The organism is Streptomyces sp. EDA2-14 (assembly GCF_054963755.1).
Window position 1 is genome coordinate 1 of record NZ_JBUEGE010000021.1, and the last position, 55,015, is coordinate 55,015.

The 55,015-nt window shown below is 71.4% G+C and carries 56 protein-coding genes and 2 pseudogenes (1 of these 58 cut by a window edge); 27 read left to right on the plus strand and 31 right to left on the minus strand.

Features of this window, described 5'->3' with window-relative positions:
* Positions 1-135: 135 nt before the first annotated feature.
* Positions 136-891 carry an anti-sigma factor gene (locus ACY34M_RS34480; protein WP_462716632.1) on the minus strand — a complete coding sequence of 252 codons (756 nt, stop codon included), beginning with the start codon at positions 889-891 and terminating at the stop codon, positions 136-138.
* Positions 888-1,472: a sigma-70 family RNA polymerase sigma factor gene (locus ACY34M_RS34485; RefSeq protein WP_462716633.1), complete on the minus strand. Its 585-nt coding sequence runs from the start codon at positions 1,470-1,472 to the stop codon at positions 888-890. The genes ACY34M_RS34480 and ACY34M_RS34485 overlap by 4 nt, the downstream gene beginning before the upstream one ends.
* 151 nt (positions 1,473-1,623) lie before the next feature.
* Between ACY34M_RS34485 and ACY34M_RS34490 the strand changes: the two genes are divergently transcribed.
* On the plus strand, positions 1,624-2,298 hold the full coding sequence (locus ACY34M_RS34490) for an alpha/beta hydrolase (protein WP_462716634.1): 675 nt from the start codon (positions 1,624-1,626) through the stop codon (positions 2,296-2,298).
* Between the two features lie 22 nt (positions 2,299-2,320).
* Here the strand turns inward: ACY34M_RS34490 and ACY34M_RS34495 are convergent, their stop codons facing one another.
* The 9 genes from ACY34M_RS34495 to ACY34M_RS34535 form a co-directional block, all read right to left on the minus strand.
* The gene (locus ACY34M_RS34495; RefSeq protein ID WP_462716635.1) at positions 2,321-3,139 is read right to left on the minus strand and encodes a putative hydro-lyase; all 819 of its coding nucleotides are present in this window, start codon (positions 3,137-3,139) and stop codon (positions 2,321-2,323) included.
* On the minus strand, positions 3,136-4,461 hold the full coding sequence (locus ACY34M_RS34500) for an MFS transporter (RefSeq protein WP_462716636.1): 1,326 nt from the start codon (positions 4,459-4,461) through the stop codon (positions 3,136-3,138). The genes ACY34M_RS34495 and ACY34M_RS34500 overlap by 4 nt, the downstream gene beginning before the upstream one ends.
* A 180-nt stretch (positions 4,462-4,641) precedes the next feature.
* Entirely contained in the window at positions 4,642-5,079 is a 438-nt protein-coding gene (locus ACY34M_RS34505; RefSeq protein ID WP_462716637.1) for a VOC family protein, read from the minus strand.
* A 66-nt stretch (positions 5,080-5,145) separates the two neighbouring features.
* On the minus strand, positions 5,146-6,060 hold the full coding sequence (locus ACY34M_RS34510) for a 5-oxoprolinase subunit C family protein (RefSeq protein WP_462716638.1): 915 nt from the start codon (positions 6,058-6,060) through the stop codon (positions 5,146-5,148).
* Complete coding sequence (locus ACY34M_RS34515) at positions 6,057-6,683, minus strand: 5-oxoprolinase subunit B family protein (protein ID WP_462716639.1); 627 nt, start codon at positions 6,681-6,683, stop codon at positions 6,057-6,059. The genes ACY34M_RS34510 and ACY34M_RS34515 overlap by 4 nt, the downstream gene beginning before the upstream one ends.
* Positions 6,680-7,480 carry a LamB/YcsF family protein gene (locus tag ACY34M_RS34520; protein ID WP_462716640.1) on the minus strand — a complete coding sequence of 267 codons (801 nt, stop codon included), beginning with the start codon at positions 7,478-7,480 and terminating at the stop codon, positions 6,680-6,682. Before ACY34M_RS34520 ends, ACY34M_RS34515 begins: the two co-directional genes overlap by 4 nt.
* Entirely contained in the window at positions 7,477-8,178 is a 702-nt protein-coding gene (locus ACY34M_RS34525) for a GntR family transcriptional regulator (protein WP_462716641.1), read from the minus strand. The genes ACY34M_RS34520 and ACY34M_RS34525 overlap by 4 nt, the downstream gene beginning before the upstream one ends.
* A gap of 111 nt (positions 8,179-8,289) precedes the next feature.
* Positions 8,290-8,589: a hypothetical protein gene (locus ACY34M_RS34530; RefSeq protein WP_462716642.1), complete on the minus strand. Its 300-nt coding sequence runs from the start codon at positions 8,587-8,589 to the stop codon at positions 8,290-8,292.
* A gap of 104 nt (positions 8,590-8,693) precedes the next feature.
* Positions 8,694-9,878 carry an alpha/beta fold hydrolase gene (locus ACY34M_RS34535; RefSeq protein WP_462716643.1) on the minus strand — a complete coding sequence of 395 codons (1,185 nt, stop codon included), beginning with the start codon at positions 9,876-9,878 and terminating at the stop codon, positions 8,694-8,696.
* A gap of 195 nt (positions 9,879-10,073) precedes the next feature.
* On the opposite strand from ACY34M_RS34535, the gene ACY34M_RS34540 reads away from it, so the two are divergent.
* Entirely contained in the window at positions 10,074-10,556 is a 483-nt protein-coding gene (locus tag ACY34M_RS34540; RefSeq protein WP_462716644.1) for an N-acetyltransferase family protein, read from the plus strand.
* A 70-nt stretch (positions 10,557-10,626) separates the two neighbouring features.
* Here the strand turns inward: ACY34M_RS34540 and ACY34M_RS34545 are convergent, their stop codons facing one another.
* From ACY34M_RS34545 to ACY34M_RS34560, 4 genes are all read right to left on the minus strand, one after another.
* Positions 10,627-11,352 carry a dienelactone hydrolase family protein gene (locus tag ACY34M_RS34545; RefSeq protein ID WP_462716645.1) on the minus strand — a complete coding sequence of 242 codons (726 nt, stop codon included), beginning with the start codon at positions 11,350-11,352 and terminating at the stop codon, positions 10,627-10,629.
* A gap of 83 nt (positions 11,353-11,435) precedes the next feature.
* Positions 11,436-11,996 (minus strand): TetR/AcrR family transcriptional regulator, encoded by a 561-nt coding sequence (locus tag ACY34M_RS34550; protein WP_462716646.1) that lies wholly within the window; start codon positions 11,994-11,996, stop codon positions 11,436-11,438.
* Positions 11,997-12,076: 80 nt separating this feature from the next.
* Complete coding sequence (locus ACY34M_RS34555) at positions 12,077-13,453, minus strand: amidase (protein ID WP_462716647.1); 1,377 nt, start codon at positions 13,451-13,453, stop codon at positions 12,077-12,079.
* Positions 13,440-13,649: a hypothetical protein gene (locus ACY34M_RS34560; RefSeq protein WP_462716648.1), complete on the minus strand. Its 210-nt coding sequence runs from the start codon at positions 13,647-13,649 to the stop codon at positions 13,440-13,442. Before ACY34M_RS34560 ends, ACY34M_RS34555 begins: the two co-directional genes overlap by 14 nt.
* 215 nt (positions 13,650-13,864) lie before the next feature.
* On the opposite strand from ACY34M_RS34560, the gene ACY34M_RS34565 reads away from it, so the two are divergent.
* Positions 13,865-14,830, plus strand: coding sequence for an MBL fold metallo-hydrolase (locus tag ACY34M_RS34565; RefSeq protein WP_462716649.1), 966 nt, complete (start codon positions 13,865-13,867; stop codon positions 14,828-14,830).
* A gap of 37 nt (positions 14,831-14,867) precedes the next feature.
* On the opposite strand, the gene ACY34M_RS34570 is transcribed toward ACY34M_RS34565, so the two are convergent.
* Positions 14,868-15,587, minus strand: a complete 720-nt coding sequence (locus ACY34M_RS34570; protein ID WP_462716650.1) for an SDR family oxidoreductase — start codon at positions 15,585-15,587, stop codon at positions 14,868-14,870.
* 16 nt (positions 15,588-15,603) lie between these two features.
* Complete coding sequence (locus ACY34M_RS34575; protein ID WP_462716651.1) at positions 15,604-16,674, minus strand: aldo/keto reductase; 1,071 nt, start codon at positions 16,672-16,674, stop codon at positions 15,604-15,606.
* Between the two features lie 354 nt (positions 16,675-17,028).
* On the opposite strand from ACY34M_RS34575, the gene ACY34M_RS34580 reads away from it, so the two are divergent.
* The gene (locus ACY34M_RS34580; RefSeq protein ID WP_462716652.1) at positions 17,029-17,592 is read left to right on the plus strand and encodes a TetR/AcrR family transcriptional regulator; all 564 of its coding nucleotides are present in this window, start codon (positions 17,029-17,031) and stop codon (positions 17,590-17,592) included.
* Positions 17,593-17,737: 145 nt separating this feature from the next.
* Here ACY34M_RS34580 and ACY34M_RS34585 read toward each other — a convergent pair.
* The 3 genes and pseudogenes from ACY34M_RS34585 to ACY34M_RS34595 all read right to left on the minus strand — a co-directional run.
* Positions 17,738-17,895: pseudogene (locus ACY34M_RS34585) on the minus strand (IS5 family transposase); the annotation flags it as partial.
* Positions 17,896-18,127: 232 nt separating this feature from the next.
* Entirely contained in the window at positions 18,128-18,622 is a 495-nt protein-coding gene (locus tag ACY34M_RS34590) for a DUF3237 domain-containing protein (RefSeq protein WP_462716653.1), read from the minus strand.
* Positions 18,619-19,083, minus strand: coding sequence for an ester cyclase (locus ACY34M_RS34595; RefSeq protein ID WP_462716654.1), 465 nt, complete (start codon positions 19,081-19,083; stop codon positions 18,619-18,621). The genes ACY34M_RS34590 and ACY34M_RS34595 overlap by 4 nt, the downstream gene beginning before the upstream one ends.
* Before the next feature lie 79 nt (positions 19,084-19,162).
* Here ACY34M_RS34595 and ACY34M_RS34600 point away from each other — a divergent pair, with 79 nt between their 5' ends.
* Complete coding sequence (locus ACY34M_RS34600) at positions 19,163-19,789, plus strand: TetR/AcrR family transcriptional regulator (RefSeq protein ID WP_462716655.1); 627 nt, start codon at positions 19,163-19,165, stop codon at positions 19,787-19,789.
* 221 nt (positions 19,790-20,010) lie between these two features.
* On the opposite strand, the pseudogene ACY34M_RS34605 reads toward ACY34M_RS34600, so the two are convergent.
* The 3 genes and pseudogenes from ACY34M_RS34605 to ACY34M_RS34615 form a co-directional block, all read right to left on the minus strand.
* Positions 20,011-20,136 (minus strand): annotated as a pseudogene (locus tag ACY34M_RS34605) (transposase); the annotation flags it as partial.
* Positions 20,137-20,145: 9 nt separating this feature from the next.
* Positions 20,146-20,898: an SDR family NAD(P)-dependent oxidoreductase gene (locus ACY34M_RS34610; RefSeq protein WP_462716656.1), complete on the minus strand. Its 753-nt coding sequence runs from the start codon at positions 20,896-20,898 to the stop codon at positions 20,146-20,148.
* 94 nt (positions 20,899-20,992) lie between these two features.
* Positions 20,993-21,424: an Rrf2 family transcriptional regulator gene (locus ACY34M_RS34615; RefSeq protein ID WP_462716657.1), complete on the minus strand. Its 432-nt coding sequence runs from the start codon at positions 21,422-21,424 to the stop codon at positions 20,993-20,995.
* Positions 21,425-21,692: 268 nt separating this feature from the next.
* Here ACY34M_RS34615 and ACY34M_RS34620 point away from each other — a divergent pair, with 268 nt between their 5' ends.
* Positions 21,693-22,658 (plus strand): DUF4331 family protein, encoded by a 966-nt coding sequence (locus ACY34M_RS34620; protein WP_462716658.1) that lies wholly within the window; start codon positions 21,693-21,695, stop codon positions 22,656-22,658.
* Positions 22,659-22,795: 137 nt separating this feature from the next.
* Here the strand turns inward: ACY34M_RS34620 and ACY34M_RS34625 are convergent, their stop codons facing one another.
* From ACY34M_RS34625 to ACY34M_RS34635, 3 genes are all read right to left on the minus strand, one after another.
* The gene (locus tag ACY34M_RS34625; protein WP_462716659.1) at positions 22,796-24,436 is read right to left on the minus strand and encodes an AMP-binding protein; all 1,641 of its coding nucleotides are present in this window, start codon (positions 24,434-24,436) and stop codon (positions 22,796-22,798) included.
* Between the two features lie 330 nt (positions 24,437-24,766).
* The gene (locus ACY34M_RS34630) at positions 24,767-25,522 is read right to left on the minus strand and encodes an SDR family NAD(P)-dependent oxidoreductase (RefSeq protein ID WP_462716660.1); all 756 of its coding nucleotides are present in this window, start codon (positions 25,520-25,522) and stop codon (positions 24,767-24,769) included.
* Between the two features lie 74 nt (positions 25,523-25,596).
* The gene (locus tag ACY34M_RS34635) at positions 25,597-26,685 is read right to left on the minus strand and encodes an acyl-CoA dehydrogenase family protein (RefSeq protein WP_462716661.1); all 1,089 of its coding nucleotides are present in this window, start codon (positions 26,683-26,685) and stop codon (positions 25,597-25,599) included.
* Positions 26,686-26,771: 86 nt separating this feature from the next.
* Here ACY34M_RS34635 and ACY34M_RS34640 point away from each other — a divergent pair, with 86 nt between their 5' ends.
* From ACY34M_RS34640 to ACY34M_RS34650, 3 genes are all read left to right on the plus strand, one after another.
* Positions 26,772-27,938, plus strand: coding sequence for an acyl-CoA dehydrogenase family protein (locus ACY34M_RS34640; protein WP_462716662.1), 1,167 nt, complete (start codon positions 26,772-26,774; stop codon positions 27,936-27,938).
* Positions 27,939-28,083: 145 nt separating this feature from the next.
* Positions 28,084-29,493: an amidase gene (locus ACY34M_RS34645; RefSeq protein ID WP_462716663.1), complete on the plus strand. Its 1,410-nt coding sequence runs from the start codon at positions 28,084-28,086 to the stop codon at positions 29,491-29,493.
* 83 nt (positions 29,494-29,576) lie between these two features.
* On the plus strand, positions 29,577-31,085 hold the full coding sequence (locus ACY34M_RS34650; protein WP_462716664.1) for an MFS transporter: 1,509 nt from the start codon (positions 29,577-29,579) through the stop codon (positions 31,083-31,085).
* 61 nt (positions 31,086-31,146) lie between these two features.
* Here the strand turns inward: ACY34M_RS34650 and ACY34M_RS34655 are convergent, their stop codons facing one another.
* Genes ACY34M_RS34655 through ACY34M_RS34665 form a run of 3 tightly spaced genes read right to left on the minus strand, consistent with a single transcriptional unit; the run spans position 31,147 to position 33,022 of the window.
* A complete protein-coding gene (locus ACY34M_RS34655; protein ID WP_462716665.1) occupies positions 31,147-31,608 on the minus strand; it encodes a nuclear transport factor 2 family protein in 462 nt (153 codons plus the stop codon).
* Entirely contained in the window at positions 31,605-32,135 is a 531-nt protein-coding gene (locus ACY34M_RS34660) for a nuclear transport factor 2 family protein (protein WP_462716666.1), read from the minus strand. The genes ACY34M_RS34655 and ACY34M_RS34660 overlap by 4 nt, the downstream gene beginning before the upstream one ends.
* A 32-nt stretch (positions 32,136-32,167) precedes the next feature.
* Positions 32,168-33,022, minus strand: a complete 855-nt coding sequence (locus tag ACY34M_RS34665; protein ID WP_462716667.1) for an LLM class F420-dependent oxidoreductase — start codon at positions 33,020-33,022, stop codon at positions 32,168-32,170.
* A 221-nt stretch (positions 33,023-33,243) separates the two neighbouring features.
* Between ACY34M_RS34665 and ACY34M_RS34670 the strand changes: the two genes are divergently transcribed.
* Positions 33,244-34,143: an IclR family transcriptional regulator gene (locus ACY34M_RS34670; RefSeq protein WP_462716668.1), complete on the plus strand. Its 900-nt coding sequence runs from the start codon at positions 33,244-33,246 to the stop codon at positions 34,141-34,143.
* 44 nt (positions 34,144-34,187) lie between these two features.
* Here the strand turns inward: ACY34M_RS34670 and ACY34M_RS34675 are convergent, their stop codons facing one another.
* A complete protein-coding gene (locus ACY34M_RS34675) occupies positions 34,188-34,775 on the minus strand; it encodes a flavin reductase family protein (protein WP_462716669.1) in 588 nt (195 codons plus the stop codon).
* 262 nt (positions 34,776-35,037) lie between these two features.
* On the opposite strand from ACY34M_RS34675, the gene ACY34M_RS34680 reads away from it, so the two are divergent.
* The 14 genes from ACY34M_RS34680 (at position 35,038) to ACY34M_RS34745 (ending at position 50,984) form a co-directional block, all read left to right on the plus strand.
* Complete coding sequence (locus ACY34M_RS34680; protein WP_462716670.1) at positions 35,038-35,904, plus strand: alpha/beta fold hydrolase; 867 nt, start codon at positions 35,038-35,040, stop codon at positions 35,902-35,904.
* Positions 35,901-37,568: an FAD-binding protein gene (locus tag ACY34M_RS34685; RefSeq protein WP_462716671.1), complete on the plus strand. Its 1,668-nt coding sequence runs from the start codon at positions 35,901-35,903 to the stop codon at positions 37,566-37,568. Before ACY34M_RS34680 ends, ACY34M_RS34685 begins: the two co-directional genes overlap by 4 nt.
* 20 nt (positions 37,569-37,588) lie before the next feature.
* Positions 37,589-38,644 carry a 2Fe-2S iron-sulfur cluster-binding protein gene (locus ACY34M_RS34690; RefSeq protein ID WP_462716672.1) on the plus strand — a complete coding sequence of 352 codons (1,056 nt, stop codon included), beginning with the start codon at positions 37,589-37,591 and terminating at the stop codon, positions 38,642-38,644.
* A gap of 10 nt (positions 38,645-38,654) precedes the next feature.
* Positions 38,655-39,563 (plus strand): acetaldehyde dehydrogenase (acetylating), encoded by a 909-nt coding sequence (locus ACY34M_RS34695; RefSeq protein WP_462716673.1) that lies wholly within the window; start codon positions 38,655-38,657, stop codon positions 39,561-39,563.
* Between the two features lie 20 nt (positions 39,564-39,583).
* Positions 39,584-40,648, plus strand: a complete 1,065-nt coding sequence (dmpG, locus tag ACY34M_RS34700; RefSeq protein ID WP_462716674.1) for a 4-hydroxy-2-oxovalerate aldolase — start codon at positions 39,584-39,586, stop codon at positions 40,646-40,648.
* An 8-nt stretch (positions 40,649-40,656) separates the two neighbouring features.
* Entirely contained in the window at positions 40,657-41,841 is a 1,185-nt protein-coding gene (locus tag ACY34M_RS34705) for an acyl-CoA dehydrogenase family protein (protein ID WP_462716675.1), read from the plus strand.
* A 53-nt stretch (positions 41,842-41,894) separates the two neighbouring features.
* Positions 41,895-42,842 (plus strand): VOC family protein, encoded by a 948-nt coding sequence (locus tag ACY34M_RS34710; RefSeq protein WP_462716676.1) that lies wholly within the window; start codon positions 41,895-41,897, stop codon positions 42,840-42,842.
* A complete protein-coding gene (locus ACY34M_RS34715) occupies positions 42,839-44,326 on the plus strand; it encodes an FAD-dependent oxidoreductase (protein WP_462716677.1) in 1,488 nt (495 codons plus the stop codon). The genes ACY34M_RS34710 and ACY34M_RS34715 overlap by 4 nt, the downstream gene beginning before the upstream one ends.
* Before the next feature lie 47 nt (positions 44,327-44,373).
* Entirely contained in the window at positions 44,374-45,135 is a 762-nt protein-coding gene (locus ACY34M_RS34720; RefSeq protein ID WP_462716678.1) for an SDR family NAD(P)-dependent oxidoreductase, read from the plus strand.
* A gap of 18 nt (positions 45,136-45,153) precedes the next feature.
* Positions 45,154-45,945, plus strand: a complete 792-nt coding sequence (locus ACY34M_RS34725; protein ID WP_462716679.1) for an SDR family oxidoreductase — start codon at positions 45,154-45,156, stop codon at positions 45,943-45,945.
* A gap of 118 nt (positions 45,946-46,063) precedes the next feature.
* Positions 46,064-47,224 (plus strand): steroid 3-ketoacyl-CoA thiolase, encoded by a 1,161-nt coding sequence (locus ACY34M_RS34730; protein WP_462716680.1) that lies wholly within the window; start codon positions 46,064-46,066, stop codon positions 47,222-47,224.
* Positions 47,225-47,230: 6 nt separating this feature from the next.
* Entirely contained in the window at positions 47,231-49,459 is a 2,229-nt protein-coding gene (locus ACY34M_RS34735) for an acyl-CoA dehydrogenase (protein WP_462716681.1), read from the plus strand.
* Entirely contained in the window at positions 49,456-50,328 is an 873-nt protein-coding gene (locus ACY34M_RS34740; RefSeq protein ID WP_462716682.1) for a MaoC/PaaZ C-terminal domain-containing protein, read from the plus strand. Before ACY34M_RS34735 ends, ACY34M_RS34740 begins: the two co-directional genes overlap by 4 nt.
* Positions 50,325-50,984 (plus strand): PaaI family thioesterase, encoded by a 660-nt coding sequence (locus tag ACY34M_RS34745; RefSeq protein WP_462716683.1) that lies wholly within the window; start codon positions 50,325-50,327, stop codon positions 50,982-50,984. The genes ACY34M_RS34740 and ACY34M_RS34745 overlap by 4 nt, the downstream gene beginning before the upstream one ends.
* A gap of 70 nt (positions 50,985-51,054) precedes the next feature.
* Here the strand turns inward: ACY34M_RS34745 and casG are convergent, their stop codons facing one another.
* The gene (gene casG, locus ACY34M_RS34750; RefSeq protein WP_462716684.1) at positions 51,055-52,698 is read right to left on the minus strand and encodes a steroid-24-oyl-CoA synthetase; all 1,644 of its coding nucleotides are present in this window, start codon (positions 52,696-52,698) and stop codon (positions 51,055-51,057) included.
* A 188-nt stretch (positions 52,699-52,886) separates the two neighbouring features.
* On the opposite strand from casG, the gene ACY34M_RS34755 reads away from it, so the two are divergent.
* From ACY34M_RS34755 to casI, 3 genes are all read left to right on the plus strand, one after another.
* On the plus strand, positions 52,887-53,648 hold the full coding sequence (locus tag ACY34M_RS34755; RefSeq protein ID WP_462716685.1) for an SDR family NAD(P)-dependent oxidoreductase: 762 nt from the start codon (positions 52,887-52,889) through the stop codon (positions 53,646-53,648).
* A 99-nt stretch (positions 53,649-53,747) separates the two neighbouring features.
* Positions 53,748-54,983, plus strand: coding sequence for an NADH:flavin oxidoreductase (locus ACY34M_RS34760; RefSeq protein ID WP_462716686.1), 1,236 nt, complete (start codon positions 53,748-53,750; stop codon positions 54,981-54,983).
* An 11-nt stretch (positions 54,984-54,994) separates the two neighbouring features.
* Positions 54,995-55,015 carry the start of a steroid-22-oyl-CoA synthetase gene (gene casI, locus ACY34M_RS34765; protein ID WP_462716687.1) on the plus strand. Its footprint extends 1,638 nt past the window's final position, so 21 of the gene's 1,659 nt are visible here — the first part of the coding sequence; the start codon lies at positions 54,995-54,997; the stop codon falls past the right edge of the window.

Here is a 55,015-nt window from a genome sequence, read left to right on the forward strand (position 1 = left end):
GCGTCCTGATGCCCAAGAGCTGAACCGGGCGACCGACACACCATGGTGGCAGCTCGGGGGCTGCCACCATAAGGACGGTTCCGTAAGGACGCTTCCGTAAGGACGCTTCCGTAAGGACGGTTGGAACTCAGTCGGTCACGTCGGGAAGGCCATCAGCGCCACCGGGTCGGAGGTCGGCCGGTCCGAGCCGCCGGCGGGCTCGACGGTGATGCCCATGCCCGACGCCCCGTCGATGCCACCGTGCAGCAGCACCGCCTGGTCGCTGCGGTCGCTGTTCATGAGACCCGCCGACCGCATCGCTCCGCCGTCGTCGAACCAGAGTTGGTAGACCTTGCCGCGCGGCGGATGTGCCATCCCGGAGGCGATGAACACGGCGTGGTTCTGGCTCTTGGAGACGACGACGGTGCCGCTGGCGCCGTCGCCCAGCTGCGCCGAGTCGGTCTTGGCGTCCGGTGCGGCGAGCACCGCGGCGATCCGGTCGTTGCCCGCTTCCGCCTGCCGGGCCTGCTCTTGGGCGTCCCGGGCGCGCTCGTGCTGCCACACGGTGGTGCCCCCGAGGACGGCGGCGGCTGCGAAGCAGGCTGCGAGCGCCCACCGCGACAGCAGACGCCGCCGGGCGGCGGCCGTCCGCCCCGACCGGGACAGGCCCGGCTCGCCCGGCGGGTCCTGGCGGACCGTGGTGATGCGGCGCAGCACCTGCTCGCGCATCTCGGGACGCGGAGTGACGGTCGCGGCTAGGCCCAACCGGGCTGCTGTCGCGGTCAGTTCGGCGGTCTCCAGGGCGCAGGCCTCGCACTCCGTGAGGTGCCGCTCGAACTCGGCCCGGTCCTCCTCGGACAGCGCGTCAAGGGCGTAGGCCCCGGTCAGCATGTGCAGATCGGCGGTGGTCACGCGGTCACCCCCAGGCAGTCTCGGAGCCGAATGAGTCCGTCACGCAGCCGCGTCTTCACCGTACCCAAAGGCAGGGTGAGAGCCTCGGCGACCTGACGGTAGGTCAGCCCGCGGTAGTAGGCGAGCGTGACGGCCTGGCGCTGGATCTCGGTCAGCGTGCGCAGACAGCGCCGCACCTGCTCGCGCTCCAGGCGCGCCTCCACCTGCTCGCTCACCTGGTCGAAGTCGGGCATGTGGTCGAGGAGCGCGGCCTTGCGGTCGCGGGCCGCTGCGGCCTCCACGGAACGCACCCGGTCGATCGCCCGACGGTGCGCCAGGGTCAGGATCCAGTTGATGGCCGTGCCGCGGTCGGAGCGGTAACGGGGAGCGGTGCGCCAGACCTCCACCAGAATCTCCTGGGCCACCTCCTCCGACTGGGCCAGATCGCGCAGGACGGCCCGTACGGTTCCCAGGACGGGGCCCATCACCCTGTCGTACACCGAGGCGAAAGCTTCCTCGTCGCCGAGGGCGACGCGTCCCACCAACGTCTCCAGGTCAGGATCGGCCGATGGCGTTCTGCCGATGTGTACGGCATCTTTCACGGAGCCCTCCGTGGTCGGGAACTGTCATATGGGTAATCCGGAACCCGCAGGGCCGTGGATTGGCCTGGTCGACCAAACCGTTTCACGAAGGGCGTCGAATGATCAGTAAGGAGCGTTCCACGGTCATGTCGTGGAGCAGGGAGGATGAGGCATGACCGATTCTGGGCAGCGAGCGACGGTGGCGAGTGCGGGCGGTGCCGCGTTGGTTCCGTGGCGAACACCGCCCGGGGCGCGGGCCGCGGTGCTGTTCCTGCACGGCGGCCGTGCCGACAGCCGGTCCCCGTCACGGCCCTGGCATCTCGCGGCGCTGCGCATGAAACCCTTCGAGCGCGCGACCGCGGCGGCCCTGGCGGACGACCCCGTCCTCCTGGCGCGGGTGCGGTACCGGGTGCGCGGCTGGAACGGGGCCGACGCCGATGCCCTGCTCGACGCGGAGCGGGCGCTGGACGAACTGGCCCGGCTCGCGGGCGACGTACCCGTGGTCCTCGTCGGCCACTCGATGGGCGGCCGCGCGGTCCTGCGCGCCGCGCAAGCGCCCCGGGTTCGGGCCGTCGTGGCGCTGGCCCCCTGGTGCCCGGAGAACGAACCCGTGGCGCACCTGAGAGACAAGGACGTCCTCGTCCTCCACGGCGACCGCGACCGCGTCACCGATCCTCGGGCCTCCGCCGAGTTCGTTCGACGGGCGCGAGCGGCCGGTGCGCGGGCGGACTTCACCCTCGTGCCCGGTGGCGACCACGCGATGCTGCGCGACAGCGCCCGCTGGCACCGCACCACGACCTCGACCGTCGCGGACTTCGTCTCCCGCGCGCGGAAGACCGCTGAGTGAGGCTGTTCGCCGCCTCGCGTGGTCAGTTCGTCATGTCGGTATCGACGTCGTGATCGAAGACGAGCATGTGGCCGGGGTAGTGGGTGATGGCGTACGTGGATCGGGCTGCGGGGAGGGCGAGTTGGGGTGTGACGCCGCACGCCCAGAAGACCGGTGTCTCGCCGGGGCCCACGACCGGCGGTGGGCCGAAGTCCGGGCGGGCCAGGTCGGTGATGCCGAGGCGGGACGGGTCGCCGACGTGGACCGGGGCGCCGTGGCCGGTCGGGTAGCGGGACGTCACTTCGACGGTGCGGGCGACGAGGTGGTCGGGGACGGCTCGCATGCTGACGACCAGGGGGCCCGAGAGCCGTCCCGCCGGGGCCGTCGGCCGGTCGGTGACGTACACGGGCGGCGCGGGGTTGTGTTCCGGGTGGCGTACGGGAACACCCGCACGGCGCAGCGGCCCTTCGAAGGTGTGGCTGCAACCGAGCAGGAAGCCCACCGAGTCCGGGCGCCAGTACGCGGTGATGTCGTGGGGCTCGTCGACCGGTTCGCCGTGCTGCCACACCCGGTAACGGGGCAGGTCCGTGCGCAGGTCGGCCTCGGTGGTGCCGAGCCGGACCACGGGGTCGCCGGGGTCGGTGACGGCGACGACCGGACAGGGCTTGGGGTTGCGGACGCAGAAGAGGAGAAAGTCGTACGCGAGGTCTTCGGGGACGACGACGAGGTTGGCCTGCTGGTGGCCGTCGAGGATGCCGGCGGTGGGTCCTGTCCAGGTGCCTTCGGCGGCTTGGTGGCGCAGGGCGCGCGGGCTTCCGGGTGTCTGCCGTGGCAGCGTGGGGCCGGAGGGTGTCGTGGTCATGTGAGGTCTCCTCGGCTGGACTCGGCGACCGTGCGCAGCGTGAGCAGGGAGATCGCGGCGACGGCCATGAGCAGGAAGCCCGGTGCCAGCAGGTTGTCCGTGGTGGAGATGAGCCAGGTGGCCACGTAGGGGGTGAGTCCGCCGCCGATGATGGTTCCCGCGTTGAACGCGATGGACAGTCCCGTGTACCGCACGCGGGTCGGGAACTGCTCGGCGTACGTCGGATAGGTCACGGACTGCACGATCGGCATGGGCAGGGCGAGCACGATCATCGCGACGGCGGCCAGCGGGAAACTGCCGACGCCCATGGCGAGCATGGCGGGGACGACGAGCACCGCGTACCCGGTGAACCCGATGGTGATGACCTTCTTGCGGCCCCAGCGGTCGGACAGTGCGCCGAAGCCCGGCATCAGACAGGCCACGAAGAAGCTGATCGCGGCCATCAGCCAGAACACGGACCGGGTGGAATAGCCGAGGTCGGAAGTGAGGTAGATGTTCATGAAGATCAGGCCGACCCAGTAGCCGCAGTTGGAGCCGGTGGCGAGCAGTGTCACCTTCAGCAGCGGCTTGCGGTAGCGGGTGAACACCTCCGACAGCGGCACCTTGCGCTCGGCGGCCGGTGTCTCCTTCTCGGCGAGGAATGCCTCGGTGTCCTCGAGCCGGTGCCGGGCCAGGAGCGCGGCGGCGATGAGCGGCAGCGAGAGCAGGAACGGGATGCGCCAGCCGTACGCCTCCAGCTGCGCGTCGCTCAGGACGGTGGTGACGGTGCCGGCGACCAGGGCCGCGGTGCCGCCGCCGACGGCGACACCGACCGGGGTGAACGCACCGAAGAAGCCGCGCCTGCCGGACGGCGCGGACTCGGCGAGGTACGTGGCCGAACCGGTCACCTCACCACCGGCGAAGAAGCCCTGGACGAGACGGACGAGGAGCAGTGCGAGCGGCGCGGCCGTCCCCACGGACGCGGCCGTGGGCAGCAGGCCGACGGCGGCGGTGGCGGTGCCCATGCCGACGACGGTGACGACGAGGACGGGTTTGCGTCCCAGCCGGTCGCCGAGCCTGCCGAGGACGATGCCGCCGATGGGACGCATGAGGAAGGCGCTGCCGAAGACGGCGAGCGTGGCGAGCAGCGAGGCGGTGGGGTTGTCGCTGGGGAAGAAGTGCGGTCCGATGACGACGGCGAGATAGCCGTAGACGCCGAACTCGTAGTACTCGATGGCGGTGCCGGCCGCGGCGGCGAAGGCGGCCCGGCGGGGACGCCGGTCGGCGCTGTCGCCGCGACCTTTGGTGTGAGGGGTTCGCGGGCGCGTTGGTACCGTCGTCATGGGAGTCCTCCGGATCTGACATGTCCTGTGCTGGGATGTGCTGTCAGCCGTGCGGGGCTCGTCCGTGTGAGGCGGACGGGACGTGCACGGCCCGGGGCTTCATGGCGGGCGTCGCGGGGACGGCAATCCCTGCGACGCCCGTCGTTCGGCGTCGTTCCGGGCCGTGTGCCGGGGATCGGATCAGACGGCGAAGAGCTGCTCGAGGTCGGCGAACGCCTTGAACTCCAGGGCGTTTCCGGCCGGGTCGAGGAAGAACATCGTCCACTGCTCGCCCGGCTCGCCCTCGAACCGTACGTACGGGTCGATGACGAAGTCGGTGCCGATGTCGGTCAGTCGCGTAGCGAGCACCTTGAACTCCTCGACGGGCAGGACCAGTCCGAAGTGGGGGACCGGCACCTGGTGGCCGTCGACGGGGTTGGTCCCGGCGATGCCGTCGCGGGTCTCCTTCGGGGTGCCGTCGCCGACCTGGTGGGTGACGACCTGGTGGCCGCCGAAGTTCCAGTCGATCCACTTGGTGTCGGAGCGGCCCTCGCTGAAGCCGAGGACCTCGCCGTAGAACTTACGGGCGGCCTCGATGTCGTCGACCGGGATCGCCAGGTGGAAGGGAACCAGGCTCATGTGCTGTCTCCTTGTCGGTGAATCGTTGTACGGGTACTGCATCGGTGCTCGGCCGACCGGTGGCGGTCAGCCGACGGGCAGGAGGCGCAGCTCGTCGCCGGGGACGGCCTGCGCGATCAGATCGGTGTCGGCGTCGGTGACGACGCCGACGACGGGGTAGCCGCCGGTCACCGGATGGTCGGAGAGGAAGACGATGGGCTCTCCGGAGGGCGGCACCTGGATCGCTCCGCGGACGGTGCCCTCGCTGGGGAGGTGCACGGAGCCGATCTCCAGTTGAGGCCCCGTCAGACGGGCGCCCACGCGGTCTGCTTGGGCCGATATCCGCCAGTCCGTGTCGGCCAGCCGGCGAAGGTCGGCGGCATCGAACAGATCGTGCCGCGGCCCCCAGCGGAACCGGGCCGTGACCCGCCCACCGCTCGGCACCCGGCTGAAGGCCAGCTCCAGCGGAACGTCGGGGACCGCACCGGCGTCGCCGAGGGCCAGTGCCGACCCGGCGGCGACGGGCTCGGGTCCGAGCCCGGTCAGGGAGTCGCGCGAAGCAGAGCCGAGCACGCGCTCCGTCTCGATGCCACCACTGATCGACACATACGTACGACAGCCCGTCCACGGCCGCCCCAGCGCGAGGCGTGAGCCCGCCGGTACGTACACACGTACCGGATCCCCGACGCGTACGCCGTTCAGTGCGACGGGCACGGGGGCGCCGGTGATCGCGACGTGGCGGGCGACCGTCAGCCGCAACTCCAGCCCACCGAGGGTGACTTCGAGGGCGGGGGTGTTCTCGGCGTTGCCGACGAGGCGGTTGGCCAGGGTGAAGCTGCGCCGGTCGGCGGGGCCCGAGCGGGGAACTCCCAGGTGGGCCAGGCCTGTTCGGCCCAGATCCTGGATGCTGGTCGCGATGCCGGACCGTACGACGACGGCCTGAGCAATCGGACGGCCGGGGGAGGCCGGGGTGTCGGCGGGTGGGCTGAGTAGGGTGGTCATGACTCCACCACCTCGAAGACGACGCGGTCGCCCACGGCGAGACGGTTCGGCGGCCGGGCCGTCACGTCCCACAACCGGACGTCCGTGGTGCCTATTTGGTGCCAGCCGCCAGGTGTGCCGCCGGGGTAGACGACGGTCTGGTTCCCCGCGACGGCCACGACTCCGGCCGCCACCCGGCTGCGCGGGCTCGCCAGGCGCGGCAGCCGCAGCGCCTCCGGCACCCCGTCGACGTAGGCGAATCCGGGGGCGAAGCCGAAGAAGGCGACGGAGTGTTCGCCCGACGCGTGCAGGCGGGCGACCTCCTTCGGAGGTATGCCGGTGCGCTCGGCGACGGACGCCAGGTCCGGGCCGTCGTAGCGCACGGGCACGGTCACCGTTCTCGGCCGCGCCCCGGCCGTGCCCTCGGAGCGGCGCTCCTTCAGTACGGTGCGCAGCTCGGAGGCCAGTCGCTGCATCCGGGTGATGTCGTCCGCCACCACCAGCACGGTCGTGGCGGCGGGGACGACGTCCTGAAGGTGCCGTGACCACGGCTGCTCACGGATGGCCGCCGCCACCGTCGCCGGGGCCCGCTCCGCGCACTCGACGAGCCAGCCGCGGTCGCCCGTGCGCCGCAGCACCGTCATGAGGCGACTCCCGCGCCCACAAGGTCTCTTGGCGGCACCAGGGAGATCCCGCGCCGCGCCGACTCGGTGCGGACCGCGGCGGCCAGGCCGACCGCGCCGGGGGTGTCGCTGTGCACGCACAGTGCCGCGACGTTTCCGTCGTCCGGCGCGACCCGGACCACCCGCCCGCTGACGGCACGTACGGTGCCTTCTTCCGCCATCTGCACGGCCCGCCGCGCGGCTTCGACGGGGTCGGTGATCAGTGCGCCCGGATCCGACCGGGGAACGAGCAGCCCCTCGTCGGTGTAGCCACGGTCGACGAAGCCCTCCGCGAGCGGACGCAACCCGGCCGCGACGGCCAACGTCCAGACCTCGGTGCGCGGTTGGCACAGCAGCGGCAACTCCCGGTCGTACAGAGCGACGGCCTCCACGAGCGCCCCCGCGTGCCCGGGGTGTCGCGCCGAGACGTTGTAGAGCGCCCCGTGCGCCTTGACGTAGCTGATGCGGCTGCCGGCGAGACGGGCGAAACCCTCCAATGCACCCATCTGATAGAGGAGTTCGTTGACGAGAGTCGGTGGCGGGACGTCGATGAAGCGCCGCCCGAAGCCCGCCAGGTCCCGGTAGGAGACCTGCGCGCCGATCGCCACGCCGCGCTCCGCGCTCTGCGCGCAGGTGCGGCGCAGGATGTCGGGGTCGCCCGCGTGGAACCCGCAGGCCACGTTCGCCGCCGTGACCTGGTCGAGCAACTCGCCCTCGTCGTCGGGCCCCCAGGCGCCGAAGCCCTCTCCGACGTCGGTGTTCACCGCGACGGCCGTCACCGCTTCGACTCCGCCCAGTACTGCTGCAGAGCGCCGTTGCTGTTCTCCCACGCCGCGTGCAGACCCTGCTGGCCGCCGTCGATGTGCGCCACGATCTGCCGGGCCAGCTCCTCGGCGTCGCCGTCCTTCACCGCCTGCACCATCGCGGCGTGCTCGTGCTGCACCCGTTCGTAGGCCGTGGTGCCGTGCACGTAGAAGCGCGAGTACGGCTCAAGGCGGTGGTACATCTGCGAGATGACCTCGTAGCGCAGTGGCAATCGGGACATGCGATACATGTCCAGATGGAAGGCGAGATTGGTGCGGGACCAGGCGTCGGCGCCGATCTCGTGGACCCGGTCCATGTCGGAGACCATGGCCTCGAACCTGCCGATGTCCCGGCGGGAGGCCCGGTCGGTGACGTGCTCGGCGAAGCTCGGCTCGACCAGTCGGCGCAGGGTGTAGATCTCGTCGATCTCGTCCAGGTCCAGCGCGGTGACGAAGGTGCCGCGCCCTGCGGACCGCAGCAGCCCCTCGCTGATCAGCGTGCGCATGGCCTCCCGCAGCGGGATCCGGCTCACGCCGAACCGGTCGGCGAGCTCCTCCTGCACCAGGCGGTGCCCCGGCGGGTAGACGCCCTCGACGATCAGCCGCCGCAGCTCGTCCGTGACGGCGTCCGTGCCCATCGCGTCGCCGCGACGTGTTCGATCAGCTCCACTCATATCCAATGTATACATTGGATCCGCTGGATGCGGGAAGAGGTTCCGAGAGAGTTAACCGGGCGGAAACCAGGGGGCGTTCGGGACTGAGGACGTGCGGGTGGCCGAGGCCCTTTACTTGGTCGACGGTGGTTCGTCCGCCGGTGTGGCCTCGGAGATTTCCGAGACGTCGACGTCGATCTCGCATCCCTTGGGCATCTTGTCGCTGGACGTCGCGCACGCGGAGGGATCGATGCCGGGCTCGGCCCTGTCCGCTTGTCGTTCGCCCGTCTTGTTCTCGGACGACGCCGAGCTGCCGGATGACGGCGTGCTGTCGGATGACGGCGTGCTGTCGGAGGAGGTCGAGCAGGCCGTCGAGCCCAGTACGGTGCACAGGATCAGAGCGGCAGAGGCCGCGGCAGTGCGAGTGCGCATGAAAGTCCCCCCAATATGGACGCCAGGGCGTCCGGCTCATCGGCCGGTCCACCATGCCACTTGCGTTGCACAGGCGGTGTGGAAACGTGAAGAAACCGCGCCGCTCAGTGGTCCAGCAGCGGCAGGAGGGCGCGAGCGAACTCCGCCGGTTCCGCGCTTGCGCCCATGTGGTTGCCGGGCATGTCGATCAGGGGCCGTCGCAGCAGTGCGGCCAGCGCGTGGGCTGCCCGACGTGCCATTTGGTGATGGCTCGACGAGCCGGCGCACACCGTCAGCCTGGATCCACGCAGACGCTCGATGTCGGGCTCGTAGAAGACGCTGGGACCGGCCATCCGGCCAAGGAAGTAGCGGTTCTTGTCCAGTTCCTCCGCCGGCAGCTCCGGCAGCTCGATGTGCGGGGGAGGCGCCTGGTCCGGGCCGGTGTGGTGGGCGGCGCCGCTCAGGTCGTAGAACTCCTGCACGGCTCGCTGAGGATCGGTCGGCGCGACGGCGAACGCCGACGCCGCGCGGGCTGCCAGGGCGTCGTCGTCCAGGAGTGTGATCAGGGGCGGCTCGTGCAGCACGGCCGAGCCGATGAGGTCGGGATGCTGCTTCGCCAGTTCGAGGAGGGTCACGGCTCCGCCGCTCGTGCCGACGAACAAGGCAGGCGCGCCGGTGAACGTGTCGACCAGCGCGGCGAGGTCTTCAGCCAGAACGTCGGGTGTGGGCGCGGCCATTGCGTGCGTCGCGCGGCTGGCACCGATGCCGCGCGGGTCGTGGGTGACCACCGTGAACCGGCCCGCGAGTTCGTCCGCGAGCGCACCGAATCCGGCTCGGCCCACCGGCGCGCCGACGAGGAAGAGCAGTGGTCCCTGCCCCTGGACGCTGTAGGCGAGCGTCGTGTCGGGCCGCACGAGAAGGTCCGGCGAGGTCGTTGCCCGGTCGGTGTAGTCCGCGATCTTGCGGGTGATGACCTCGAGGGCGCGGTCCAGTGCCTCGCGGCGATCCTCGACGCGGCGGCGATGTGCCGTGAGCAGCTCCAGCCGCAACCGCGCGGGGTCGGCGACCCCGGCACTGGCATCGGCACCGGTGAACTGCGCGATGTCGGCCAGGGGCATCCCGGTCTCGCGCAGGTGAACCAGCATGCGGATCACGTCGACGTCGCCGGTGACGTACTGACGGCGTCCGGCGGTGTCCCGGCGCGGCGCAGGCAGGATCCCCTGTCGCTCGAAGTACCGCAGTGTGTCGGGTTCGAGACCGGTACGCGCGGCGACCTCGCCGATGCCGAACTGCTCTTGCTCATCACTCATGGCGCAAGCCTCGGACCTGGACCACGGTTCAGGTCAAGCGCTGAGCGCTACGATGCGGACCATGGAGTGTTTTGACGCCTGGCGTACGCGTCGCTGAAGGTCCCGCCCCAGCGCCGGTTCTGTGGCAGGGAGCGGGCCGACCCATGCCTTCGTTCCGCCCGGGTATCAAGCCCTCAGCCAGAGAGGCGCACTTCCATGTTCATCCGCGCATTCACCCAGCACGACCTGGCACCCCTCACCGAACTGACCATCGACACCTTCCGGCCGTTCTACGAGGACTCCTTCCGCCCCTTGATGGGCGAGGTCGTCTTCGCCGTCCAGCACGGCAACTGGCGTGACGACTACCGCCAGCAGGTCGCCGAACTCCACGCCCCCGAACGGCACATGTACGTCGCCGTCGCCGAAGCCGAAGACGGCGTCGCGGGCTACGTGGCCTGGCGCGTCGATCCCGCCCGCAGGAAGGGTGACATCACGATCCTCGCCGTCTCGGACCGGCACCGACGACACCACCTGGGCACCGCACTGTGCGAGCACGCCTTCGCACGGATGCGGGCCCTCGGGGCCGAGGTCGTCGAGATCGGTACCGGAGGCGACCAGTTCCACGCACCGGCCCGGGCCCTCTACGAAGCGCTCGGCTGCACTCCCCACCCGCTCGCCGTGTACTTCCGCGAACTCTAGGGAGGTGCCCGCCCGGTCGTCCGGCGTCGAAGTCGTTTTCCCACGTGCCGACCGGATCGCTCCGTTGTGATCACTCCGTTGTGGGCAGACACTCTGCGAGCAGGTCGACGACGTCCCGCCAAGCTCGCCGCGCGTGCTGCGGGTGGTAGCCGACCCCGGGGCGCACGGTGTGGTCGACCGGTGGGTGATGGAAGGCGTGCAAGGCGCCGCCGTAGACCACGAGGCGCCAGTCGACGCCCGCGGCCTGCATCTCGGCGGTGAACGCGTCCCGTTGCGCGGGCGGCATGATCGGGTCTTCCGACCCGACTCCGGCCCACACCGGGCAGCGAATGTGCGCCGCCTCGCCCGGTCGGCCCGTGGTCAGTGCGTTGACCGTCGCGATGGCGCGCAGGTCGACGCCGGTGCGCCCGAGTTCCAGCGCGACCGCGCCCCCGGTGCCGTAGCCGACGGCGGCGATCCGGTGCGGGTCGGTCCGCGGCTCGGCGCGGAGCACGTCGAGCGCCGCGTGGCCGATGCCCCGCAACCGGTCGGGGTCGGCGAGCAGCGGCAGGCAACGGGCCAGCATCTCCTCGGGGTCGCCCAGATAGCGCCCGCCGTGGAGGTCGAAGGCCAGCGCCACGTATCCCAGCTCGGCGAGCGCATCCGCCCGGCGGCGCTCGACGTCGCTGAGCCCCACCCCCTCGGGCCCGACCAGGACCGCGGGCCGGCGGTCGACACCGGCCGGGAGCGCGAGGTGCCCGATCATCGTCAGGCCGTCGGCCGCGTATTCGATCGTGCGCGTGGTCACCGTCGTCATGAGCCTGGACTGTAGTGATGGCCGAGCCCGGTCGGGCCGGTGTTCTGCCGCAGGCAGAAGGCGGAAGGCAGGACCAGGGTGGCTCAGGGGCGGCCGAGGGCGTGCTCGACCAGTTCGCGGGCGTACGCGGCGTCCAGTGGGCCGGGGCGGAACAGGATGCGGTACATCATGGGAGCCACCACGTGGTCCATGACCCGCTCCGTGTCCGGGACGGGCTCGCCGCGCTCCGCCGCCCGCGCCAGCACGATGTCGATCTGGTCGGCGGCGTATGCCGAACACTGGCCGGCGTTGCTGCCGTCCGGGTCCCCGAGGAGCGCGTCGCGGATGTAGGCGCGCCCCGGCGGGGAGGCCATCTCGTCCAGGAACTGCTCCGCCCACGCGTCGAGATCCTTGCGGAGGCTGCCCAGGTCGGCCGGGGGTGCCTCGGGGCGCAGGTGCTCGACGGCGACGTCGGAGAACAGCTCCTGCAGGTCGCCCCACCGTCGGTAGATGGTCGACGGGGTCACCCCGGCCCGCGTCGCGACCATCGGAACCGTCAGGGCTTCGCGCCCCAGTTCGCCCGTCAGCTCGCGGACCGCCGCGTGTACGGACTCCTGCACGCGTGCGCTGCGCCCGCCGGGGCGACGCATGGGCTTGGGGCTCATGTCGTTCACCTTAATGCAATTGCGTTGCTTCTAGGTCGCCTCTGTCATGCGCCCCGCCACGTGCTGCGCGCGGTGCGTGCTCACGCCGCGATCGGGGCGAGCCTGCCCGCGCCGGTGCCCGCCAGTTCGTAGGCGCGGCCCACCCGCAGCACGGTCGCCTCGTGCAGCGGGCGGCCCATCAACTGCATGCCGATCGGCAGGCCCGCCCGGTCGCGGCCGACTGGCAGGGTGAGGGCCGGAACGCCGGTGATGTTGGCCGGTGCGGAGAGCCGGACGTAGCTGTCGGAGACGGCTTCCGCCGTGCCGTCGGCCCACTCGACGGTTTCCTGTCCGGCCTTGGCCGCGGTCGCCGGCACGGCGGGAGCGGCGATGACGTCGACATCGGCGTCGCGGAACATCCGGGTCCAGGCGTCGCGCATCATCGTGCGCGCACGCTGGGCGCGGAGGTAGTCGCCGGCCGGGACGAGTTCACCGGCTTCCAGCAGGATACGAACGTCTGCGGTGTAGAGCCCGGGGCTGGAGCGCAGTGTCTGCTCGTGATACGCCGTCGCCTCGGGAACCATCAGCCCCCACTGGATTGCCTGCACGTAGCGCGCCATCGGGATCTCGACCTCGACGACCTCGGCGCCCAACTGTCCTATCTGCTCGACGGCTTGCCGCACGGCGGCGTCGACCTCGGGGGAGATCCGGTCGAAGTAGTAGTTGCGCGGCACGCCGACGCGCAGTCCCGTCAGGCCGGCGCCGTCGCTCAACGACACGTCTGCCGGTGCGTGGTGCCCTACCAGTGCGTCGAGCACGAGCGCCGCGTCCTCGACGGTGCGCGTGAGGGGCCCGACGTGGTCCAGGGACCAGGACAGCGAGGTCACTCCGTGCAGGGGGACCAGGCCGTAGGTCGGCTTGAGCCCGACCACTCCGTTCAGGGCGGCGGGTACGCGGATGGAGCCACCGGTGTCCGTGCCCAGCGCGAACGTCGCCTCTCCCGCGGCGACGGCCACGGCGGAGCCGCCGCTCGAACCTCCGGCGATACGGCTGTGGTCCCACGCGTTGCTGGTCTGAGGCGTCGTCAGGCCGTAGGCGAATTCGTGGGTGTGGGTCTTGCCGAGCAGGACCGCGCCCGCTTCGGACAGGCGCGCGGCCACGGCGCTGTCTGTGTGCGCCACATGGTCCGCCCGTACGCGGGAGCTCGCCGTGGTCGGCATGCCCGCGGCGTCGATCAGGTCCTTGAGCGCCATCGGGATGCCGTGCAGCGGGCCGCGTGGGCGGCCGGCCGAGATCTCCCGCTCGGCCTGTGCCGCCGACCGGCGGGCGGACTCCCCGGCCACGGTGACGTAGGCCTGGAGTCGGTGCTCGGCCACGCCGATGCGCTCCAGGACGGAGTCGGTCAGCTCGACGGGGGACAGTTCCTTCGCCCGCACGGCGCGGGCCGCTTCGCTGAGCGACAACTCAAACGGCTGCATCGACGTGCTCCTGACCGGCGACGTAAACGGCTGCGGGTGCGGTGTCCCCGAAGTCGAGTTCCCGCAGCGTGGCGATGACGGACTGGATGTGCTCGGCGGTACCGGCCACCGCCTCGTGACGCTCCTCGCTCAGCGGCAGCCCTGCCCGGAGCGCCCAACGGGCTGCTTCGTCGGGGGTGAGTGCGCCTGTCTGCATCAGTGCTCTCCCAGCTCTGTACGTGCATGTTGTGCGTGCTCGTAGGTGGTGTCCGTGACGACCCGTGACGGCTAAACGCTAACTGTTTGCGTTAGTGGACGGTAGGCCCTACGGTGACTAAACGCAAACACATTGCTTTTAGGCGCCTCTGTGGCGCCGTCCTCCGTCCTCCGTCACTCGCCACTCGCCACTCGCCACGAGCAAAGGAGCCCCTGATGGCCGCCGCGTCCCTCCCCGGCACGGTCGACACCCCGACATGGACGGTCGGAGATCTCGCGATCCGCCGCATCGACGAGGTTCACCTGCCCCCGCAGACCGGGCCCTGGTTGCTGCCCGGAGCGACCCCCGATGTCGTGGGTCAAGTGCCGTGGCTCCAGCCAGACTTCGCGGACGAGCGAGGCGTTCTGCGCCTGGCCAGTCACAGCTTCGCGGTCGAGGTGAACGGTCTGCGGGTGCTCGTCGACACCGGAATCGGCAACGGGAAGCCGCGGGCCAACCCCGCCTGGGACGACCTGGACAGCGACTATCTGCGGCGGCTCACGGAGGCCGGTTTCGCGCCGGAGGCGGTGGACCTGGTCGTCCTCACCCACCTCCACGCCGATCACGTCGGCTGGAACACCACGGCAGAGCAAGGCAGTTGGGTGCCGACCTTCCCGAACGCCCGCTACCTCACCACCCGCACGGAATGGGACTACTGGGCCGGGGCCGACATGGACGGGGCCCGGCGCCAGATGTTCCGGGACTCGGTGCATCCCATCAAGGACGCGGGTCTGCTCGACCTCGTCGAGGTCCCCGTCGAGGGCATGGAGATCGCGCCGGGCGTCCGCCTGCTGCCCACCCCCGGGCACACGCCCGGCCAAGTTGCGGTGGAGCTGCGCAGCCACGGCGAGACCGCGCTCATCACCGGGGACTGCGTCCACCACCCCGTCCAGCTGGCCCACCCCGACCTGGGCAGCTGCGTGGACATCGACCCGGCCGCCGCGGCCCGGACCAGGCGGCGCCTCCTCGACACACTCGCCGGCACCCGGACCCTGCTCCTGGGCAGCCACTTCCCCCCGCCCACCGCGGGCCATGTCGTCCGCCGTGGTGACACCTACGAACTCGTCCGGGCTGCACCGGAGAGCCGTGGCCGTGCTCCCGGACGGGCCCCCGGCGTCGGACTCGCGCCTCGGGAGCGGTAGCCGGACCCGACGCCCGTGGCGGCACGATAGGGCGGGCTCAGAGCTGGGTTTCGCCGCCGTCCACGGCCAGTTCGATGCCGGTGGTGTACGTGGCGTCGAAGGCGAGGAACGCGGCCGCCTTGGCGAATTCCTCGACGGTGCCGTAACGCTTCATGGGATTGCTCGCGGTCCGCTCCGCCCTGAACTGGTCGGCGGCCTCCTTGGACAGGTTCATCGTCTCAAGGATCCCCGAGTCGATGGGCCCCGGACTGATCGCGTTGACACGGATCCCTCGCGGAAGCAGCTCACGGGAGAAGGTACGGGCCATCGAGCGCAGCGCCGCCTTGCCGGCAGCGTAGACACTGGTGTCCATCAGGCCCATGACGTTGGCGATCGAGGTGGTGAGGACGACGCCGGCGTTCGCGCTCAGCAGCGGGGCGAGCTTCTGAACGGAGAAGAAGGCGCCCTTGACGTTGATCGCGAACAGCTCGTCGTACATCTCCTCGGTCGTCGAGTCGAGGGGCGTGAGGGGTGAGATGCCGGCGTTGACGAACAGAGCCTCGATCGAGCCGAATTCGCTCTTTACTCGGCCGGCGAGCATGTCCAGGTCGGACAGTGAGGCCACATCCGCCCGGACGGCCACGGCATTTTGGCCGAGCCGTTCGCGCGCGGCGTCGAGCCTGGCCTGAGAACGGCCGGTGATCACCACGCGGGCTCCGCCCCGCACCAGCAGCTCCGCCACCGCGAGTCCCATGCCGCTGCTGCCACCTGTGATCACGACATTATAGGACGCATCAGCGGCGGGTCTCGATCTCCATGTCACCCGAGGTGACCGTGCGGATGTGGTCGCCGGCGAGCAGGCCGTGCGGATTGCCGAGGTCGATGGCGCTGACCTCGTCGAGGCGGGCCAGCTGGGAAGGAGTGAGGTCGACCTGCAGGGCACCAAGGTTGTCCTCCAACTGCGCGACGGTGCGGGCACCCACGATGGGTGCCGTCACGCCTGGAGCGTTCAGGGTCCAGGCCAGTGCGACTTGGGCGGGTGTGCTGCCCAGCTCCGTGGCCACGTCCTTCACCACATCAGCGACGGCGAGAGTGCGGTCGGTGACCATACCCAGGGCCGCGTTGAGGCTCCTGCGACTACCGGCGGTTTCGCCGGCAACGGGACCCGTCGGGTTCAGGTCGTCCCGGCTGTACTTGCCGGTGAGCAGCCCGCCGCCCAGCGGGGAGAAGGGGACCACGCCCAGCCCCATCTCGCGTGCCATGGGAATGAGGTCACGCTCTCCAGTACGTTCGATCAGGCTGTACTCGATCTCCAGCGCGACCAGCGGCGACCAGCCGCGCAGGTCGGCGATCGCCTGCATGCGCGACACCTGCCAGGCAGGTGCGCTGGAGACCGCCACGTACAGAACCTTGCCCTGCCTGACCAGATCGTCGAGGCCGCGCAGGATCTCCTCCACCGGCGTCCTGAAGTCCCATACGTTCACATAGAGCAGATCGATGTAGTCCGTGCCGAGCTGCCGCAGGCTGGCTTCCACCGACGCCAGCATGCTCTTACGGTGCGTACCCCCGGAATTGGGGTCACCGGGCCGGCGCAGCGTCGAGTACTTCGTCGCCAGCACCATCTTGTCGCGGTTGGTGCGGGCGAACTCGCCGAGCAGTCTCTCGGAACTGCCGTTGGTGTAGGTGCTGGCGGTGTCGAAGAAGTTGCCGCCGAGTTCGGTGTAGCGGTCGAAGAGCTTGCGCGCCTCGTCGCGCTCGGCGCCCCAGCCCCACTCGGTGCCGAACGTCGCCGTACCCAGCGCCAGCGGTGAGACCCGCAGTCCGGAACGTCCCAGCAGCCGATAGGTGTCGAGAGTGAGCGGCATGTGTGCTCCTGTAGTTGTGGTTCGTGGTGTTCGAGAGGTGCGGATCGGTGGTCGGCCCGCCCGGGTTTCAGGCGCCGAGTCCGTGGCCGCCGGCCACGGTGACGTCCTGGCCGCTCTGGGGAAGCCCCGGCTTGTCGAACAGCGGGGTGTCGGTGGCCCCGGGGGCTCGCTCTGCCGATCCCGGTCGCCCCCCGGTAATGAGCGCTGTAGGCATGGCAGACCTCTCGTCGCTGCAGCAGATTGGGCGAGACCACCCGTAAACGGGGACCACCCCGTTTGCCTCACCGTACACTGAACCGGGGACATCCCCGAATCGTTCCCGAGCCTCATCCGACACTCACGATCGCGAAGGTCATGACACCTCCACGAAGCACTCTGCGCGCCGACGCGCAGCGCAACCGCGAGCAGTTGATCGCCACGGCCGCCGAAGCCTTCGCGTCCGGACGCGCCATCTCGCTGGACGCGATCGCCAAGCGCGCGGGAGTGGGGAACGCCACGCTGTACCGGCACTTCCCCACCCGGGAGGACCTGGTCGAAGAGGTCTACCGGGACCAGATTCGCCCCTTGCGCGAAGACGCGCGCACCCTGCTGACGACCGAGCCGCCCGCACATGCCCTCCACGCGTGGATGCTCCGATTCGCCGACTGGGCCGGCGAACGACGTGGCATCTGCGAGGCACTGGTGGCCATGAGTGCTTCAGGCCGCTTCGGTGCCGGACCGGTCTGCGACGAGGTCCAGCAGATCCTGGCGATGGTGCTCGAGGCCGGTGCCACGGCGGGAGAGCTGCGCAGCGACATCGACCCGGTCGACGTGGGCGGCATCCTCGCCGGCCTGCTCTCCGTGGCCGGCGCACCCGAGCAGCGCCCCCAACTCGACCGGATGCTCACCGTCGTCGTCGAAGGACTCAGGCCCCACTGAGAATCATGGCCTCGGAGCGGGGGGGCAGGGTTTCGTAGTCGCAGGCCGGGCCGGTCGGCGGCGACCTGGCTGAAGGGTCGGGAGCCGGCCGCAGGGTCCCGGACGTCGGCTGCTGTTACCGGCACCGCAAGCAGGAGGCCGAGCGCAGGATCGCGTTCACGATCTCGCGCAGATCGACCTTGGCGGGCCGACCGAAGCTCAGGGCCCGGCCATGGCGCTGATGACGCCAGGCCGTCAGGACCGGCTCAATCAACTCCCAGCGGGCATTGGACGATCGCTTGGACACGGGCGTCGTCCGCTCATGACCTGGGCATAGCGCCCGGAATCGAGTGCGCCCCGGCGCGTGTCCGCAACCGCGGACGCGCCCTCCCGGACCGGGCGCCCTGGAATGAGACAGGCGCAAGCCGACTCCCGCCGCAGACGGCACACCACCCGCCTCCCGCTGCCTGGCCTCATCGCCGTGACAGGGGGCGGCCGTTCACCCAGGTCGGAACGCAGAGAGGTGCGTCTAGACCCTGTCGTGCGGAGCAACCCGTCACAGGACGTGGGACACCTTGTAGGCGATGCCGCCCTCGACGAGATATCCCGACCCCACACAGACTGCACCGTTGAGCCATGTGTAGGGCTCCGCGCCGGTTTCGAAGAGCGGGTTGGTCCGGAAGTAGTATCCGTCGGGGGCGATCCGATGGCGCCGGGCCGGGTCGGCCATGGCGTCGCGCAACGCGGGCGGGGTGAAGCATCGGCCGCCGTACGTCATGTGCACGAGGGCGCCGTCGTGGGTGCGCAGGGTGAGGCGCACGTCGAGATTCATCGTGCCGTCGGGGCCGAACACTGCCCAGTCACCGCCTCCGGGCAGCACCTCGCCGCGCAGTTTCGGGCCGCTGAACGTGCCTCCCGCGGCACCGAAGAGGACACGTCTGCCGTACGGGCCGCTGCCGAACGGCAGTCGGGGCTCCAGGTCGACAACCATGTCGAACAGAAGCGTGGTTCGGATGTCACCGATCTCCCTGACGCGCGGGTCCACGGTCATACGGTGCCACCTACCGCCGGTACGGGGAACAGTGTGTGTCGGACGGCGTCCGTGGAGACTCCCGACTGGGCGCACAGCGAGGCCAGGTCGAAGAAGAACCGTTCGCCTGCGATGAGTTCATCCTTGAACGTGAACCGGATGAACACCGGGATCTCGGCGCGGGCACCGCTGGGGTGCACGCCGAACCGGTTGCCCGTCATGGTCATTCGTGCCATTCCCCAGCACACGAGGGTGTCGCCGTCACTCACGTGACCGTGCAGGTCGACGTCGTAGTCGGGAAACGAGGCGAAAAACCGGCGCAGTGCCCGCTCGTTCTCGGCCAGGCCCCTGGCTGTCGTACCGAAAGCGGGTGTTTCCAGAACGATCTCGGGGTGGAACAGACGCAGCGACGCGGGAACGTCCTGCCGCCCCTTGGCGGCTGCGAGGGCCTGCGCCATATCGAACTTTTTCTGGTCATCCATGGATCCCCCTCCTCACGCGGTCACATTGAACGTACGATCGACCGTATGTTTTCTGCAAGGGGGTGACAGGATGGAGCCGATGAACGCACACCCGGAGACGACAGCCGAGACGACGACCGACCGACGGCTGCTACGCGGTGCCCAAGCCCGGCGCAGAATCGCCCGGCACGGTGTCGACGTCGCCTCACTGGAGGGACTCAGCGGACTCAGTTTCGGCCGCCTGGCAGCCGACCTGGAGCTGAGCAAGAGCGGCATCCAAACCCTGTTCAAGACAAAGGAGAATCTCCAGCTCGCTGTCGCCGAGGTGGCCCGCACGGAATTCACCGAAGCAGTCGTCCACCCCGCACACACGGCACGAGCGGGCGTCGAGCGGCTGCGCGCCCTGGCCGAACGCTGGATCACCTACGCCGCGACCCCCTTGTTCGCCGGTGGTTGCTTCTGGGCCGCCAGCCTTCCGGACTTCGACAGCAGACCCGGACAGGTCCGCGACGCTCTGGCACACCACCGTCGCGACTGGCTCACCCTGCTCACCGGCGAACTGCGCCACGCCGCAGAAGCCGGAGACATCACCGGACAGGACCCCGGTCTCACGGCGTTCCAGCTCGACGCCGTACTCAATGCCGCCAACACCGCACTGCGCCTGGGCGAACCCGATGCCATCTCGCGGATCCGCCGCACCGTCGACAGCCTCCTCACGCCACCGTAATGAGCGGGCGCCCACCCGCACCGGAAACCGGGCGACTCACCGGCCCGGGCCCACCGCGACGCACTCCGCCAGTAAGATTCCGCGCGCTGGCCAGATCGGCCACAGCGGCATGACATCGCCCGGCGGCGAGGCGACTCCACCGGCCGGGCGACCTCAACCACCTCCAACACCGTGGTGGTTCAGCGCAGTTCTCGGCACGGCCGGGCCGGCAGAAGTGCTCAAGTTCCGTCGGCCGACCACAGCCGGTGGCGTTCATGGACCGTCTTCCACGGGCCGAACCGTTCGGGGAGGCAACGCCACTGCACTCCGGTCCGCACTCGGTGCAGAACCCCGTCGATCACCGGCCGCCTTCTCGGCTAGAGCTGTGTGGCGCCGCCGTCGACGATCAGTTCCGCGCCCGTGGTGAAGCTGCTCTGGTCGCCGGCCAGGTAGAGGGCGGTGGCGGCGACCTCTTCGGGGCGGCCAACACGGCCGAGCGGGCTCGGCGGGGCGGGCTCGGCCGTGGCGGGTCCGTCGCCGAGCAGGATTGCGGCGCGGAGCTCGTCCCCGCCCGGTGTCTCGACGTTGCCGGGGGTAAGGGTGTTGACGCGGATTCCGCGGTCGGTCAGCTCGGCGGCCCAGGTGCGGGAGAGGCTGCGGATCGCGGCCTTGGTGGCGGCGTAGACACCCAGGCCCGGTACGGCTCGCAGCGCCGAGCTGGAGGAGAGCAGGATCACCGAGGCGCCGGCCGACAGCAGCGGGAGCGCCTTCTGGACGGTGAAGACCGTGCCCTTGAAGTTGATCGAGGTGGTGCGGTCGTACTCCTCCTCGGTGATCGCGCCGAGCGGGCTGTACTCCCCGACCCCGGCGTTGGCCACCACGATGTCCAGTCGACCGCTGCGGTTCGTGATCTCCGCGAAGAGCCGGTCGAGGTCGCCGAGGTCCGAGGCGTCGCCCTGGACGGCGATGCCTCGGGCGCCGACCTGCGCGACGGCGGCGTCCAGCTCGGCCTTGCGGCGGCCGGTCAGGTAGACGGTCGCGCCTTCGGCGGCGTAACGGCGGGCGATCGCCAGCCCGATGCCGCTGGAGGCGCCGGTGACGAGGGCGGTCTTGCCGTCCAGCTGTCCCATGAGATTCTCCAAATCCTTTGATGTAACCGGTTTGGTTACGTTGACGGGTGCAAAGAATGACTCACCAAGGGCGGTTGACGTCAACTGCCCCTGTTCAGGCGGCTTTCAGGATGTCCCGCAGTACGTCCTCGAGCGTGGTCTTGGCCAGCTCCCTGCGCAGGGCGGCCTCCACGTCGTCGTACACGGCGGTCATGGCCGGTCCGATGCCGTGGCCCACGACGCACTCGGGGTTCGGTGTCGCACGGTGCAGGGCGAAGACCGGTCCGGGTTCGATCGCCCGGTAGACGTCGAGCAGGGTGATCTCCGCCAGTTCGCGCGCGAGCGTCCAGCCCGCGCCCGCCCCGCGCCGCGAATCGGCCAGGCCCGCCTTGCGCAGCTCGCCGAGCAGGCGGCGGATCACCACCGGGTTGGTGTTGACGCTCGTCGCGATCTGCTCGGAGGTGGCGACCTCGTGGCCGCGCCGTTGGTACAGCCCGATCCAGGTCAGGGCGTGTGCCGCGATGGTCAGTCTGCTGTTGGCGCTCACGCGGGACTCCACCTCCCTCACTGCTCCGGCTTCAGTCGTAACAGTAATCATTACGACGGGCCGGGGCAAGCGGTGCGGGCTCATCCGGAGTCCGGCTGCGCGTTTTCGGGCGCCGTGACTACGTCGGTTGACGGATGTACAGCCGACGGCGACGAGTACACCCTTGCTTTCGACGTTCCTCGCGGGAACAGCCGAGGCTCCACCGCACCGCACCGCACCGCCACGCCACGCACGTCGGTCCGCACGGTCACCTGACAGGAGTCCCGAAATGGCGCACCACGTCTCCGGCCTGGGCATCAGCCCCACGAGCTCGGATCCCCGGAGCCACATCACCGACCTCTACGTATTCCAGAAGCCAGGTGACGCCAGCAGGACGATCCTGGTGGTCGACATCAATCCGACCTCGCCCATCACCGACGACGCCGTCGACCACGAGTCGGTCTACGAGATCGGCGTGGACACCGACGCCGACGCGGTCACCGACATCGCCTTCCGCATACGCTTCTCACCGGTACGGGAGAACGCGCAGACCGCGAGCCTGCAACTGGCGACAGGCCGGGAGGACGCGGCCGACCTCGACGCAGGAGACACGGTCCTGCGCGACGCACCGGTGACCTTCGGCTCCGAACCGCGGATCGCCGAGGCCGGTGGCTTCAAGCTCTTCGCCGGGCTGCGCAGCGACCCGTTTTTCGCCGACCCGGTCGGCGCGGAGCACAAGTTCCAGTGGACCGGCGAGGACTTCTTCGCCGACAAGAACGTGTTCGGCATCGTGCTGGAAGTCCCGAACAGCGCGCTCGGCCCGAACCCGCAGGTCGGTGTCTGGGCCAGAGTGCTGGTTCCGCACGAGGGCCGAATGGTCCAGGGCGACCGCGTCGGGCGACCCGCGATCGACGCCACCTTCAACGAGGCCGACGACGACAAACGGGTCTGGAACCAGCAGGAGCCGTCTCACGACCGCGCGGGCTTCCTCGACAAGTTCACCCGGGTCTTCGAGAACGCGGGCCATCCCAGGGAACGGGCCACCGCTCTCGCGGAGAGCCTGCTCCCCGATCTTCTGACATACGACTACAGCAGCGCCGAAGGATTCCCCAACGGCCGGAACCTCGGCGACGATGTCATCAACATGGGGATCGCCCAGTTGAGCAACGGCGCCGTGCCCCACGACGGACTGCGCCCCCACACCGACCTCCGCACCGACTTCCCCTACCTGGGGGATCCGCACGAGCACGGCTGATGTGAGCACCGGCCCGGGCATCGAACACGACACTGCGCTCCGCTGCGGCAGAGTGCAGAGCGCAGAGCGCAGAGCGCAGAGTGCAGAGCGCAGAGCGCATTGCGCAGAGCGCGGTCGTGTTCGACGTCCGGTGTGTCCTAGGCCTGCTCCTCCGACCGCTGTCGCAGCAGCTTCTTGTCCGGCTTGCCCGCGTCCGTCAGGGGCAGCGCGTCCACGAAGGTGATGTGGGCCGGCTCGTACATGGCGCCGCGCTGTGCGCGCACCGCGGCCCGCAGTTCCTCGGCGTCCACCGAGACACCCGGCGCGGGCACGACCGCGGCGTGGACCCGCTCCATGCGGTCGGCGTCCCGGACCCCGAAGACCGCGCTCTGCAGCACCTTCGGGTGCGAGTTGAGGAGGTCCTCCAGCTCGGTGGTGTACACGTGGCCGCCGACGACCACGATCATGTCCTTGAGCCGGTCGACGACGGTGATGTAGTTCTCCTCGTCGAGGAAACCGATGTCACCGGTGTGCAGCCAGCCGTCCCGCAGCACCTCGGCCGTCAGCTCCGGCTGCTTCCAGTAGCCCGTCATCGTGCCCTCGGAGCGGATGCAGATCTCGCCCAGCTCGCCGACCGGCAGGTCCTTGCCGTCGGTGTCGCGGATGGCGACCTCCACGCTCGGCAGCACCTTGCCCGCGGAGCGCATCCGCTCGGGCCGGTCCAGGTCGTGGTCCTCGGGGGTGAGCACGCTGATGCCACCGGCCTCGTTCTGCCCGTAGAACTGGAGGAGTACGGGACCGAAGCGGCGGACGGCGTCCGAGATCCGTGCGGGCGAGGCCTGGCAGCCGCCATAGGTCAGGCCGCGCAGGCTGCTCAGGTCGCGGCGCCCGGAGTCCGGGTGGTCGAGGAGTTCGTAGACCAGCGGCGGCAGCAGGAACAGGTGGGTGATGCGCTCGCGCTCGATGGTGGCGAGCACCTCGCCCGCGTCGAAGTCGTCGAGCAGTACGACGCAGCCGCCGGCCTGGATGATGCCGTCGGCCAGCATGCCCGCGGCGTGCGCGAGGGTGGTGCACGCGAGCTGCCGGGGCAACTCCCGCTCCGCGGGGCGCGCTTGGTCCACCATCCGGCGCATCCGGTTTACCTGCTCGAAGGTGGTGACGATGCCCTTGGGGTGGCCCGTCGTACCGCCGGTGTGCCGGATGGTGCAGATGCCGTCGGGGCGGGCGCGGGACACGAACGGCTCGTCAGGCTGCGCGGCGGCGAGCGCCAGCAGATCCTGCCCGATCTCCCGCTTGGCCTCGCCCAGCACGAGAACGTGCTTCACGGGCGCGCTGTCGGTGATCTCCGCGGCGCGGTCCACGTAGCGCGGGTCGACGATCAGTACTTCGGTCTCGACGTCCTGGACGATCGTCGCCTGCACGTCGGCCGACAGCTTGTTGTAGAGGTGGTTGACCCGGCAGCCCACGAGGTTGGCCGCGTAACGGGCCGCGATGGTCTCGGGCAGATTGCCGCTGAGCAGGGTGACGGTCGTGTCGCCCACGACGCCCTGCGCGGCGATCGCGTGGGCCATGCGGTGGACCAGCGAACGGAACTGACCGGCCGTCAGTCGCCGGTCCTCGTACACGAGGAGTTCGCGGTCCGGGTGGGCCGCCAGCGCGTCGAGGTTGTCCTCGACGAAGGTGCGGAAGGAGTCCGAGGCGCCGGACGGCGCGTCGGATATCGCCGAGTCGCGCGAAGTGGCCTCGGTCGCGTGGGGTGTTGCGGGGGTGGGGGTGGGTGCGGATGCCTCGGCAGGCATGGATCGTCCTCCTGGCGTCACCGGCCCGCTGGTCTTCCGCGCGCCGGTGGTGGTGCTGTGTTGGGTGTGGGGGTGGCCGTCCGGAGCCGTCGGCGCATGACGCCGCGCCCGGCACAAATGGCACCCGCGCCGGGAAACGTTGGTTGCCCCAGACAACCAACACCAGGCTAACCCCCAAGTTGATCTTCCCGCGCCTCGGATTGGGTCACGCCGAAACCCTTGACCCCTTCTTTTCCTTTGTTCTTCCTGGATTTGACCTCCGTATGATCCGGAGGTCAACTGCTCGGGGTCAACTGCCCCGGTGGGGGCGGGGGGCAACTGCCCCGAGGGTCAACGCAGCTTGATCGCGCCGCCGTCCGCCATGAGCGTCTGGCCCGTCATGTACCGGGAGTCGTCGCCGGCCAGGAAGGCGACGACGGGGGCGACGTCGGCGGCGGGGTCGCCGAAGCGGCCCAGGGGGACCTTGGCCGCGGACTGTGCGTACTGTTCGGGCCTCGCCTCGGCCCAGGCGGCGACGCCGGGGGTCAGGGCCATGGGGCAGACCACGTTGACCCGGATGTTGTGGGGCGCCCACTCGTTGGCGACGACGCGGCTGAGGCCGCGGATCGCCTCCTTCGCCGCCGCGTACGAGGCCTGGTTCGGCTGGCCGTCGAGGCCCGCCCCGGAGCCGAAGTTGACGACCGACGCGATTCCGGCGCGCTTCAGCTCCGGCAGTGCGGCGAGCATGAAGTTGCGTGTCGCGTACAGGCTCGTGTCCATCGCGAGGCTCCAGTCGTCGTCCGTCTGGTCCTCGAAGGGCTTCTGTCGCGAGACGCTGGCGTTGTTGACCAGGACGTCGAGCTTTCCGAAGTGCTCGACCGCGGAGGCGACCGCCGCGTCGGCGACCCGCCGGTCGGAGACGTCGCCGCGCAGGAAGACCACGCCGTCGCCGAGCTCCCGTGCCAGGGCCTCCCCGGCCTCCTCCTGGAGATCGACGACTACGACGCGGGCTCCGCGCTCGACGAACAGCCTCGTGATGGCGCCGCCGATGCCGGACGCGCCGCCAGTGACGACGGCAGCCTTGCCCTCCAGGCCGAGATTCCCCATGGCTTGCTTCCTTTACGTGTTCACCTGGCACAGCAGGCGTTCCCGGACGGGAACTAGAATTCATTCTAGAACGCTCATGGGGTGGTGCAAGCCCGGTCCGCGAGGAGGTTCAGGCCGTCGGTGAGCCGCCGGCGGTGCCAGGCCGGCGTCCCGAAGAGCTGGGCGGATCCGTGGGCCCGCTTGAAGTAGCGGTGGGCGTCGTGCTCCCAGGTGATGCCGATGCCGCCGTGCAGCTGGATCATCTCGCCCGCCACCGCCGAGAAGGCCTCCGAGCATGCGGACTTGGCCATCGATGCGTATCTGCTGAAGTCCGGCGAGTCCGCCGCCGCGAACGCCGCGCCCAGCGCCGCCGAACGCGCGGACTCCACCATCACGTACGCGTCCGCCAGCCGGTGCTTGACGGCCTGGAAGGAGCCGATGGGGCGGCCGAACTGGACGCGCTCCGTGGCGTACGCGACCGTCAGGTCCAGGCATTGCTGTGCGGCCCCGACCTGTTCGGCGGCCAGGGCCACGCAGGCGAAGTCCAGGGCGCGCTCCATCGCTCGGGCCCCGTCGCCGTCCGCGCCGACGAGCCGCCCCTCGGCCCCCTCGAACCGCCATCGCGCCAGGGGGCGGGTCTGGTCCATGGTCGCGTGGTTCTCGACCTCCGCGCCCGCTCCCCGCGGGTCGACCTCGAAGAGGGAGACGCCGCGATCGGTGCGTGCGGTGACGAGCAGTGCACGGGCCTCGGCGCCGTCGAGCGCATGCTGCTTGACGCCGTCGATCCGCCAGGTGCCGTCGGTGCCCCGTACGGCCGTGGTGTCCGTCCGTGCCGCGTCCCAGGAACCGTCCTCCGCCCAGGCCAGGGATGCCACGGTGCTGCCGTCGGCGATGCCGGGCAGCAGTCGTGCGCAGGCATCGTCGTCCCCGGTGGCGAGGACGGCCTGTGCGGCGAGCACGGCCGAGCCCAGCAGGGGAGCGGGGTTGAGGGTGCGGCCCAGCTCCTCCATCACCACATGCACCTCGGTCGCCCCGCATCCGAGTCCCGCGTACTCCTCCGGTACGGCGAGCGCGGCGACGCCTATCTGTTCGGTCAGTGGCCGCCAGGCGTCCGCGCCCTCGTGCCGGGTGAGCAAGGAGCGTACGGCGGAACGCAGTTCCTCCTGTTCGCGCGTCGGTCTCATGTCCTCGCTCCCGCCTTGTGTACGTGGCCAGGGGGGGCATCCGCCCATTCTTCCCTAACAAGTGTTTGGTAGGTTAGCGTACGTCCATGACCAGCGTCGAGGAGTTCCGCACCGAGGTTCGCGGTTGGCTGCGGGCCAACCTCACGGGCGAGTTCGCCGCCCTGCGAGGACGCGGCGGGCCGGGCCGCGAGCACGAGGCGTTCGCCGAGCGGCTCGCCTGGGAGCGCCACATGGCCGCCGCCGGCTGGACCTGCGTCGGCTGGCCGACGGAGTACGGCGGCCGCGGCGCCGGCCTCGAACAGCAGGTCGCCTTCCACGAGGAGTACGCCCTCGCCGACGCCCCCGCGCGGGTCAACCACATCGGGGAGCAGCTCCTTGGGCCGACCCTCATCGCCTTCGGGACGCCCGAACAGCGCGCCCGTTTCCTGCCGCCGATCGTGCGGGTCGAGGAACTGTGGTGCCAGGGCTACAGCGAGCCGGACGCCGGCTCGGACCTGGCCAACGTGCGGACCAGGGCCGAGAGCGACGGCGAGACGTGGTCCGTGACCGGACAGAAGATCTGGACCTCGCTCGCCCACGAGTCCGACTGGTGCTTCGTCGTCGCCCGCACCGAGCCCGGATCCGTACGCCACAAGGGGTTGTCCTACCTGCTGGTCCCGCTCGACCAGCCGGGGGTCGACATCCGGCCCATCACCCAGTTGACGGGCACCAGCGAGTTCAACGAGGTCTTCTTCGACCGGGCCCGCACCCCCGCCGCGAACATCGTCGGCGCACCCGGCGAGGGCTGGAAGGTCGCCATGGCCACGCTCGGCTTCGAGCGGGGTGTGTCCACCCTCGGCCAGCAGGTCGGCTTCCGCCGCGAACTGGAGACGCTGATCGACCTGGCCCGGCGCAACGGCAGCGCCGAGGACCCACTGATCCGTGACCGGCTCGCCCGCGCCTGGATCGGCCTGGAGACCATCCGGTTCAACGCGCTGCGCATGCTGGAGGGCACCGCCGCCGGGGCGCCCGGCCCCGAGGCGTCCATCGGGAAGATCTACTGGGCCACCTGGCACCGGGAGCTGGGCGAACTCGCCATGGACGTGTGCGGCGCCGACGGCATGCTCGCCGCCGGTGAACCCTACGACCTCGACGACTGGCAGCGGCTCTTCCTGTTCTCCCGCTCCGACACCATCTACGCCGGGTCGAACGAGATTCAGCGCAACATCATCGCCGAGCGGGTGCTCGGGCTGCCCAGAGAAGCCCGCCCCTGACCGACGGTCCGGCCACGCCGACGCGCTCGTCTCCGGCACACCCCCACGCGCTCTCCCGGTGAGTGGGATGCCTCGCATCGGCGGGGGCGACGGGTCGTAATTTCCCCTCACCTTCCCGTGGTTGTCCGAGTGTGAGGAGAATCCAGTGGCCGACAGGTGGGATGCCGTCGCGACGGCATCCGCGATATCGGGCGGCGAGGTGAGCGCCCGCGAAGTGGTCGAGGCCGCCGTCGCCCGGATCGAGAAGCTCAACGGCGAACTCAACGCCGTCATCCACACCCGATTCGACGCGGCGCTCGCCGAGGTGGACGCCGGACTGCCCGACGGCCCGCTGCGCGGCGTGCCGGTGCTCGTGAAGGACCTCGGCATGGAGGTCGACGGGCTGCCCGCCACCGGCGGCAGCAGGCTCTTCGCCGACGTCGTCGCCACCCGCGACAGCGAACTCGTCAAGCGCTACCGACGCGCCGGCATGGTCGTCCTCGGCACCACCAACACCCCCGAACTCGGCCTCAACGCAAGCACCGAACCCACGCTGTACGGGCCGACCCGCAACCCCTGGGGCAAGGACCACTCGCCCGGCGGTTCGAGCGGCGGATCGGCGGCCGCCGTGAGCGCCGGAATGGTGCCGGTCGCGCACGCCAGCGACGGCGGCGGCTCGATCCGCATCCCCTCCGCGGCCTGCGGGCTCTTCGGTCTCAAGCCCGCGCGCGGCCGGATCTCGCCCGCACCCCGCCCCACCACCCTCTCCGGACTGGTCTCCGGCCACCACGCCGTAACCCGCACGGTGCGCGACAGCGCGCTGCTGCTCGACATCGCCGCGGGCCCGCTCCCCGGCGACGCCTACGCGGCGCCCGCCGCGACCGGAGGCACGTTCGCCGACTGCGCGCGGCGCGATCCGGGGCGGCTGCGGATCGGCCTGGTCACCTCCCTGCCGGGCGGCCCGGAGGTGCACGCCGATTCGCTGCGGGCCGTGCTCGACGCCGCCCGCGTGTGCGAGGAACTGGGGCATCTCGTCGTCGAGACAGCCGCCCCCTACCGGCCTGCGGAGGTCGCGGCCACCTCGGCCACGCTCATGGGCGCCGACCTGGTCGCCCAGATCGACGGACGGCTCGAACAGCTCGGGCGGCCCCTCGCCGACGACGACATCGAGCCCCTCACCGCAGTGATCCACGACCACGGCCGCAGCCTCACCGGCGCGGACGTCAGCCGTGCGCTGCGCCGGGCGCAGGAGATCGGCTGGCAGGTCGGCGCCGCCTTCGAGACGTACGACGTCCTGCTGACCCCGACCCTCGCGCGCCCCACACCCCTGCTCGGCACCCTCGACACACGCCGACCCGAGACGATCTACGAACACGCCGCCGTGCAGTCGGCGTTCACCAGCGTCCACAACGTCACCGGCATGCCCGCGATGTCCGTCCCCTTCGGCCACGACGGCGAGGGACTGCCGCTCGGTGTCCAGTTCGCCGCCGTCGCGGGCGAGGGACTGCTCCTCGCCCTGGCCGCGCAGCTGGAACGGGCCGCGCCCTGGCAGCTCAACGCACCGTCAGCCGACTGAGGCTGACGGTCACTCACCCCCCATCGCACAGTCCCGCCATACCCCTCGCACTCCGCACTCCGCACCCCGGACAAAGGATCACGATGGCAGACAACGTCACCCCGCGCCCCGCGGTGGTCTCCAAAGGGAGAGCAGTGGCCGTGCTCGCCCTGGTCATCCTGCTCTCGGAGGCCGCCACCTTCGAGATCACGATGGTCTATCCGGCGATGCCGGACATGGCCAGGGAGTTCAGGACGCTGAACATCGCCTGGGCCGCCTCGATCGTCACGCTGGCCGGCGCCACCGTCATGCCGCTCATCGGCAAGGCCGCCGACAAGTGGGGCAAGAAGCGGGTCATCCTCCTGCTCGGCCTCGTCTTCCTCGCGGGCAGCGTGATCTGCGCGCTCGCCTCCTCCTTCGCCGTGCTGCTGGTGGGGCGGGCCGTGCAGGGCTGCATCGTCGGGATCGTCTCCCTCTCGTACAGCCTCGTCCGCGACATCATGCCGCGTCCGTTCGTGCCCATCGCCCTCGGCACCGTGGTGACCGGGGTCGGCATGGCGGCGCTCGTCGGCCCGTTCCTGGCCGGCTGGCTCGTCGACGCGCACGGCCCGGAAGGTGTCTTCTGGTTCCTCGCGCTGTACGCGGTCGTCCTGCTGCCGTTCTACGCCTTCGTCATCCCCGAGAGTCCGGTGCGCGTCGACCGTCCCGTCGACTACGTCGGAACGCTCCTGCTCGGACCGGGCATCGGTGTGCTGCTGCTCGGCATCACCCAGGGCAACTCCTGGGGATGGACGGCCGGATCGACCCTCACCTTCCTGATCGTCGGGGTCGTCATGCTGGTGGCCTTCGCGGCGTGGGAGCGGGTCTGCAGTCACCCGTTGATCTCACTGGACGTCCTGCTGGGCCCCCGGTTCGGACCGACCGTGCTGGCCGTCGGCTGCGTGACGTACATGATGAACGCGCATGCGCTGATCAGCCCCACCATGCTCCGGACACCGGAGGGCATCCCCGGCCTCGGCTACGGCGCGGGGCTCTCTGCCACCGAACTCGCCATCTGGACCTGCCCGTTGGGCATCACCGCCATGTTCGTCGGCCCGCTCGGCGGTTACCTGACCACGAAGATCGGCGCCCGCAACGTGCTCCTCGCGGGCGCCGCGTGCTACCTCCTGGTCATGCTCCTGGGCTCCCAACTGTTCACCGTGCAGTGGCAGATCGGTCTGCTCGCCCTGGCCGGCGGTTGCGCCAACGGCTTCCTGCACTCCTCGAACGCCAACCTGCTCCAGGACTCCCTGCCCGCGTCGCAGAACGCGGTGGGCAACTCCATCGCCGGCATGACCACCCTGCTGTCCGCCGGCATCGCCACGTCGCTCACCGGTGTGGTCATGTCCGGCCACGTCCTGAAGGTCGACGCGGCCACCAGTTCCGTGGTGTACGCGGACAGCGCCCTCACCCACGCCTACGGGTACGCCGCGGTGGTCGGCGTGATCGGAACGGTGGTCGCCCTGCTCATGAAGCACGGACGCGCCCCCGCGCGCGGCGGTCTGGTCGAACCGAAGGAGGAGGCCGGGCCCGTCGGCGAGGTGCGCCTGTCCGCGAGCGAGGCGGCCGGCTGAGGCAGGTCGGTGCCCCGACACATCAGGTGCCTTACGACACCTGATGTGTCGGGGTGCCCTGTCATGTCTCCCGGTCGGACGCCGGGCGCAGCACGCCGAAGTCCCCGATCCGGATCGTCATGGTGAACTGCCGTCCGCACAGCAGCCACTGCCCGCCCGTGCGCTGCCAGCGGTCGTCGTACTCGCCGCAGCACTCGAAGAAGCGGCCCGCCCACGGGCCCGCGCCCTGGTGGTGGACACGCGCGTACGTCAGGGACCGGGCGCGGTCGCCTTCGACGGTCACCCGGTGATTGCCGAGCAGGTGCTGGGAGGGGCCGCAGCCGCCGAGATGGTCTCGGACGACGGAGACGATGTCCCGCACGCCGGTGGCGCCGTAGCCGGTCGCGTCCGGGGTGAAGGCTGCGGCAACGCCCGCCCAGTCACGAGCGTCGAGCGCGGAGGCGAGGCGGGCGAGTGCCTCGGTGATGAGCCGGTGGTCGTTCTCCACCCCGCCGTGTGCGCCCGCCGCCGTGTCCCCGCTCACGCCTCCTCCTCCGGCTCGCAGGCCGCCACGCCGGAGGCGAGCAGCCCGGGGGAGTCGGCCCGGCCGTCCAGGACCCGGTTCGTGCGGACGGTGACCCGCCAGCCGTCGGCGCCCCGGCGCAGCCGCCAGTGGTTCGCGGTGGCCCTCCGCAGGACGAACGTGCCCGTCTCCGGATCGCGGACGATCATCGTGGTGTAGCAGACGGCGACGGCGTCGTCGCCGTCCACCCGCACCCGCGGCGCCCCCACGACATGGGCGCAGCCCTGCCCGATCCACCGCTGGTGGTTGGGGGAGCGGACCATGGCCGCTATCTCCGCGCGGCCGGTCATCAGCAGTTCGTCGACGTCGTAGACGCCGTCCTCCTCCCAGAGGGCGGCCACGGCCTCGGCCTGCCCACTGTCGACCAGCGGACCGTAGGACAGGATCAGGGACGTGACGGCGGCCTCGTCCTCGAGCCGGGACAGTCTCCGTTCGAGGCGGGCCAGGGTGTGCCGAATGTCCGGAGCAGGCTGCTCGGTTTCGCTCAACGGTCGCTCCTGTCATATGGGGTGAGAGGTCGTCAGAGGTCGCCGGCCAGGGCGTACAGGGCTTCCAGCTGCTCGCAGTAGTGCTCCGCGGAGCGTGCCGCGACGGAGGCGGACAGGAGTGTGGCCCCCGCGTCGCGCAGCCGGGTCAGGGCGGTGACCGTGTCCCCCGGCGCTCCCGTCGGGTCGAGGGGGCGGCCGGGGGCGAGGACGACCTCGAAGCCGTCCGGCAGTTCGGCCCCGGCGAGCATCTCGCGCAGCCGGTCGGGCGCGAGGCCGAACGGCACCCAGCCGTCCGCCAGTGCGACGGCCCGGCGCAGCGAGCGCGGCGTCCGGCCGCCGACCCACAGCGGGACGGTGTCCTGGACGGCGTGCGGTTCGACGACGAAGTCCCCGAAGGAGTAGTGCTCGCCCCGGTACTCCGGCATCCGCCGGGACAGCGCGGCCCGCAGGGCACGCAGGGCGTCGTCGGCGCGTGCGCCCCGGCCTGCGAACTCGGCTCCCAGCAGGTCGAATTCCTCGGCGAGGCTGCCGACGCCGAGGCCGAGCGTGACGCGCCCGGCGCTGAGCCGGTCCAGGGTGCCGTAGCGCTTGGCGATCTGGAGCGGGTGGTGGTAGCCGAGGACGAGTACCTGGGTGACGAGCCGGATGCGGCTGGTCAGCGCGGAGAGGTGGCCGAGGGTGGCCACCGGGTCCCAGTAGGTGCCGCCGCGTTCACGGGCGACGTCGACCGGGACGGCCACGTGCTCGCTGCACGTGAGGTGGTGGAAACCGAGCCGGTCGGCCGTCCGCGCGACGAGGGCGAGCTCCTCGATGCCGGCGTCCGCCTCCCAGGGGGAGGCGGCGCCCGGCAGCTGCACCACCACGGGCGATGTGATCCCGATCCGCATGGACTCTCTCCTCGTACCGTCGGCCATGGGCGTGCTGTCCAGGCGATTCGTAGCGCAGGAGCGGGACGTGGGCGCCGGTCGGTCCCGCTGATCGGGAGGCCGCCGGGAGTGGGCCTGCGGGCCCGTGGGTGGAATCCCGTGCACACCCCTTCCTCATTGCCGTCGCGCGCTGCTAGCTTCCGAAAAGTAGAATTCATTTCAGAAAGCACGGAGGAGGGCCCATGACGGTTGTCAACGACGTGGCTGCTGTGGACACGCCCGCTCGCAAGGAGCTGCCGCCGTCGATGGTCGAGCGGATGACGCTGATCATGGACGCGTTCACCGGACGCACCACGAGGCTGTCCCTGGAGGACGTGGCACGCCGCACTCGGCTGCCGCGCTCCACGGCCCATCGCATCCTCGAACAGCTGGTACGGCTGCGCTGGCTGGAGCACACCCACTTCGGTTACGGGCTCGGCCGCCGCGCCCTCGGACTCGGTGGCGGCGACGGCGCCCACGCCGAGATCCGCTCGGTCGCCGCGGGACGGCTGCACCAGCTGCAGATCCGCACCGGTCTGGTCGTCCACCTCGCCGTGCTCGACGAAGGACAGGTGCTCTACCTCGACAAGGCGGGAGGCCGCTTCGCCGCCTCCGTGCCCTCGTGGGTCGGCGGCCGGGCACCGGCCCCCGCCACGGCGCTCGGCAAGGCGATGCTGGCCTGGCTGGAGCCGGAGGACGTCGAGTCCCGGCTGGCCGACACCCTGGGCAAGCTCACCCAGCGCACCATCGCCGACCTGCCCACGCTCCACCAGGAGCTGCACCGGATCAGGCGGCGGCGCGGACTGGCCTTCGAGCACGGCGAGTTCTTCCCCGGCATCGCCTGCGTCTCCGTGGCCGTACGGGGCCCGGAGGGGCCGGTGGCCGCGATCTCGCTGGCCGGAGAGGCGCGTACCCCGCTGGAGAAGGTCGCACCGCTGGTGGTCGACGCCGCCCGGCAGGTCTCACGGGAGCTGTTCCCCTGCATGGACAACCCCGACCGGCACGGGAAGGACCGGTCCGTCGTGGCGGACCGGGAGCAGAACTGGTCGCCGCAGACCATGGACCGGCTGCTGACGGCCGGTCAGGACGGCGACTGGCTCTGACGCCCGCGCCGTCCCACCGCGTCCTTGCCGCGTCGAACGCCCCGTCAGCCCCAGAGGTCGCCCACACCCCAGGTGAAGGGGCCCGAGGGGGTGGTGGTGGCGGGTGCGGCCGGGGCGCCGTCCACGCCGAAGTGGCCCCGGAAGAAGAGCATCGGCCGCTGCTCGCGCCCCGCCTCCAGGCCCAGGACCCGGCCGATCACCACGTCGTGGTCGCCCGCCACATGCACGTCGTACACCTCCGCGTGCGCGCGCATCAGCACGCCGCGCAGCGCCGGAGTACCCCAGGGGGAGAGGTCCCAGCCGAGCCCCTCGTACTTGGCGCCCCTGCTGGAGCCGAAGCGCTCGCACAGTCCCGACTGCTCCTCGGCCAGGACGTTGACGCAGAACCGGCCCGTGTCCCTGATCTGCGGCCAGGCCCGGCCGCGGTGGTCGGCGCAGAAGAGGATCAGGGGCGGTTCGAGCGAGACGGACGCGAAGGACTGACAGGCGAACCCGACCGGAACGCCCCCGGAGTCGAGGCCGGTGACCACGGTCACCCCGGTCGCGAACGCCCCCATGGCCCGCCGCATGTCGGCCGGCGCGGGCGCCGCGCCGCCGTGCGCCTCGGGTGCGGTCGGCGACTGTGCTCTCATCGGGATCACCTCAAGAGGGGTGGCACGGTGTCGTGCGTGGTGGGCGGACGGAGGCCGACGGTAGGGCCGTGCCGGACGGCGCCGGAGCGGGCTCCCGATGAGTGGAACCCGGCACGCGGCGCCGCCGCCCCCGGCCGCGGTCCGGCCCCCGCCACCCGCACGTCCCGCTGATCGGGACGCTCCCCGCTCCGCCCGCACCCGGCCGGTTACGTTCCCGGCGTCGACCACAGGACGGCGACACAGGACGGCGAAAGCGGGAACGATGACGGAGCTGAGCCACGAGTCCACCGCGCGTGAACTCGCGACCGATCAGGGCGTATTGAGGTACCACGAGGCCGGTGAAGGGCCGCCCCTCGTGCTGCTGCACGGTTCGGGACCCGGCGTCACCGGCTGGCGCAACTACCGCGGCAACCTCGCCACGTTCGCCGAGCACTTCCGCTGTCTCGTCCTGGAACTGCCCGGCTTCGGCGTCAGCGATCCCGCCGACGGGCACCCCATGGTCACCGCGCCGGCCGCCCTCGGCCGCTTCCTCGACGCCCTCGGCCTGGACCAGGTCGACGTCATCGGCAACTCCATGGGCGGCATCGTCGGCACTCAGTACGCGCTCGCCCACCCCGACCGGATCCGCAGGCTCGTCACCATCGGCGGCATCGGCCGCAACCTGTACAGCCCCGGCCCCGGCGAGGGCATCAGGCTCCTCACCGAGTTCACCGACCACCCCACCCGCGAGGGCCTGGTCCGCTGGCTGCGCTCCATGGTGCACGACCAGAGCCTCGTCACCGACGAACTGATCGAAGAGCGCTGGCAGTTGGCCAACGACCCGCAGGCCCTCGCCAACGCCCGCGCGATGTACGGCAGTTCCGCCTTCGCCGCCCGCGCGGCCGCCGCTGCCGCATCCGACCAGCCCCCGTACTGGGCGATGCTGCACCGGCTCAGGCCGAAGACCCTCATCACCTGGGGCCGCGACGACCGCGTGAGCCCCGTCGACATGTCCATCGTGCCGATGCGCACCATTCCCGACGCCGAACTGCACGTGTTCCCCGACTGCGGTCACTGGGTGATGATCGAGCAGAAGGCGGCCTGGGAGAACGTCGTACTGGCCTTCCTGACCCGCAAGGAGTCGGCATGACACCCGCTCCCGACCCCGCCCCCGCCTTGGACCATGAGTACGACTTCGTCGTCGTCGGCAGCGGCGGCGGTGGCATGACCGCCGCGCTGACCGCCGTCGACGCCGGACTCTCCACCGTCGTGGTCGAGAAGGGCTCCATGTACGGCGGCACCACCGGCATCTCCGGCGGCGGCATCTGGATCCCCAACAACCCCGTGCTGCGCGCCAAAGGGCACGACGACAGCCGCGAGTCCGTACGCCGCTACCTCGACCTGCTCACCGAGGGCCGGGTCCCGGACGCCCGCCTCGACGCCTACGTCGACCAGGGCCCCGCCACGATGGAACTGCTGTGCCGCAGCAAGTGGATGCGCTTCACCTGGACCAAGGGCTACTCCGACTACCACCCCGAGTACGAGGGCGGGCGCCCCGAGGGCCGCTCGATCGAGGCCGTCCCCTTCGACACCCGCAAGCTCCGCGAGGACGAGAAGTACCAGCGGCCCAACAGCCTCAAGGGCCCGCTCGGCCTCTGGGTCACCGGTAAGGACTACCACGACCTGGCCATGGTCAAGCGGACCTGGCGGGGCCGCTGGGCCTCCGTCGTCGCCGCCTGGCGGGTCTCCTCCAACGTGGTCCGCCGCCGGCACATGTCCACCGGCGGCCGCGCCCTGGTGGCCCGGCTTCGCATGGCCCTCAAGGACGCCGAAGTGCCCCTGTGGCTGGACACCCCCATGACCTCCCTCGTCACCGACGACGACGGCCGGGTCACCGGCATCGTCGCCGAACGCGACGGCAAGGCCGTGCGGATCGGCGCCCGGCACGGTGTGCTCCTCGCCGCCGGCGGATTCGACCACAACCAGGAGATGCGCGAGCGGTACCTGCCGGACGGCGGCACGGCCGACTACAGCGCGGGCGCGCAGGAGAACGTCGGTGACGGGATCCGCGCCGGACTGGAACTCGGCGCGGCTGTCGACTTCATGGACGACGCGTGGTGGATGCCGTCGGTGCGCCACCCCAAGGGCGTGACGATCCCCCTCGTTTCCGAACGCTGCATCCCGCCGTCCGTGATCGTGTCGGCGCAGGGCAAGCGGTTCACCAACGAGTCGTCGCCGTACACGAATTTCGTCCACGACCAGCTCGCGGGCAAGCACGTCCCCGCCTGGTTCGTGATGGACGCCAAGGCGCGTGCCCGCTACCCGTTCGCCCAGGTGCTGCCCGGCATGCCCTTCCCTCGCGGCTTCTACGACGCGGGCCTCGTCCACCAGGCCGGAACCATCGCCGAACTCGCCCGCGCCATCGATGTACCGGAGAAGGAACTGGCGGCGACCGTCGAACGGTTCAACGGCTTCGCCCGCACCGGCAAGGACACCGACTTCGGCCGCGGCGACAGCGCCTACGACCGCTACTATGGCGACCCCACGCTGCCCAACCCGAACCTCGACGTCATCGACAAGGCTCCCTTCTACGCGGTGCGCCTCGACGTCGGCGACCTCGGCACCAAGGGCGGCCTCGTCTGCGACGAGCACAGCCGGGTGCTGCGCGAGGACGGCCGCCACATCGACGGCCTCTACGCGACCGGGAACACCTCCGCGTCCGTGATGGCCAACGAGTACGCGGGCCCTGGAGCCACCATCGGCCCGTCCATGGTCTTCGGCTACATCGCCGCCCGGCACGCCGGTAACCGGTGAGCAGGGAAGGCGGAGACACCATGGGACGAGACACCACGGGGCGGGACACCCATCTCACGGTCCGTGTGGTCGAGGTGGTCCGCGAGACCGCCGACGCGCACTCGCTGGTGCTCGAACCGGTCGACGCTCCGGGGGAGCGGCTCGGCTACCGGCCGGGCCAGTTCCTGACCGTCCGGGTGCCCACCGAGCGCGCCGGGGGAGCGGCCCGCTGCTACTCGCTGTCCAGCTCCCCGCTGCGCGACGACAAGCTGAAGATCACCGTGAAGCGCACGGTGGACGGCTACGGCTCCAACTGGATCTGCGACCACGTCGTGGAGGGGGACACCCTCGACGTCCTGCGGCCCGCGGGCACGTTCACCCCCGACACACTCGACGAGGACCTGCTCCTCGTCGCGGCGGGCAGCGGCATCACCCCGGTGATGTCGATCCTGAAGTCCTGCCTGCACGCGGGCACCGGATCCGTCGCCCTGATCTACGCCAACCGCGACGAACGGTCCGTCATCTTCCGGAGCGAACTCGTGGCGCTCGCCGAGGAGTTCGGCGACCGGCTCACGGTGATGCACTGGCTGGAGTCGGTGCAGGGGCTGCCCGCAGGCCCCGCCCTGCGCGCCCTCGCCGGTCCGTACGCCGGACGCCGGACGTTCGTGTGCGGCCCCGGCCCCTTCATGGAGCTGGCCACCACCACCCTCACGGGCATGGGCATGCCGGCGGACCGGGTGCGCGTCGAGCGGTTCACCTCGCTGACCGGCGACCCGTTCGCCGCACCGGAGACACCCCCGGCCCCCGAGGCATCTGGCCCGGCCGGCGAGGTCGAGGTGGAGCTCGACGGCGACACCAGGACGCTGCCCTGGCCGGCGGGCCGCACGCTCCTCGACGTACTCCTCGCCGACGGCCTCGACGCGCCGTACTCCTGCCGCGAGGGCAACTGCGGCGCCTGCACCTGCCTGCTCGTCGAGGGCGAGGTGGCGATGGAGCGCAACGAGGTGCTCGACGAACGAGACATCACCGACGGCTACGTCCTGGCCTGCCAGGCACGCCCGCTCAGCGAGCGGATCAGGATCACCTACGACGGATGAGGTTCGAACAGTGACCAAGGCGACCGCCGCCATCGTCGGCTCCGGGAACATCGGAACCGACCTGATGTACAAACTGCTCCGGTCCGAGACGATCGAGCCACGCTGGATGATCGGCATCGACGCGCAGAGCCCCGGCCTCAAACGCGCCGCCGAGGAGGGCCTGACGGCGAGCGCCGACGGCGTGGAGCCGCTGCTCGCCGGGGACGAGAAGCCCGACCTGGTCTTCGAGGCGACCTCGGCCCACGTGCACAGGGCGAACGCGCCCAAGTACGCCGAACTCGGCATCCAGGCCATCGACCTGACCCCCGCCGCGCTCGGCCCCGCCGTCGTCCCGGCCGTCAACCTCGGCGCACACCTGGACGCCCCCAACGTCAGCCTGATCACCTGCGGGGGACAGGCCACCATCCCGATGGTGCACGCCGTCTCCCGGGTCACCGAGGTCGCGTACGCGGAGATCGTGGCCAGTGTCGCCTCGCCCTCCGCGGGCCCCGGAACCCGCGCCAACATCGACGAGTTCACCCTCGCCACCAGCCGGGGCATCGAGACCATCGGCGGCGCGGGACGGGGCAAGGCCATCATCATCCTCAACCCGGCCGAACCGCCCATGCTGATGCAGGACACCGTCTTCTGCGCCGTCCCCGTGGACGCCGACCGCGCGGCGATCACCGCGTCCGTCCACGAGGTGGTGGAGCGGGTCGCCGCGTACGTACCCGGCTACCGGCTGCGCGCCGAGCCGCAGTTCGACGACCCGGACACCGTCAGCGGCGGACTCGCCCGGGTCGCGATCTTCCTGGAGGTCGAGGGCGCGGGCGACTTCCTGCCGCCGTACTCCGGGAACCTCGACATCATGACCGCCGCGGCCACCAAGGTCGGTGAGGGCTTCGCCCAGCGGATCAACGCCCGGCAAACCGCGTCCTGACCACCAAGGAGCCCTCCGTCATGCCCTTCAGCGCAGACCTCGACATCCGCGTCACCGACTCCTCGCTGCGGGACGGTTCGCACGCCAAGCAGCACCAGTTCACCGTGGAGGACGTGCGGTCCGTCGTCGCCGCCCTCGACGACGCCGGGGTCCCCGTCATCGAGGTCGCCCACGGCGACGGCCTGGGCGGATCCTCGTTCAACTACGGCTTCAGCCACACCCCGGAGCAGGAACTCATCAAGGAGGCGGTGAAGACCGCCCGGCAGGCGAAGATCGCCTTCCTGATGCTGCCGGGACTCGGCATCCAGGACGACATCCGCGAGGCCGCCGACAACGGCGCCGCGATCTGCCGCATCGCCACCCACTGCACCGAGGCCGACATCGCCGCGCAGCACTTCGGTCTGGCCCGCGAACTCGGCCTGGAGACCGTCGGTTTCCTGATGATGGCGCACAGCACCCCGCCCGAGGCGCTGGCCCGGCAGGGCCGGATCATGGCCGACGCGGGCTGCCAGTGCGTGTACGTCGTGGACTCCGCGGGGGCGCTGATCCTCGAAGGGGTCGGGGGCCGGGTCGCCGCGCTCGTCGCCGAACTCGGCGACGACGCGCAGGTCGGCTTCCACGGCCACGAGAACCTCGGGCTCGGCGTCGCCAACTCGGTGGCCGCCGTGCGGGCGGGCGCCCTGCAGATCGACGGGTCCACCCGCCGGTTCGGCGCGGGCGCGGGCAACACGCCCGTCGAGGCCTTCGCGGCCGTCGCAGAGAAACTCGGTATCCGTACCGGCATCGACATCCCGAAGATCATCGACGCGGCCGAGGACATCGTCCTGCCCGTCATGGGCGGCGACCGCCTGCTCGACCGGATGTCGCTGACCATGGGCTACGCCGGCGTCTACTCCAGCTTCCTCGCACACGCCGCCCGGCAGGCCGCCAAGTACGGCGTCTCCGGCACCGAACTCCTGCTGGAGGCGGGCCGCCGCAGGCTCGTCGGCGGCCAGGAGGACCAGCTCATCGAGATCGCCGTCGGGCTCGCCCAGCGGGCCGGCGCGGCCAAGGACACGACCGGGCCGACGCCCGCGGGAAAGTGAGCGCACGCATGTCCAATCCGGTACTCGACGCCGTCGTCGAACGCGCGGAGGAGATCCGCGCCCTGGGACCCGCGAACGAATCGCTCGGCCGGCTCGACGACCAGACGGCCAAGGTGCTGCGGGAGACCGGGGCGATCCGGATGCTCCAGCCGAAGAAGTACGGCGGACTCGAACTGCACCCGAGGGAGTTCGCCGAGACCGTCATGGAGATCGCCGCCTGCGACGGCTCCACCGGCTGGGTGACCGGCGTCGTCGGCGTCCACCCGTGGGAGATGGCGATGGCCGACCCACGGGTGCAGGAGGAGATCTGGGGCGAGGACCCCGACACCTGGATCGCCTCCCCGTACGCCCCGATGGGCCTGCTGCGGCCCGTCGACGGCGGCTATGTCTTCAACGGCCACTGGCAGTTCTCCTCCGGCACCGACCACTGCGACTGGATCTTCCTCGGCGCCTTCCTCGCCGACGAGAAGGGCGAGCGGCTGAACCCGCCCGCTTCCGTGCACGTGATCCTGCCGCGCGCGGACTACGAGATCGTCGACGACTCCTGGGACGTGGTGGGCCTGCGCGGCACCGGCAGCAAGGATGTCGTCGTCAAGGACGCCTTCGTGCCCGCGCACCGGGTCGTCGAGTACGCCAAGGTCGTCGACGGCAGCCTCGCCGAGGAGGCGGGGCTGACCAACCCGATGTACCGGCTGCCGTTCTCGGCGGCCTTCCCGCTCGGCATCACCGCCTCCGTCATCGGCATCTGCGAGGGCGCCCTCGCCCACCACCTGGCGTACCAGCGCGACCGCGTCCAGATCACCGGCACCGCCGTCCGCGACGACCCCTACGTCCTGTACGCGGTCAGCGAGGCCGCCGCCGAGATCGCCGCCTCCCGCGCCGCCCTGCTGGACAACATCAGCAGCCTCTACGACATGGTCGAGGCCGGCGAGCGGGTGAGCTTCGACCGGCGGGCCGTCGGCCGCCGCACCCAGGCCCGTGCCGCCTGGCGGGCCGTCCGCGCGGTCGACGAGATCGTCGCCCGCTCCGGCGGCAACGCCATGCGCATGAGCAACCCCATCCAGCGTTTCTGGCGCGACGCGCACACGGGCCTCGCCCACGCCATCCATGTGACCGGCGCGGTCTTCCACGTCGCGGCGCTCACCCAGATCGGCGTGGAGCCCCCGCAGGGGCCCATGCGCTCGATGATCTGACACCGGCGGGACCACGACAGGCCACTTCAGGCAGGAAGGACGGGACGTAGAACATGACGCACATCCGAGGACTCGGGTACCTCCGGGTCCGCACCCGGGACGTCGCCCGCTGGCGCGAACTCACCGTGGACGCGCTCGGGTTCGCCGAGGGCTCAGGCCCCGACCCGGACGGGCTCTACCTCAGGATGGACGAGCGCCGGGCCCGGCTCGTCGTCCTGCCCGGCGACACCGACCGGGCCGAGGCCGTCGGCTGGGAGGTGCGCGACCAGTTCGCGCTGGCCGAGGTCGCCCGCGCCGTCGAGGCGTCCGGCACCGCGGTCAAGGAGCTGACCTGGCAGGAGGCCGGCGAACTCGCGGTGGAGCGGGCCATCGCCTTCGAGGACCCGGCAGGTGTCCGCGTCGAGGTGTTCTTCGGGCCCGTCCTCGACCACAGTCCCGTCCTCACCGGCCTCGGGCAGCGCTTCGTCACCGGCGCCCAGGGCATGGGCCACGTCGTCCTGCCGACAACCCGTATGGACGAGACCGTCGCCTTCTACACGGAGGTCCTCGGCTTCCTGCCGCGCGGCGCGGTCAAGTTGAGCGCCCAGTCGCCGGACGCCCCGCCGCGCCGCGTGCGCTTCATGGGCGTCAACCAGCGCCACCACAGCCTGGCCCTGTGCCCGGCGCCGCACGGCGAGGCCCCCGGCATGGTCCATCTCATGGTCGAGGTCGACTCCCTGGACGCGGTCGGCCGCGCCCTCGACAACGTGGGCCGCCTCGGCTTCCCGCTCTCCTCCACGCTCGGCCGGCACACCAACGACAAGATGGTCTCCTTCTACGTCCGCGCACCGGGCGGCTGGGACCTGGAGTACGGCACCGACGGAATGCTCGTCGACGAGAGCCACTACACCGCCGAGGAGATCACGGCGGACAGCTACTGGGGCCACGACTGGTCGGGCTCCGAGCCGCTCGCGGCGTTCTCCACTCCCCGGGCGCCCGAGAAGCCCAAGCAGGGCGGATGACCCGGCCCCGGTCGGTCGCCCCCGTCCGCGCCGAGTCCGTCACCCACTGGGATGCCGAGGCCGACGTCCTCGTCGTGGGCCTCGGCTGCGCCGGCGCCGCGGCGGCCTTCGAGGCGGCCACCGCGGGCGCGGACGTCCTGGTCCTCGACCGTGCGGGCGGAGGCGGCTCGTCGGCGCTGTCCGGCGGCGAGCTGTACCTCGGCGGCGGCACCGCCGTACAGGCCGCCTGCGGTTTCGAGGACACCGCCGACGACATGTTCGCCTATCTGTCGGCGGCCCTCGGCCCGCACGCCGACGAGGCCAAGCTGCGCGCCTACTGCGACGGCAGCACCGAGCACTTCGACTGGTTCGTCGACCGGGGCGTCCCCTTCGAGCACAGCCTGTGGGACGCCCCGACCTGGATGCCGCCCACGCACGACGGGCTGATGTGGCTCGGTGAGAACGCCTGGCCGTACGACACCCTCGCCCGGCCCGCGCCGCGCGGACACCGGCCCGCCGTCGGTCACTTCGGCGGCGGACTGCTGATGGAGAAGCTGACCGCGGCGGCCCGCGAGGCCGGCGCCGAGGTCCGCACCGACACCCTCGCCGCCGCGCTGATCACCGACGACGACGGCCGGATCGTCGGCGTCACCGCCCGCCGCTTCGGACAGGACCTGGCGTTCCGCGCCCGCCGCGGGACCGTCCTGACCACCGGCGGATTCGTCGACAACGAGGAGATGCTCGCCGACCACGCCCCGGCCCTGCTCGGACTCGGCAAGGTCAGCGACGGCCTCGACGACGGCAGCGGCATCCGGATGGCCTGCGCCGTCGGCGCGGCCACCCGCCGGATGTCCGTGACCGAGATCGCCATGACCGCGCTGCCCGCCCTGACCGTGCGCGGACTGCTGGTCAACGCCCACGGGCAGCGCTTCGTCAACGAGGACGTCTACCCCGGTCTGTTCAGCACCGCGGCGGTACTGACTCAGCCCGGCCCGTACTGGGTGATCGTCGATCAGGAGGGCTACGAGTCCGTCCCCGAGGCGGAGCGCTGGGGCGTGCTGCCCCGGTACGCCGACGACAGCCTGGCTGTCCTGGAACGCGAACTCGGTATGCCGGAGGGCGCGTTGGAGGCTGCCGTGGGCACGTACAACCGGCACGCCGAGCACGGCGAGGACCCCTACTTCCACAAGAACGGCCGCTGGCTGCGGCCTCTCAAGCCGCCCTTCGCCGTCCTCGACCCGCGCCGCGGCTTCCACACCGGAGGCCGGGGGAGCGCGGGCACCGGGCCCGGCGCGGCCGGGTTCACCCTGGGCGGGCTGCACACCACCGTCGACGGCGCCGTGCTCGACGTCTCCGGCGCACCCGTCCCCGGCCTGTACGCGGCGGGCCGGGCCAGCTCCGGCCTGCACGGACACGGCTACGTCAGCGGTACCTCGCTGGGCGACGGCACCTTCTTCGGGCGCCGGGCGGGCCGGGCCGCCGCCGTCGACCCGGCCACCCCCTGACCGCCCGGCCCCGACGGGCCCGCATCCGTAACCGTGAAGGGCCCCTGATGAACCGTCCGAACCGTTTCGAAGGCACCTCCGTCCTGCTCACCGGCGCCGCATCCGGCATCGGCCGCGCCACCGCGCTGCGGCTCGCCGCGGAGGGCGCCGCCGTCTTCGCCGTCGACCTGTCCGCGAGCGGTCTGCGCGACACGGCCGACCGACTGCCGCCCGGCGATGGGCGGATCCACACCCACGTCGCCGACGTGTCCGACGAGAGCGCCGTCGTGGCCGCCGTGGCCCGCGCCGCCGAGGAGTTGGGCGGCATCGACGTCCTGGTCAACGTGGCGGGCGTGCACCGCACCACGCCGATCGACCGGCTCACCGTCGACGACCTGCGGCACCTGTTCGACGTCAACGTCGTCGGCACGGCGGTGTGCTGCCGCGAGGCGCTGCGCCATCTGCCCGACGGCAGGGGTGTCGTCGTCAACGTGGCCTCGTCGTCCGCGACCCACGGCAATCCGTTCATGAGCGCCTACTCCGCCACCAAGGGCGCGGTGTTGGCGTTCTCGCTGTCCCTCGCGTCCGAGGTGGCGCATCGGCGCATCCGCGTCGTGCCGGTCTCGCCCGGCACGGTCGCCACGCCCCTGACCGCCCGGCCCGACATGCTGCCGCCGGACCTCGACACCAGCTACTACCAGCGCATCCGGGCGCCGTTCGGGGCGGCGGACCCGGAACAGATCGCGGGCGTCATCGCCTTCGCCGCCTCCCCGGACGCCGGATATCTCACGGGCGCGGAGATCCGCGCCGACGGCGGCTCCCACATCTGACAGAAAGGCACCACACCCATGACCTCATCACCCGCACCGCGCCGGGCAGTTGTCACCGGAGCGGCCTCCGGCATCGGCAGGGCACTCGCCGACATGCTGCGGGCCCGGGGGGACGACGTGATCGGCGTCGACCTGAAGGACGCCGACGTCTGCGCCGACCTCGGCACCGCCGCCGGTCGCCAAGAAGCCGTCCACGCCGTCCTCGAACGCAGCGGGGGAGTCCTCGACGCGGTAGTCGCCTGCGCCGGGATCTCGGCCCGCGTGCCCGCCACGGTCGCGGTCAACTACTTCGGTGTCACCGAGGTGTTGGAGGGACTGAGGCCCGCGCTGGCCCGGTCCGGGGCGCCGCGCGCCGCGTTCGTCGGATCCATCGTCGGGACGAAGACCGGCTCGGACGACGTCGTCGAGGCCTGCCTCGCCGGTGACGAGCCGGCCGCGCTCGCCGCTGCCGCCGCCCTGACGGAGGCGGGCGAGGGCGGCGCCCTCTACCCCGCGTCCAAGGCCGCCCTGGCCCGCTGGGTGCGCCGCACCAGCGTCACCGACGCGTGGGCCGGGGCGGGCATCCCGTTGAACGCCGTCGCCCCCGGTGTGGTGCTCACCCCGATGCACGCGGCCGTCGCCGTGACCGAGGAGCAGCGCCGCATCGTCGAGCAGGCCGTGCCCATGCCGCTGAACGGCCACGCGGAGCCCGAGGTGGTCGCGCGGGCCCTGCGCTGGCTGACGAGCACGGAGAACTCCCATGTCACCGGGCAGGTGTTGTACGTCGACGGGGGCGCCGAAGTGGTCCTGCGCGGCCCGGACCGGGTGTGAGGGGACCCCACTGAGTGGGACGACCCCTTGCTTTCTTTCAGAATGAATTCTAGTTCTGTAGGTGTACGCGACCACACCGTCCCGGCCCCAGCGGGCCGCCACACACCTACGGAGAACCATGGCCGAGGCCGTCATAGTCGAAGCCGCACGCACGCCGGTCGGCAGGCGACGCGGGGTCCTGTCGGGGCTGCACCCGGCCGAACTGCTGGGCCAGGCGCAGAAAGGCCTGCTGGAGCGGGCCGGCCTCGCCCCCGACGCGGTCGACCAGGTCGTCGGCGGCTGCGTCACGCAGGCGGGCGAGCAGTCCAACAACGTGACCCGCACCGCCTGGCTGCACAGCGGCCTCCCACACACCACCGCCTGCACCTCGATCGACTGCGCCTGCGGCTCCTCGCAGCAGGCCGTGCACCTGATCCACGGGCTGATCGCCGCGGGCACCATCGACGCGGGCATCGGCTGCGGCGTCGAGTCGATGAGCCGGGTGTTCCTCGGCCAGGCGCAGACTCCCGGAACCGGCGTGCCGGTGCCCGACAGTTGGTCGCTCGACATGCCGGACCAGTTCACGGCCGCCGAGCGGATCGCGGCCAAGCGCGGCATCACCCGCGCCGACGCGGACGCCCTCGGGCTCGCATCCCAGCAGAAGGCCGCCCGCGCCTGGGCCGAAGGCCGATTCGCCGGACAGGTCCTCGACATCGACGCCCCCGTCATGGGCCCCGAGGGCCCCACCGGTGAACGTGCCGTCGTCTCCCGCGACCAGGGCCTGCGGGACACCACCGCGGAAGGACTCGCCGCGCTCAAGCCCGTGGTCCCCGACGGCATCCACACCGCGGGCAACTCGTCCCAGATCAGCGACGGGGCCGCCGCCGTCCTGCTGATGGCGAAGGACCGCGCCGAACGCCTCGGCCTGCGCGGCCGGGCCCGGATCGTCGCCTCCACGATGGTCGGTTCCGACCCGTACTACCACCTCGACGGCCCCGTCGAGGCGACCCGCGCGGTGCTGGACAAGGCGGGCATGACGCTCGACGACATCGACCTCGTCGAGATCAACGAGGCGTTCGCCTCCGTGGTGCTGTCCTGGGCGCAGGTCCACAAGGCCGACATGGACAAGGTGAACGTCAACGGCGGCGCCATCGCCCTCGGCCACGCGGTGGGCTCCACCGGCGCCCGGCTGATCACCCAGGCGCTGTACGAGCTGGAGCGCGCCGACAAGTCCACCGCGCTGATCACCATGTGCGCCGGCGGCGCGCACTCGACGGCGACGATCATCGAACGGATCTGAGACACCATGACCATCGGCCTCACCGAGGAACACCGCGACCTGCGCGACTCCGTACGCGCCTTCGCCGGCCGGCACATCACCGCGGACGTCCTGCGCAAGGCGGTCGACGCCGAGGACGCTTCGCTCCCGCCGTACTGGCGGGCCCTCGCCGAACAGGGCCTGCTCGGCCTGCACCTGCCCGAGGAGGCCGGGGGAGCGGGCTACGGGCTCGTCGAACTCGCCGTCGTCGTGGAGGAGCTGGGCCGGGCCGTCGCTCCCGGCCCGTTCCTGCCGACGACCCTGGCCGCGGCCGTCCTGAACCGGGCCGGGCACCGCAAGTACCTGCCGGGCCTCGCCGACGGCACCGTCGTCGGCGCCGTCGGACTGCGCCCCGGCACCCTCGCCCTGACCCGCGGGGACGACGGCACGGCCACGCTGTCCGGCGAGTGCGGACCGGTCGTCGGCGGGCACACCGCCGACCTCTTCGTCCTGCCCGCCACCGACGGCGACGCCACGAAGTGGGTCGTGGTGCCGCGCGCCGCGGTGGAGGCCACCCACCTGCGCAGCCACGACCTGACCCGCCGCTCGTCCCGGGTGTCCACAAGCGCGGTGCCGGTACCGGCCGGTGACGTCCTGAGCGTGGACGGGCGGCTGCCGCTGGACCTGGCCGCCACCCTGTTCGCCGCGGAGGCGTCCGGCATCGCGGACTGGGCCGTCACCACCGCCGCCGACTACGCCCGCGTCCGGGAACAGTTCGGCCGCCCCGTCGGACAGTTCCAGGGCGTCAAGCACCGCTGCGCGCGGATGCTCGCACAGGCCGAACAGGCCCGCGCCTGCGCCTGGGACGCGGCCCGCGCCGCCGAACCCGGCGCCGTCGACGATCCCGGCGAGGCCGCCCTGGCAGCCGCCGTCGCCGCTGCCACCGCCGTCGACGCGGGCTTCGCCGCCGCCAAGGACTGCATCCAGGTCCTCGGCGGCATCGGCTTCACCTGGGAGCACGACGCCCACCTCTACCTGCGCCGGGCCCAGACCCTGCGGATCGCGCTCGGCCCCGCCGCGCGGTGGCGCCGCCGCGTCGCCCGGCTCACCCTGGACGGCTCGCGCCGCCGGCTCGGCGTCGAACTGCCGCCCTCCGCGGCGGCCGTCCGCGAGGAGGTCCGCGCCGAACTCGGCGCGGCCGCCGCCCTGCCCGCCGCCGAGCGCCCCGGCTTCCTCGCCGACCACGGCTACACCGCCCCGCACCTGCCCGCCCCCTGGGGCAAGGGCGCCGACGCCGTCACCCAGCTCGTCATCGCCGAGGAACTCCGCGCCGCGGGCCTCAAGCCCGTCGACATGGTCATCGGCGGCTGGGTGGTCCCCACCCTCGTCGCGCACGGCGACGACGCGCAGCGCGAGAAGTTCCTGCGGCCCAGCCTGCGCGGCGAGACCAAGTGGTGCCAGCTGTTCAGCGAACCCGGCGCCGGGTCCGACCTCGCGGGCCTCTCCACCCGCGCGGTCCGGGTCGACGGCGGCTGGCGGATCACCGGCCAGAAGGTGTGGACCTCCATGGCCCACGACGCCGACTGGGGCATCCTCCTCGCCCGCACCGACCCCGACGCGCCCAAGCACAAGGGGCTCTCGTACTTCCTGCTCGACATGGACAGCCCCGGCATCGACATCAGGCCGCTGCGCCAGATCACGTGCGAGGCCGAGTTCAACGAGGTGTTCCTCGACGACGTGTTCGTCCCCGACGCCCTGCTCGTCGGCGAACCCGGCGACGGCTGGCGGCTCAGCCGCACCACCCTGGCCAACGAACGCGTCGCCCTGTCCCACGACTCCTCGCTCGGCTCGGGCGGCGAGGCCCTGCTCGACCTCGCGGCCTCCACCCCCGACGCGATGGACGACGAACGGCTCACCACCCTCGGCGCCATCCTCTGCGACGCCCAGGCGGGCGGCCTCCTCGGCCTGCGCGCCACCCTGCGCTCGGTCTCCGGACAGCAGCCGGGCGCCGAGGCCAGCATCGCCAAACTGGCCGGCGTGGAACACCTCCAGCAGGTGTGGGAGACCGCCATGGACTGGCTGGGCGACGCCTCCCTCACCGGCGAAGGACCCCGCCAGGACCCCACCTGGTGGTTCCTCAACTCCCGCTGCATGTCCATCGCGGGAGGCACGACCGAGGTCCAGCTGAACATCATCGGGGAGCGCATCCTGGGCCTGCCGCGCGATCCCGCACCCGTGCCCGCCGCCAGGACTTCCGAGGGGACGGCCCGCGCATGACGATCGACCGTGACAAGGCACTGGGCGCGCCGCCCACCGTCGAGGAGATCTCCTGGACGACCCGGGACGTGCTCCTCTACCACCTCAGCCTCGGCGCGGGAGCCGACGCCGCCGTGGGGCCCGAACCCGGCCTCACCTACGAACGCGGACTGACGGTGCTGCCCACCTTCGCAATGGTCGCAGGCACCGGCATCTCCTCCGGCGCCGACCCGGACCCGTCCTTCGAACTGCCCGGCATCGACATCGACCTGCGCCGCATCCTGCACGCGGGCCAGGAGTTGACGGTCCATCACCCGCTGCCGACGGCGGGCAGGGCCACTCTCTCCTCCCGCGTCGTCGAACTGTGGGACAAGGGCAAGGCCGCGGTCATCGTGCGCGAGACCGCCGCGACCGGGCCGGACGGCGAACCTCTGTGGACGAACCGGATGCGGATCTGGGCCCACGGCGCGGGCGGCTTCGGCTCGGGGCCCGGCCCGCGGACCGAGTGGACCGCACCCGACCGCGCACCCGACACCGTGCTCGACACGCCCACCAGCCCGCAGCAGGCACTGCTCTACCGGCTCAACGGCGACCTCAACCCCCTGCACGCCGACCCGGAGTTCGCCCGGAGCGCCGGTTTCGAGCGGCCCGTCCTGCACGGACTCGCCTCCTACGGGCTTGTCGCCAAGGCTCTCGTCGCAGGTCCGCTCGACGGCGACGCGGGCCGCCTGGCCGAACTGTCCGTACGGTTCTCGGGCGTCCTTTTCCCCGGCGAGACCCTCCGCACCGCCGTCTGGCGCGACGGCGACCGGCTCCTGCTGCACGCCACCTGCCCGGAGCGCGACGACGCCCCCGTACTCACCCACGCGACGGCGAGGACCACCGCATGACCGCCGACCGCCACCCCGTCCCCGTACCCTCCGAGCCCGGTGCACGGCCGGACAAGCTGGTCGCCGCCGCACACGACGAGGGCGTCGACACCGCGACCGCCGCCGCCCGCAGACTGATCGACGCCCTGCTGCGGGCCGGCGACGACACCGACATCGACATGGCGGGCGTCACCAAGCAACTCGACGGCATCTCGGACCAGTTGCTGGAGCGGGCGCCCGGCCTGGAGGAACGCTTCGTGACCATGTGGCAGGGCACCGGTGTCACCCGGCACGACCCCGTCACGGGCCCGGAGAACGCCATCGCCCCGCCGCTCCACCTCACCGGCCGGGACGACGGCTCCGTCCAGGGCGTCATCACTCTCGGCCTGCCCTACCAGGGCCCGCCGCGCTGCGTGCACGGCGGAGTGTCCGCGCTGCTGCTCGACCACACCCTCGGCGTGGCCAACCACTGGGCGGGCCTGTCCGGGATGACCGCCGAACTCACCGTGCGCTACCTGCGGCCCACCCCGCTCTTCGAGCCCCTCACGGTCACCGGCCGCCAGATCTCCGTGGACGGCAGGAAGATCCGCACCGACGGGACCATCGAGGCCGGTGGCCGTGCCTGTGTGACGGTCCAGGGCCTGTTCATCGCCAAGGAACTGCCCCGCCCCAGCTGAACCACGGACACACCACGAGCGGGCCCCGGCCGGAGATTCCCTCCGGCCGGGGCCCTTTGGTGGTCTGTCGTCACACGCGTACGTCGCGGCGCACGACCTTCCCCGTGGCGTTGCGCGGCAGGTGCTCCGAGGTGATCCGCCACCGCGTCGGGACCTTGTAGTAGGCGAGGCGTCCGCGGACGTGGCCGGTCAGGGTCTCCTCGGTGAGACCGGCGTCCGCGTCGGTGACGACCACCGCCGCCACCTCCTGGCCCAGATCCGGGTGCGGCACCCCGATCACCAGGCACTCGCGCACCCCCGGGCACTCGGCCAGTACGTTCTCGATCTCGGCCGGGTACACGTTCTCGCCGCCGCGCAGGATCAGGTCCGAACGCCGGCTGGTGAGCCGCAGCCGTCCCTCCTCCAGCATTCCTATGTCCCCGGTGTGCAGCCAGCGGTCCGCCCTGATGGCCCGGTCGGTGGCCTCCCGGTCCTCCCAGTAGCCGAGCATCACGTACGGGCTGCGCAGGCAGACCTCGCCCTCCTGGCCCTCCGGCAGCGGCACGCCCGCCGGGTCCCGGACCTCCAGCTCCACCGCCACGACGGGGCGGCCCACGCTGTCCGGTGCCGCGGCCAGATCGGCCGGGGAGGCCACGGCCGCGCCGGTGCAGGACTCGGTCAGCCCGTAGCTGTTGGCCAGCGCGTTCCGCGCGACCGGAAGGACCGCGCGCAGCCGTTCGTGGAAGGCGGGCGACGACGGCGCCGACGCCAGCGAGAAGGACGTCAGGGACGACAGGTCGTAGCCGCCGAGATCACCGTGCTCCACGAGCCGGTGCGCCATCGTCGGCACCGCACCCCAGTTGGTGACCCGCTCCCGCTCGACCAGCCGCAGCACCCGGTCGGCCTCGAAGCGGCCCTGGTACATCACGACCGCGCCGCCGTCCACGAGCCGGGGCACCGCGAGGTTGTGCAGCGACGCGATGTGGAAGAGGGGCAGCGCGAGCAGATGCCGCCGCTCCTCGGGAGCGGTCGGATCGCCCAACTCGGCGGCCAGCGCGTGGTTGAGGCACAGATACTCGATGACGGCCAGCAGGTTGCGGTGCGTGTGCACCGCTCCCTTGGGCCGGCCCGACGTACCGCTCGTGTACATGATGACCGCGGGATCGTCCTCGTCGACCCGAGGCCGCGGCAGCGGTGTGTCCGGGTGGCGCCGCACCAGGTCGGGGACGTCCTTCTCGAACGTCAGCAGCGGCACACGCGAGCCGTCGACCAGGGCGGCCCGCTTGGCGTCGGCCAGCACCACCTTGGGCCGGGTGTGCCCGAGGCCGTAGTCGATCTCGGGCGCCGTCCACCAGGCGTTGTAGCCGACGGCGACGGCTCCGAGCGAGACCGTGGCCCAGAACGCGACGATCCAGCCGGGGCTGTTCGCCGCGAGCAGCGCCACGCGGTCGCCCTTGCCGACGCCGTACTCCTCCTCCAGAACCCGTGCCAGGGAAGCCACTTGACGCGCGTGCTCCGCGAACGAGATCCGCTCGTCCTCCGTCACGATGTAGTCGCGTTCCCCGTGCCGCACGGAGTCGGCCACCACATCGGCAAGCGACCTCCGCCGGTGCGCGAACACCTGGATGCGCGCACCCAGCACGTCTTCCCGGACCAGCTCGAAGGCACCGCCGGGGCCCGTCAGCCGCCGCAGGATCTCCGGCACCGTCTTCTGGTGATCCGCCGTCGCGCTCATGCGCCTCCCTCTCGCCGGCGTGGATGATGTGCGCGCCATCGTTCTCCTGCCGCCCGCGGCGGACAGCGCGGTTCCCGGTCACCGGGACGCCCGTCGCCGCCCCGTGCCGCTGAGTGGGATCCGCGCCCCGGCGCCGCCCGTGCCCCTCGAGCATGGTCGACCGCAGCCGACGGGAGAAGAGGGAGAACGTGGGACACCTCCAGGACAAGGTCGCGGTCGTCACCGGAGCGGGCCAGGGCGTGGGCCAGGGCATCGCCCTGGCCCTGGCCGCCGAGGGAGCCGCGGTCGCGGTGCTCGGCCGGACACCGGCGAAGCTCGACGCGACCCGCGCACTGCTGCGGGAGCGCGGCGCGCGGGCCGAGACGTTCGCCTGCGACGTGGCGGACACCGACACCATCCCCGAGCTCGTACAGGAGATCGCCGGTCGCCTCGGACGCATCGACGTCCTCGTCAACAACGTCTACGACGGCGCGTACGGACCGCTGCTCTCGCTGAGCGACGCAGACTTCCAACGCGGCTTCCGCAGCGGCCCGTTCGCCACGTTCGCGCTCATGAAGGCCTGCCACCCCCACCTCAAGCGCTCCGGCGACGGCGTGATCATCAATCTCGTCACCTCTGCCATGGTGCGCTGGGACCTGAGCACCTACGGCGCCTACGCGGCCGCCAAGACCGCCGTGCGCTCCCTGACCCGCACCGCCGCCAACGAATGGGGACCCGACGGCATCCGCGTCAACGCGATCGCCCCGCACGCGGCGTCGCCCGGCTACCAGCGCTGGGCCGAGGCCAACCCCGAGGAGGCCGAGGCCTTCTGCGCCTCCGTGCCGCTGCGCCGCGTCGGCGACTGCGAGGACGACATCGGCCGCGCCGTGGCGATGCTGTGCGGCCCCGACGCCCGCTACCTCACCGGCGCGACCGTGCCCCTCGACGGCGGCCAGGCCAACTTCGACTGACGCCCCTCCCGGTCAGCGGGACGACCCCCGCCCACCGGCCCGCCCCTGAATAACGTCACGACCGCCACCACGACGGGTGTGCGGACGGAGGTTCCCCCCTTGACTCAGACATCGCACCAGCCGCCCGGAACGCCGGACGTCCTGGCTCCCGCGACACTCGGCCCCACTACGCTGCGCAACCGCGTCATCAAGGCGGCGACGTACGAGGGGCTGAGCCGCGACAGCCTCGTCACCCGCGACCTGATCGACTTCCACGTCCGGTACGCGGCCGGCGGGGTCGGCATGACCACCGTCGCCTACTGCGCGGTGGCCCCCGAGGGCAGGACCGACAAGCATCAGGTCCTGTGGCGGCCCGAGGCCCTGCCCGGCCTGCGGGAGCTGACCGACGCCGTACACGCCGAGGGCGCGGCCGTCTCCGCGCAGATCGGCCACGCCGGACCGGTCGCCAACCCGAAGTCGAACGGGCTGCCCGCGCTCTCGCCGAGCCGCCACTTCCACAAGACCACCCTCAGCTTCGCCAAGGAGGCCTCCAGGGACGATCTCAAGCGCATCGTCCGAGGCCATGCCGACGCCGCCGCCATGGCAGTCGAAGCGGGCTTCGACTGCGTCGAGATCCACCTGGGCCACAACTACCTCGCCAGCTCCTTCCTCAGCCCGCGCGTCAACCACCGCAAGGACGAGTACGGCGGCAGCCTGGAGAACCGGTTCCGGTTCGCCCGCGAGATCGTGCACGCGGTGCGCGCCGAGGTCGGCGACCGGATCGCCGTCATCGCCAAGCTCAACATGGACGACGGAGTGCCCGGCGGCTTCTGGCTCGACGAGGCCATTCCCGTCGCCCGCCTGCTGGAGAGCGACGGCTGCCTCGACGCCCTGGAACTGACCGTGGGCAGCTCCCTGCTCAACCCCATGTACCTGTTCCGCGGCGACGCGCCGCTGCACGAGTTCGCGCAGATCATGCCCGAGCCGATGAAGACCGGCATCAAACTCGTCGGCAAGAAGGTGCTGCACAGCTACCCCTACACCGACGCCTACCTCCTCGACCAGGCCCGGCAGATTCGCTCCGCCGTCGACATGCCGCTCGTCCTGCTCGGCGGCATCACGGGCCGGCCGAGCATGGACCTGGCCATGCGCGAGGGCTTCCAGTTCGTCGCCATGGGCCGCGCCCTGCTGCGCGAACCCGACCTGATCAACCGCATCGCGGCCGACGCCGACACCCCCTCGCTCTGCATCCACTGCAACAAGTGCTTCGTCACCATCTACGGCGGAACCCGTTGCGTACTCGTCGAGACGCCCGGCGAACGCACCGCCGCCGGCACGTCGCCCCTCCGCGGCTGAGGGGGACGACGTTGACCACCGACACCATCGCC

What these genes read in the sequence shown, in the direction of transcription:
- ACY34M_RS34490 (WP_462716634.1), top strand. Translation starts at nt 1,624, where the DNA reads ATGACCGATTCTGGGCAGCGAGCGACGGTGGCGAGTGCGGGCGGTGCC.
- ACY34M_RS34495 (WP_462716635.1), bottom strand. Translation starts at nt 3,139, where the DNA reads ATGACCACGACACCCTCCGGCCCCACGCTGCCACGGCAGACACCCGGA.
- ACY34M_RS34500 (WP_462716636.1), bottom strand. Translation starts at nt 4,461, where the DNA reads ATGACGACGGTACCAACGCGCCCGCGAACCCCTCACACCAAAGGTCGC.
- ACY34M_RS34505 (WP_462716637.1), bottom strand. Translation starts at nt 5,079, where the DNA reads ATGAGCCTGGTTCCCTTCCACCTGGCGATCCCGGTCGACGACATCGAG.
- ACY34M_RS34510 (WP_462716638.1), bottom strand. Translation starts at nt 6,060, where the DNA reads ATGACCACCCTACTCAGCCCACCCGCCGACACCCCGGCCTCCCCCGGC.
- ACY34M_RS34515 (WP_462716639.1), bottom strand. Translation starts at nt 6,683, where the DNA reads ATGACGGTGCTGCGGCGCACGGGCGACCGCGGCTGGCTCGTCGAGTGC.
- ACY34M_RS34525 (WP_462716641.1), bottom strand. Translation starts at nt 8,178, where the DNA reads ATGAGTGGAGCTGATCGAACACGTCGCGGCGACGCGATGGGCACGGAC.
- ACY34M_RS34530 (WP_462716642.1), bottom strand. Translation starts at nt 8,589, where the DNA reads ATGCGCACTCGCACTGCCGCGGCCTCTGCCGCTCTGATCCTGTGCACC.
- ACY34M_RS34535 (WP_462716643.1), bottom strand. Translation starts at nt 9,878, where the DNA reads ATGAGTGATGAGCAAGAGCAGTTCGGCATCGGCGAGGTCGCCGCGCGT.
- ACY34M_RS34540 (WP_462716644.1), top strand. Translation starts at nt 10,074, where the DNA reads ATGTTCATCCGCGCATTCACCCAGCACGACCTGGCACCCCTCACCGAA.
- ACY34M_RS34545 (WP_462716645.1), bottom strand. Translation starts at nt 11,352, where the DNA reads ATGACGACGGTGACCACGCGCACGATCGAATACGCGGCCGACGGCCTG.
- ACY34M_RS34550 (WP_462716646.1), bottom strand. Translation starts at nt 11,996, where the DNA reads ATGAGCCCCAAGCCCATGCGTCGCCCCGGCGGGCGCAGCGCACGCGTG.
- ACY34M_RS34555 (WP_462716647.1), bottom strand. Translation starts at nt 13,453, where the DNA reads ATGCAGCCGTTTGAGTTGTCGCTCAGCGAAGCGGCCCGCGCCGTGCGG.
- ACY34M_RS34560 (WP_462716648.1), bottom strand. Translation starts at nt 13,649, where the DNA reads ATGCAGACAGGCGCACTCACCCCCGACGAAGCAGCCCGTTGGGCGCTC.
- ACY34M_RS34565 (WP_462716649.1), top strand. Translation starts at nt 13,865, where the DNA reads ATGGCCGCCGCGTCCCTCCCCGGCACGGTCGACACCCCGACATGGACG.
- ACY34M_RS34575 (WP_462716651.1), bottom strand. Translation starts at nt 16,674, where the DNA reads ATGCCGCTCACTCTCGACACCTATCGGCTGCTGGGACGTTCCGGACTG.
- ACY34M_RS34580 (WP_462716652.1), top strand. Translation starts at nt 17,029, where the DNA reads ATGACACCTCCACGAAGCACTCTGCGCGCCGACGCGCAGCGCAACCGC.
- ACY34M_RS34590 (WP_462716653.1), bottom strand. Translation starts at nt 18,622, where the DNA reads ATGACCGTGGACCCGCGCGTCAGGGAGATCGGTGACATCCGAACCACG.
- ACY34M_RS34595 (WP_462716654.1), bottom strand. Translation starts at nt 19,083, where the DNA reads ATGGATGACCAGAAAAAGTTCGATATGGCGCAGGCCCTCGCAGCCGCC.
- ACY34M_RS34600 (WP_462716655.1), top strand. Translation starts at nt 19,163, where the DNA reads ATGAACGCACACCCGGAGACGACAGCCGAGACGACGACCGACCGACGG.
- ACY34M_RS34610 (WP_462716656.1), bottom strand. Translation starts at nt 20,898, where the DNA reads ATGGGACAGCTGGACGGCAAGACCGCCCTCGTCACCGGCGCCTCCAGC.
- ACY34M_RS34620 (WP_462716658.1), top strand. Translation starts at nt 21,693, where the DNA reads ATGGCGCACCACGTCTCCGGCCTGGGCATCAGCCCCACGAGCTCGGAT.
- ACY34M_RS34625 (WP_462716659.1), bottom strand. Translation starts at nt 24,436, where the DNA reads ATGCCTGCCGAGGCATCCGCACCCACCCCCACCCCCGCAACACCCCAC.
- ACY34M_RS34630 (WP_462716660.1), bottom strand. Translation starts at nt 25,522, where the DNA reads ATGGGGAATCTCGGCCTGGAGGGCAAGGCTGCCGTCGTCACTGGCGGC.
- ACY34M_RS34635 (WP_462716661.1), bottom strand. Translation starts at nt 26,685, where the DNA reads ATGAGACCGACGCGCGAACAGGAGGAACTGCGTTCCGCCGTACGCTCC.
- ACY34M_RS34640 (WP_462716662.1), top strand. Translation starts at nt 26,772, where the DNA reads ATGACCAGCGTCGAGGAGTTCCGCACCGAGGTTCGCGGTTGGCTGCGG.
- ACY34M_RS34650 (WP_462716664.1), top strand. Translation starts at nt 29,577, where the DNA reads ATGGCAGACAACGTCACCCCGCGCCCCGCGGTGGTCTCCAAAGGGAGA.
- ACY34M_RS34665 (WP_462716667.1), bottom strand. Translation starts at nt 33,022, where the DNA reads ATGCGGATCGGGATCACATCGCCCGTGGTGGTGCAGCTGCCGGGCGCC.
- ACY34M_RS34670 (WP_462716668.1), top strand. Translation starts at nt 33,244, where the DNA reads ATGACGGTTGTCAACGACGTGGCTGCTGTGGACACGCCCGCTCGCAAG.
- ACY34M_RS34675 (WP_462716669.1), bottom strand. Translation starts at nt 34,775, where the DNA reads ATGAGAGCACAGTCGCCGACCGCACCCGAGGCGCACGGCGGCGCGGCG.
- ACY34M_RS34680 (WP_462716670.1), top strand. Translation starts at nt 35,038, where the DNA reads ATGACGGAGCTGAGCCACGAGTCCACCGCGCGTGAACTCGCGACCGAT.
- ACY34M_RS34685 (WP_462716671.1), top strand. Translation starts at nt 35,901, where the DNA reads ATGACACCCGCTCCCGACCCCGCCCCCGCCTTGGACCATGAGTACGAC.
- ACY34M_RS34690 (WP_462716672.1), top strand. Translation starts at nt 37,589, where the DNA reads ATGGGACGAGACACCACGGGGCGGGACACCCATCTCACGGTCCGTGTG.
- dmpG (WP_462716674.1), top strand. Translation starts at nt 39,584, where the DNA reads ATGCCCTTCAGCGCAGACCTCGACATCCGCGTCACCGACTCCTCGCTG.
- ACY34M_RS34705 (WP_462716675.1), top strand. Translation starts at nt 40,657, where the DNA reads ATGTCCAATCCGGTACTCGACGCCGTCGTCGAACGCGCGGAGGAGATC.
- ACY34M_RS34710 (WP_462716676.1), top strand. Translation starts at nt 41,895, where the DNA reads ATGACGCACATCCGAGGACTCGGGTACCTCCGGGTCCGCACCCGGGAC.
- ACY34M_RS34715 (WP_462716677.1), top strand. Translation starts at nt 42,839, where the DNA reads ATGACCCGGCCCCGGTCGGTCGCCCCCGTCCGCGCCGAGTCCGTCACC.
- ACY34M_RS34720 (WP_462716678.1), top strand. Translation starts at nt 44,374, where the DNA reads ATGAACCGTCCGAACCGTTTCGAAGGCACCTCCGTCCTGCTCACCGGC.
- ACY34M_RS34725 (WP_462716679.1), top strand. Translation starts at nt 45,154, where the DNA reads ATGACCTCATCACCCGCACCGCGCCGGGCAGTTGTCACCGGAGCGGCC.
- ACY34M_RS34730 (WP_462716680.1), top strand. Translation starts at nt 46,064, where the DNA reads ATGGCCGAGGCCGTCATAGTCGAAGCCGCACGCACGCCGGTCGGCAGG.
- ACY34M_RS34735 (WP_462716681.1), top strand. Translation starts at nt 47,231, where the DNA reads ATGACCATCGGCCTCACCGAGGAACACCGCGACCTGCGCGACTCCGTA.
- ACY34M_RS34740 (WP_462716682.1), top strand. Translation starts at nt 49,456, where the DNA reads ATGACGATCGACCGTGACAAGGCACTGGGCGCGCCGCCCACCGTCGAG.
- ACY34M_RS34745 (WP_462716683.1), top strand. Translation starts at nt 50,325, where the DNA reads ATGACCGCCGACCGCCACCCCGTCCCCGTACCCTCCGAGCCCGGTGCA.
- casG (WP_462716684.1), bottom strand. Translation starts at nt 52,698, where the DNA reads ATGAGCGCGACGGCGGATCACCAGAAGACGGTGCCGGAGATCCTGCGG.